Here is a 56,006-nt window from a genome sequence, read left to right on the forward strand (position 1 = left end):
GCGCGCGGATCCGGGCGGCCCGGCCCAGCCGGGGCCGCCGCCTTGGCGCCGGCGCTGCGCGAGCCGCCGGGGCCTGCGGCAGCCGCGCGTGCCGGCTGCCGGCGAATTCGCCGGACGCCCGCAGGGTCGTCCAGCGCGACAAGCTGCTCCGCGAGCAGCTTAGGCGGGTCCTCGTCCTGAAGCTGCAGCTTCGCCCGGACGAGCACTAGCCGCCCTTTCTGCACGAGCGGAGCCGCTTGCTTCCAGGTCTCGGGGAACAAGACCACCTCGACCTTCTCAATCCGATCCTCCAGCTCCATGAACGCCATCGGCTGTCCCTTCTTCGTGACGATGGTCTTGTTCGAGAGGATCATCCCCGCTACGATCACTTCGCTATTGTCCGGCAGCTCCTGCAATTCGTGAAGCTTGTCGGCTTCCAGCTCGGCAAACAACTCGGCGTACGCATCAAGCGGATGCCCCGAAATGTACATACCGAGCAGCTCTTTCTCGTACTCCAGCTGCTTGCTCTGCGGCATCGGCGGAATGTCCGGCACCTCGACTTCCCAGTTCGGCTCTTCTACGAAGCCGAACAGATGAAGCTGCAAGTCGTCCCGCTCCTTGCGCCACTTCGTCGCAGATGCGATCGTTTCATCGAGAATGGCCATCAACTGAGCCCGATGGCCGCCGAGCGTATCGAAAGCGCCGCCTTGGATCAGCGATTCGATGACCCGCTTGTTGCAGACGCGAAGATCGACCCGTCTGCAAAAATCCAGCAAGCTCTCAAATGGCCCCTGCTTGCGCTCACTAAGAATGGCATCGATCGCATGGGTACCCACATTTTTGATCGCTGCCAGGCCGAACCGGATCGCACCCTCGCGATCCGGCGTAAATACCGTTCCGCTGCCGTTCACGTCCGGCGGCAGCACGGCTAGTTTCATCCGGCGGCATTCGTCGACATACTCGGCTACCTTCCGGTGATTGCCCATCACGGCCGTTAACATCGATGCCATAAAATAGATAGGGTAGTGCGCTTTGAGATAGGCGGTTTGGAAGGCCAAAACCCCATACGCCGTGGCATGCGCACGCGGGAAGCCGTAATCGGCAAAGCGGACGATCATATCATAGACATGATTGGCCTCATCGGTGTTAAAACCTTGCTTCAAGCTGCCCGCAACGAAATGTGCGCGCTCTTCGTCGAGCACTTCCCGCTTTTTCTTGGAAACGGCTCTTCGGAGCAGATCCGCTTCGCCTAAGCTGAAACCGGCCATCGAGGAGGCGATTTGCATAATTTGCTCTTGATACACGATAATGCCGTACGTATCACGGAGAATCGGCTCGAGTGTAGGATGAGGATAAACAACCTCCATCTGGCCGTGCTTCCCCGCGATATACTTGGGAATAAATTCCATCGGACCCGGACGATACAGCGCCACGACCGAAATAATATCTTCAAAAACAGACGGCTTCAGGTCTTTTAACACTTTACGGACACCGTTGCCCTCCAATTGAAAGACGCCTGTCGCATCGCCTTTGCTGAGCATTTCATACGTAGTGAGATCCTGATCCATATTCAGCTTGTTAAAATCGATGCGTACGCCTTCCATTTGTTCAATCCAGTTCAGCGTCCGTTCAATAATAGAAAGCGTCCTCAGCCCGAGGAAATCCATTTTCAAAAGGCCGATGGCTTCCAAATGCTCCATCGTATATTGCGTAAGCGCCGTCTGTGCCGTACCTTCCTGAAGAGGTACATACTGAGTTAACGGTTCTCTTGAAATGACGACCCCCGCCGCATGCGTCGAAGCGTGCCTAGGCATACCTTCCACGCGCATGGCCATATTCAGCAATTCAGCCGTTTTCGGCTGCTTTTCGCTTAACGATTTCAACTCCGGACTTACCTTCAGCGCTTCCGAAAGCGTCATGCCGAGCTGATTCGGAATCGTTTTCGCCGCACGGTCCACCTCGCCATAAGGCAAATTCAAAACCCTGCCTACATCCCGTACCGCAGCTTTGGCGGCCATCGTACCGAAGGTTATGATTTGCGCCACGTGTTCCTGTCCGTATTTGGCCACCACGTAATCGATAACTTCATCACGCCGCTCGTCGCTAAAATCAATATCGATATCAGGCATCGTAATCCGTTCGGGATTCAGAAACCGCTCGAAAAGCAGTTTATACTGCAGTGGATCCACATTTGTAATGCGGAGCACATAGGCAACCAGGCTTCCGGCCGACGATCCCCGGCCAGGCCCCGTCATAATGCCTTTCTCATGGGCATAACGAATGAAATCCCAAACGATCAAGAAATAGTCGGAAAAGCCCATTTTCTCAATAACGCCAAGTTCGTAGGACAACCTTTCTTCCGCTTGCTTACGAAGCTGGGAATCCGGATCCTGCCAATCCGGCTTGATTCCATACCGTTGCTCCAGGCCCTGCAGGCATAGCTCTTTTAGATATGCTCCTGCTGTGAGATCCTCAGGAATCGGGCGGAATTTGGGCAAAATGGACTTGCCGAACTCCAATTCCAGATCGCATCGCGCAGCAACAACTGCGGTATTGGCCAGCGCCTCCGGGACATGAACGAATAACCGTCTCATCTCTTCTTCGCTTTTTAAATACATTTGGCTCGTTCCCATGCGAAGCCGGTCTTTATCTTCCACCGTTTTGCCGGTGCCAATGCAAATAAGAATGTCCTGAACGACATGGTCGGGCTCACGTACGTAGTGTACATCATTAGTTGCAATGAGTGGGATTCCCGTTTGTTCGCTCAGCTCGATCATCGCGATCATCACTTTTTTCTGTTCGACCATCCCGTGATCTTGAATTTCGAGGAAGAAATCGTCTCCGAAAATGTCGCGATAGCGTTCAGCCGCTTTCCGCGCTTCTTCTTTCCGGTCATGCAGCAAATGCTGGGAAATTTCGCTGCCTAAGCAAGAACTCAAGCAGATGAGCCCCTCGGCATGTTTCGCCAAATGCTCATAGTCAATGCGCGGTTTATAATGAAAACCTTGTAAATGCCCGATTGAGCAAAGCTTCATCAGATTTTGATACCCTTGAAGATTCTTGGCAAGAAGAATAAGGTGATAAATCGGTTGTTCCTGCCTGGTCCCCTTTTCCCGGATAGAACCTGCCGTATAATAAACCTCACAGCCGATAATCGGCTTGATGCCACGCTGTTTGCACGCCTTATAAAAGGCGATGGCTCCGTACATGACGCCATGATCCGTAAGAGCCAGAGAAGTCATGCCGAGAGCTGCCGCTTGCGAAACCAGTTCCTCCATACGCGCAGCACCGTCTAACAAGCTATATTCACTATGCACATGCAGATGGACAAACGAACTCATCGGCATTTCCTCCTGTCTCGCAATTTTTTAATATATTTTATCATAATGAAGGCGGCCAGTCCCATACATTGAAAGTAAAGAGTTTGTCCTTTGGACGATACTGAAGGGAAGCGATATGGGGATGTACACGTTTTGGGCCAATATCATTGTCTACTTTTGCATTGCATTCGGGGTCGTGTTTGGCGGCAGTATGCTTAGCGGCATTGCTGCCGTGCTTACCCTTCAGTCCCCGACAGAAAAGATGCTGACCATCGCGGAAAACATTAAAATTTGGGCCATGGTAGCCGCAGTTGGCGGGACCATCGATCCCATCCGATATATTGAGAGTCACGTAGCGGAAGGGCATTTGAATCCGGCCATTAAACAGATCGTGCTGATCGTCGTCGCCTTCATTGGCGCCCAGATGGGAACCTCGCTCATTCAAATGATTTGCAAGGGAGGCAATCAGCCTTGAGAGTCCCTCCCTTTGCCCGTTACCAGCGTCTGCTGGCGGGCTTCGGACTGCTGCTTTCCGGCGCCATCATCGGCAGTGCCGTATATATGAGCATCCACCAGCATACTTATAATCAGCTCTACGTGCAGATGCATAAATATTTGGAAGAAAACGACGACCTAAAGCGCGATATCGAATCATTGAATAAAACCCGCAACAAGCAGGCTTTAATTAATGTCGTTAATGTTTATTTACTTCCAAAAAATCAGGAAGATCTGATCAGCGAAGATATTCAAAAAGAGATCGAGGGCGATGTGAAAAGCGAACTAAAGCTTGTTATCGGTCAAAAAGCAGCCTATGTAAGGGATGCCAGACCTTTATATGAACGGCTCATTACCCAGAGGACTTATACCCTTCATGATAAAAAATATATCGTTGAAGTCCGGTCCATCGTGCTCATACAAACCGAGTTGACCATATGGATTACAGCCGAAGAAAAACGTACCTAAACCTTCTGGACCGCACGGCGGTCTTACGGAGGTTTTTGACTTTTATTCCGGGAGCGTGGTATTCCTTATGAAAATAACGCTTCGTCCTCACGCGTTGGCGCTTCGACTGATTTACTTTTTCTATTACTTTGCTTTTGGCAGTTTATTCCCTCTGCTCGCCTTGTATTTGAAAGATGTATTGGGTCTTGGCGGTGCGCAAATCGGCATGCTAATGTCGATAAACCCCATTGTGATGATTGCCGCCCAGCCATTATGGGGGCTGTTTTGCGACTATACGCAAGCGCCAAGAACGGTGCTTTGCATGACTGTTGTTTTGACCGCACTCATGTCCGTTGCTCTCGGAAGCGTCCATACTTATTGGCTATTATTCGTGCTTTTAGTCGCCCTTGCTTTTTTCCAAAGCGCGATTTCCCCCATCATGGACAGCATAACGATGAGTTACGCCACCAGGGAAGGGAAAGCGTACGGCAGTTTCGCGCTCTGGGGAGCTTTTGGCTTCGGTTCGGCCAGCTTGCTGGTGGGGAAGTTGGCCGAACATTGGGGTCTCCACATTATTTTTATGAGTTTCGCGATTGTGCTGCTGCTTTGTATGGCAGCTGCCTGGAAATCCCCGAAGGAAAAACCGGGAGTACGAAACAATTTGCGTCAAGGTATCGTGATCCTTATGCGGATTCCTGCATTCATCCTTTTTCTCGCCGCTGCCTTCCTGATCTTCGGACCTATCTTGGCGAACAACTTCTACTTTAGCTTTTATGTGAAGGAAGCCGGCGGCACGCTAACAGGAATCGGGATCTCTTTCTTGCTGGCTGTCGGAAGTGAAGTCCCTTTTATGAAAGCGTCAAGCAAACTCATTGAAAAATGGGGCATCGTTGCCGTTATTCTCACTGCTGCGCTGATTTCCGGCTCCAGATGGCTTCTTTATGGTTTCAGTATGCCGCTTTCTCTGATTTACGCCACTTCCGTGCTGCAAGGGATATCGGTCGGATTTTTCATTCCAGCTGCCATGCATTTAGTATACAAATTAGCGCCGGAAGAAGTAAAAGTTACCGCCATTTCCCTTTATTCCATGATGGGCAGCGGACTTGGCACATGTTTCTGCACGTTTGCAGGCGGCCTTTTGCTGGAACGTTATTCCATTCATACCGTTTATATCAGTTTTGGTTTGCTGACCTTCTTTGGCGTGATTTTCCTGCTTCTACTAGGCAGAGCCAGATTGCAAAATGGGAATAAAATCGCTAAAGTAAAAAATAAACCTTCATGACATATCCCCCGTTTTATGCACAGAAATGTGCTTCGCTAATTTTCTACACTATAAAAAAAGGACGGTTCCCATCATGATTTGGATTCAAATTGTATTATTCTCGCTTATTTGCATTACGCTGGCATTCTCCGTGTATTTCAGCATCCGTTCCCGCCGGGAAAAAGAAACGACTAAACGCGGGTTATACGCGGCTCGCATGAATATTTGCATGGGGCTTATGCTGGTTCTTATTGCGGTGACCCAGCTATTCTTCTTTAGCGAATCCAGCTTCCGCCGCATCTTCGGTACAGTCTGTGTACTGCTCGGCTTATTCAATTTGTTTGCCGGTATTCGGAACCATGGTCATTTCGACCGTATGCTGCACTAGATGACTTGCGCGGTCAGCATCGCTTTGGAAACTAACGCGCCCGCATGATAAATCTCTACATCGATTTTGCCAAATTTACGGCTCACCTCAATGATGGTGGGTCGTATTTCTATTTTGGCATCAATTTGCAGCGGCTTAACAAAATAAGTCGACATGTTGTCCATGACGAGATCGCCCTTCTTGTGTTCCTGCACGATACGGTAAGCGGCCTGGGTCATCAGCGTAGTGAGAACGCCTTCCGAGACCGTCCCCAAATGATTCGTCATCTGCGGGGTAATCACGCCATGGAACAGGAGAGATCCCTGCTCGTCCCTCACCTCTTCGAGTCCGGACCATATCAAATCCTCGAACGTCTCGCCGTTCTGCGGCTGCTTCTGAATGTACTGCATCGCTTTCAGTACGTCGGTGCGGTTGAGCACGCCTAATAGTTTCCGGTTCGTATCGACGACAGGGAGCAGTTCAATGCCTTCCCACACCATCGTATGGGCCGCCGAGGCGACTGATGTTTGAGGCGTAACCGTAAGCGGGCTGCGCGTCATCAGCTTGTCAACGGTTTGCATGGAATGGGCGCCGACCATATCCTTGGAGGTCACAACGCCGATAATGCGGTTCCACTCGTCTACGACGGGAAATCTGCTGTGACCGGTTTCTTCAGATAATCGCTGCCAATCTTTAAGCGTACTGTTCGCTTTGAGCGCGAATAGCGAAGCCCCTGATGCCAGGATGTCTTCGACGAGCATGATTTTCTTCTTAATTAAGCGGTCGTAAATGGCTCTGTTGATCATGGAAGCCACGGTAAACGTATCGTAACTGCTCGAAATAATCGGCAGCTCCAGTTGGTCCGCAAGAAGCTTAACCTCCGGGCTCGTATCAAAGCCCCCGGTAATCAGAACTCCCGCTCCCTGCTCCAGGGCGCATATATGGGCGCCGTTACGATTCCCGACAATGAGCAGGCTGCCTGCTTCGATGTAGCGCATCATCGCATCCTGTTCCATCGCGCCGATCACGAATTTATGGAGCGTCTTATGGAGTCCTCTGGAGCCTCCAAGCACTTGTCCATCCACCATATTTACAACTTCGGCGAATGTCAGCTTATCAATGTTCTGACGCAGTTTCTTTTCGACACGCACCGTGCCGATCCGTTCCTTGGTGCTGACCAACCCTTGGTTCTCCGCCTCTTTAATTGCACGGTAAGCCGTTCCTTCGCTGACTTCCATGTTTTTGGCAATTTTACGCACCGAAATGCGGCTGCCCAGCTTCAAACCCTCAATATGCCGTAATATTTGTTCATGTTTCGTTAACGCATCCGTGGCTTGTGTGTCCAACTGTTACACCCCATTCAGTTCATCCTGTACTAATCTGTACTATAAGTATAATCGTTCCAGGGGATAAGAACAATGAGGGTTCAGCTAACGAAAAAATCCAACCCTAACGGATCGGATTCATGCAAACATTTGTTCCTTTTCAAATTATAGCACACATACGTTCGGAAATAAAGTGAAAAACGCTCCCTAGCTCCTGCCGGGAACGCTTTGCGTCTATATACGCTTATTTACGAAATTGCAGCATTTTCCGGCTGCCCTGAAGCGCTTGCTCCAATTGCCACTTTTTCATCCGGTTGATTCGCTTCAGCTCTCTTCGTTTTTCCTCGTCAACACCAAGAATATGGTGAAGATGCGCGGCAACGACCAGAAGAGCCATTACGATCCAAACTACACTGAAAATCATGGGCAGCGTCAAGCCTTCTCTGAATTCTAATTGAGGTACCGAGTAGAATAGCATACCAAGCGCCAAGCTCATGAAAACGACATTTTTGAAGCCTTTCAAAATAGCTGCACTCCTTTCGCTCTAACAAGTTCGTCATTCTGCCTCTTGCATACTCCATTGTATGAGACAAGTTCTCGTTTTATGAGCCGAAGCGCGGCAGATCTTATCGACGCTCGCAAAACCAGACGGTCCAACGATCCTTTTCGATAATTGGCGCATGGTCCCGCACCCGGCTAAGAATGTAATCGACTAAGTCCTGAAGCTCGCTGTCCTGAAGTTGATGGAGGATGGAACGTCCCGTACGCGCCATCAGATCTTGAGAAAGCGACTCGAGATCGCTGTACACTTGTCTGGTTTCCCACAATTTCACTTCGTGAGCGACCTGGAACCCGCTTGATTCAAGAGCGGATTTTACTTTCTTCTCATCATGTCTGCGCGCTGTTTCCGAATCCTTCAACGCAGGGAATTTTTCAAAAAAGTATCCGCGAATATGTGACGCATCTCCAGGCAGTAAACAATCCTCAGGCGTCCGGTCTTGAACGATATACATCCCTTCCGGTTTCAAAATGCGGCTTGCTTCTTGAAAGCAGCTCTCCAAATCATCCAAATGATGAATAAGCGCCCGCTCCAAAACCACATCAAGCTGCCCTGTCGGAAGGCCGGTTCCATAGGCATTGCCTTGAACAAAGCTGACGTTATTCACATCACTGCAGTTCTGAGAAGCTCCTTTCAGCATCTCCGCCGAGAAATCGACGCCTGTCACATGAGAAGCTCCTGCCTGCCGCAGCGCTTTGCTATAGATCCCTCCGCCGCAGCCGATGTCGGCAACCTTCTTGCCGGTAACATCCACAAATTGCTGTAGGCAAGCCAGCCAAGATGCATCAGCCTCTCTGGTCGTATATGTCATTCGATTGTTAGCATCGTGAAAATCAATTGTCATAAGACACCTCCATGATCACAAAAATATTTCATCTAATGAAACTAAGTTTCATTTTTGTATTCATATTACCACTGTCACCTAAAAATATCCATCCCTAAAAGCAAAAAAAGAGCGCATAAACTGCTGCCAGTTTGCACTCTTTTTTAATTTAAACAGATAAAAGTTTTCTTCCTTTGCGATATAGAAGTGTAAGTATCCAAGGAATAGCAATGATGAGTACCAACACGATCAGGTTGTACAAGTTGAAAAGCAGAATGGCCCCCGGCATGTGCACCTTGTACTTCCACAGGGACAATAGAGCCGGATGCATTAAGTAAACGCCAAAGGACACGGCACCGAGCGAAGTCAGAAACTTGGCCAAGCCAGATACGTTTTTCTGAAGCCATTGCGCGAGCCAAATGAAACTTACACCGATTCCGATGCTATAAAGCAGCCACAATAATTCAAACCATGTATTTTCAATTTTGCACCCTTTTTGTGCACCTATAAAGAGCAGCGCATATGCAATTCCGCACACAATGGAAGCTGGAACCACCCAGACCTTATTCCGGTCCAGCCAAGCCCGAAAAGCGGGATAATGAATCCCGATGGAACCCCCCACCAGAAAGTATCCAAAATAGGTGATGCATAGCTCCGGCTTATGGTTGATGACGCCAAACCAGTGACTATAAACATAAACGCCGGCTTGTATCAGCAATCCCCATAGCGCCATGGATTGCCTAAACCATAGCATCTTTCGAGCGGCCCAGACTAACAGCGGAAAGATGAGATAGAACTGCACGATAATGATCATAAAATAGAGATGGTAGCCTGAGTCCGCCCATTTGAGTTGTTCCAAAAAAACGGACAGCTCAATCTTGACCGGATGCCCCGGCGTCCACAACCAAGGATTATATAAATAATAGAAAAACGACCAAACGATGTAGGGAACCAGCACCTGGCGCACTCGTTTCCAATAGAAGATTCCCGCTTGTTTAGCACTCCACTTATCCATATAAATGTAGAACAACACAATACCGCTAATAAAAATAAATACGGGTACGGCAAAATAGCTGATCTTGTTCAAAAATAGACTGAATAGCTGAGTGCTGCTGCCAAGCAGAGCCGGGTCCACAGTACTGTCCGAAGTTACATGGATCAGAACGACGGCGATAATTGCTAGTGCCCGAACGATATCAAGCTCTGTAATTTTTGCTTTAGCCATGTAGAATGATGTCCTCTTTTCCTTATCGTCGATACCATCTTACTATAGACAGTTTCGACAGGAAGCGCAACACTAGTAGGGCGTTACATCTCTTACCTGAATTTGGCGTTTACGAGGCCGAACGACTGCACGAGCTAAAGTCAGAACGACCAGCACCGCGGCCGTAACGATATACATCAATTTGAACAGCGGATTTGCGCTGTCCGTCCCCAAAAATAGCCCATGGACTAACGCCAATACAAATATCGGATACGATAATAAATGCAAAGCAAACCAAATCTTTCTTTTCAGTTTATGGCGAATATCCGTAGTGAACACCAGCAGCAGCAGACCGTACATCGCTAGCGTTCCTATCGCATTCAGTCCTGTCGATTGCTTAGCGGTAAAGGGAATGAGCAGTTCATGCCAATCAAAAGGCATAAACGTGTCAATAACGAGTAAAAGCGTATGAAGCAAGGCTAAACAGGTGCCCAAATGATTGGCAAACGTATGAGAGCGCATGAGCTGCGCTTTCGTTTGACCCTTCCATTGCGGAAAACTGTATAGAATTCCGAGCGCCATCCCAATAAACAAACTCAGATAAGACAAAATGCCGAATATTCGAATCAGCGACCAAGCCGGCAAACTAACCAGAAAATGAACCATTGTCCTTCCCTTCCTCTCTCTTAAAGCTGATATGTGAAGTCAGCGTGAAGACCGATCCACTGTCCCTTCGTCAAGTTTATAGACGGCTTTGCGTGATGTACGGCACCGTCTGAAGTATAAAAAAGGGCCTCAATCCCTTCCGTTCGCTCCCGTAACAATGCGATTCCATCCTCCACACCTAAAATGCACATCGCTTTCGCCCAGATCTCGCTTGCGATCAAGTCTTTTCCAATGACCGTACATTGAATGACGGAGCTCTGACTTGGCTTCATCGTTCGCGGGTCAATCAAATGATGCATGCGGCCCTCATTCGTCTTCCAGCTTCTTCGCAGTGTACTGGAAGTCGCCACAGCACCTGTCATCAACTGCAGACAGCTTTCATCGGCTGAATTCTTCTTGTGCGGATTCGCAATGGCAATCACCCAAGGTTCTCCTTCAGCTGAGCCTCCCCAGACTTCGATGTCGCCACCGGCGTTAATGAGTCCTCTCGACAGCATCCATTCGCCGCGAAGATATCTAGACAACTGCTGAACCGTCCAACTTTTCACAATGCCGCCAAGATCCATAGCCTGTGGGAAGACCACGGACCGCATAGCCGGGCTAATGTCTATGTGTATTCCTTCGCTTTTCGCGCGCTTATAAGGCTTGAGCACCTGTTTTTGCTCACGAATATGTTCAAATGAATCGCCATAGCCCGCATTTTGCAAGGCATGATGAACGAAGATGCTGAAAGCGCCGGTTGTTTGCTCCATGTAGTACCGCGATTGTTCCAGAACTTGCAGCATATCTTCAGAGATGAGGCAGCGCTCTCCGGCGAATTGATTTAATTGCGATAGCTCGCTGTCGTTTCGAAACCGGCTGAATCTTTGCTCAGTTTGGCTGAACCAGATCTTGATCCGGTCCTCGAGTTCAGGGACATAATCGGAAGATTCAATTAGCGTTTGAATCTGTGTATTCATAGAACGAAATGCAAGTTCTTGCAGCATCTCTCATCACCTCCTGACTCTTCTGCTAGGAGCCCTGCGATCTCGCATGCGGCTGTACTTGCGGTGAGGACTGGCTACTGCTGTTGCCGCTGCGATCCGCGGTGCCACCTTGAGAAACGCCCCCATTTCCTTGCCTCAACCCGTGACGACGGCTTGTCTGGTTACCCCCATTGCTGCGACTGAATGTATCGCCCTGAATCGTTGTTTGGGGATTTTGCTGGGCAGAAGCGACAGCGCTTTGCTTGGAAGAGGCCGCTTTGACAGCGGCTAGAAATTCCGGACTTGTTTTTACTTCTTGAAACAAATAAAACATAATTGCAAGAATAACGGCACCTACTTGCCATTTCAACCATTTTGAAGTTTTCCGCATCGCTTACCCTCCCTATCTGCACTAGCCAATATTGAATTTCTGCCCTTATTATACAAGGCTTCATGCCCTTGAACCTGAGCTACTCCTTAACCTTGGCTGAAAATCAACTGAATGTTAAAGGCCGCCCCAACCGTAGAAGTTTCTACGACCGGGACGGCCTCTTCATTTATTTCATCAAGCTCTCAAGCGGTTCCGCAATAATGCGCTGCACATCTTCCAGCATTACTGACAAGCGGCGCTCCACATCGAACAAACGGCCGATGCTCGGATTCAGCGCTAGCACTTCGTACAGCTTCTGCATGTTCTCCATTTCCTCTTGCGGCGGCATTTCGCCGGCCATCATCTTTTGTTGAAGTTCCGCTTGTCGTTTGCGGAAATCTTCCAGCATGTTTTTGGCGGAAGCATCTGCATCCACCTTGGTACGAACGTCTTTCATTTCCTTGTATTCGCTGCTCTCTTTAATCGCTCTAGCCAGGTCGTAAGCTTTATCATGTACGATCATCTTGTCATACCTCCTAATATGTCTTCCCTTACATTCTTTACTCGGTTGGGCTCTTCCAACAGTACTTTACGCCAGTTTCTTAAGCACCACAAGATATATGTCCTCATATGATGGAGTAGTTTACTTTGCTTAAGAGGACGTTTAAACAGTAATGCCATTTTTGATGCTGGAAGGAGTGTTCGCTATTGACCAGGACGAAAATTGGGATATCCATTCAAGGCACCAGCATCTATTTGGATGATCGGACCGTAGTTCTAAGTGAAGCCATTGCAAAAAAGTGGAAAATTCCAACCAATCAAATCTTAACTTTGCGATTCGGCTCAGCCAGACAGGAAGCCAAAGTCGTCTCCGCCTCCATTTCAAACACCTTACGCGTTAACCCTGCTCTCGCTTCCAAACTCGGTCTTCATCAGGGGGCGAAGCTTTGTCTCCATTATAGGCAAAGCAGCAGTACTTTGTCGATCGGGCCTTTGATTGGCGTTATGGTCAGTCGCGTTTACGAAGGCAATAAAGAACGGCCATTTGGCGCTATTACAGCCTTCTGCAAAGAAATGACAGATGCGTGTGAAAAGTTTGGCGCACTCGTTTGTTTTTTCCCCCCTGATGCAATGCGCGGGTCCGCCAATTCTGTTTCCGCGTATTCCTACGCCAATGGCTCCTGGAACAAAAAAACGTTTCCGATTCCAAATGTGATTTATAATCGACTCACTTCGCGTAAATATGAGAACCTGAAGCATGTTCAACTGTTCATGAATGAAGTGAAGTCTAAATATGGCACGGAAATTTTTAACGAAAAATATTTAGACAAAACAGAAGTATTCGAGGCCCTGCGCAAAGACAACAGCCTTCATGGGTATTTGCCGGAATCGTATCTGTTTAAAAACTACCAAATGCTCAAGTCCATGTCGAGCCGCTATCCCGTACTTTTCCTAAAACCGATTACGGGAAGTCTCGGCAAGGGCATTATTCGGATTCGCCGTGAAGCCGGAGACGCATACACGTGCCATTTTACTAATCTAGGCGGCGTTCGCAAACAATCTTTCCCATCGCTTACCAGCGCCTTTCAGGCGTTATCCGGCAAACTAAAGACCCAGCGGTATCAGCTCCAACAAGGTCTCGACCTTATTTCATCGGATGGCAGACCGGTTGACTTCCGTGCTCTTGTACAGAAAGGGCCGCTCGGTCAATGGGCCATCACTTCGATTGTCGGCCGAATCGCGGGAACGCAGCATTTCGTCTCGAATCTGGCAAGAGGCGGAACGTTGAGTACAGTCAAGGAGGCACTTACCAAATCGTCACTTGGGGCGACGTCCCATACAGTGGCTTCAGCACGTTTGCGCAAAGCGGCTCTGGATATCGCCAAAGGCATAGAAACACAAATTCCGAACCATTTTGGCGAGCTTGGCATCGACCTTGCTCTCGACAGTCAAGGGAAAGTATGGCTGATCGAGGTGAATTCCAAACCATCCAAGGACGACAATACACCGCTCACCACGGAAATCAAAATCCGTCCTTCCGTGAAACAACTCGTGCAATATGCTCGCTATTTAGCCAAATTTTGAGGTGAAGTTATGCAGGTAAGCCGGGTACTCGGGATTATGGTAACGGAGTTGAATCGCAAGCTGCCGTTTGCTAATTCAACTTTCTATGAGCATCTTACACGCGTGGGCGCAAAGGAAGGCTTGGATGTGTTCGTCTTCTCGCCAAATCGGATCGACTGGGTAGAGCATACAGTGACCGGGTATACGTATGTCCAACAGAACAATGAATGGATCACATCTCGCTTTCCTCTGCCAGCACTCATTTATGACCGATGTTTTTTTAACAACAAGGCGAGCTACCTGCAGTACCGTTACCATGTGAGCAAACTGCATGACGAGCCTGGCATACGTTTCCTGGGATATGGCTTGAGGGGCAAATGGGAAGTTCAGCGAATCTTGCAAAAAGACGATGTTCTCCGGCCCTATTTACCGGAAACACGCGTACTTGGGAGCGGGCCCGAATTACACAAGTGGTTGAATGAGAATTCGGATGTGTTTCTCAAACCCCAAGGCGGCAGCCAAGGGAAAGGCGCGCTACACATTCAGAAAGTCGTATCCCCAACTGAGGGGCGGCTCTTTGTTGTGAAAGGGCGCAACGCTCATAACATGCCCATTCACCGGCAATTTAGGCGATTCGAAATATGCTGGCATTGGCTGCGCAGCTTCATTGGGAATCGTCCTTATTTAATGCAACAATACCTCGCACTTCGTTCAATGGAGGGTATGGCTTATGATGTTCGTTCCCTCGTACAAAAAAATGGCCGGGGCTTGTGGGAGAACACCGGCATGGCGGTTCGTATCGGCGAACCCGGAAGTATCACCTCGAACCTGCATGGCGGAGGCTCTGCAGAACAAGTATCCACATTCCTGCGGCAACAGTTCGGGGAGATCAAGGCGGAGTCGCTCATGGCTACCATCGCCACGCTCTCCCGTCTCATTCCAACTGTTCTGGAAACTTATCACGGAAGACTGGCGGAGCTGGGAATCGATGTTGGCATCGACACATCGGGACATATTTGGATCCTTGAAGTGAATTCCAAGCCGGGACGAACGATATTTGTTCACACGCGCGACGAAGAAGCCCGCTACAAATCCATGGCAAACCCGATCCGCTATGCCGGATTTTTACTACACAAGAAAATGGGCTTAAAGGCAACAAGTTTAGGAGGGTAACCTACATGAGTTTGACAACGTGCATGCTCCACGCCGTACAACGAATAGATCGATCAGTCTACTTAACAAGTGAACTCGTCAAAGCTTTGCGGTTAACCGGCGCCAAATCCATTACCGTAAAGGTCGGAGGCAAATCGGCAACCCTTCCGGTTCGCCTGATTAAAAAGGCTGGCCAGCATCTGTATATCCCGCTTTCTCTCATGAGCATCTTGCGCATTCCAAGAGTAGGCAATGTACTCGCTGCAAGCAATAACAACAAAGAACTTCGTCTTGGTCCTATGATAGGCATTTTAACGAATTTAACGAGCAGCTCCACAGCTCCCTTCGGTACTAAAACCGGATTTCTCCGGCAAATGATGAATATAGATTCATCCAAATCTTTTCAGTTTGCTTTTAGTCCAAAAGATGTAGACTGGACACAAGAAACGGTTACCGGCATTGTCCCAAAAAGCGGCGGTGGCTGGATCCGTAGAACGTTCCCCTTACCGGATGTCGTCTATAACCGGCTATCCAGCCGAAAAGCAGAAAAGTCAGCAGGTATTGCAGGCTTTAAAGAACGTTTTGTACGTAGAGGCATTCCCCTCTTTAACTGGAGCTTCTTTGATAAATGGGACGTCTATAAAATGTTGGATGGCGACGATGCCTTCAAATACGTTCCCGAATCCCGCATCAATCCGTCCTCGGAACAGATCAAAGAAATGCTCGATAAGCATAAGTTCATTTACTTAAAGCCCACAGCAGGAAGCCTGGGCATCGGTATTTATCGTGTGACGTATAACCCCCAAAAAGGTTATTTCGTTCGTTACCGCAAAAACGGTAATAATGTACTCATTCGCTATGCTAAATTCGATGGGCTTATGAAGATGCTCGGCACAGGGCGCGGCCGATTGACGAATTATGTCGCGCAGCAAGGGATCCGGTTGATTGAAATTGACAGCTGCCCGATTGATTTCCGCTTCCATATGACGAAGAACGGCAACAATAACTGGGTTGTAGCCGCCATCGGCGCCAAAAAAGCGGGGAAGGGCAGCGTGACTACACATATTCGCAGCGGCGGCCAATTGATGACACCGGAGCAAGTGCTGCGGCAAATCTATGGTAGCCGTGCCGAGCAAGTGCTTACGAATGCAAAAGAAACGGCTGTTAAGCTCGCGGAAGGGATCGAAAACAACTACGATCATTTGCTCGGCGAGCTTGGATTCGATATCGGCATCGATCAGAACGAGAAAATCTGGATGTTCGAGGCAAATGCCAAGCCTGGCAGATCAATCTTCAAGCATCCTTCATTGAAAGATGGAGACGTTGCTTCGCTTACGAATATTTATGAGCATTGCCTATTCTTGAGTCGCTTCCGCTCCAGGAGGGATAACTGATGAGTTTCTCTCTTCACGAGTTCGGGCGGAAGCCTACTCTTGCCATTTTGACGGTGAAAGACAATAAACGCGTATTCCGCGGCAATCTGGACAATTTTCTGGACTTGATTCGTACAGGGGATCGGCTAGGTGTTGACGTCTACGTAGTGACGACCTCTGACTTCAGCTTATCAACCCCTCAGATAAAAGGCTATCGCTACGATTTTATACAAAAAAAATGGAGGCGGGAACCTGTTCCCTCTCCTGAGGTCATTTATAACCGGATCCCGTACCGCAAAATGGAGATGAGGCCGGAAGTCCAGCAGACGATCCAGGCCTGTAATCGCAGTGGCACGGTTCATCTCTTTAACCCTTCCTTTTTCAATAAATGGACGCTTTTCGAATGGTTGAATAACGCCAGAGTGAGTAAGCCTTATATTCCCGATACCAAACAATTGACATCCGCGAACGATTTGAAGCAACTGCTCCGTAAGCACCCCGTGCTATATTTAAAGCCGGTTAGGGGGAAAGCGGGAAAAGGGATCATGCGCATTGATCGCACCACAGAAAAGAACAAATCTCATGAATATCGTTTGAGCCGCCAGCAGGATAAACAGATGATCTATACCGTGCACCGCTCGATCGAAGATCTCTGGAAAGAATGGGATAAATATCGCGGTTCGCATGAATATATCGCGCAGCAAGGCATTGCATTGACCCGCTTCAACCAAAGAGTCTTTGATTTGCGCGCGCTTATCCAAAAGACATCCAAGGGGCTGTGGAGTGTGTCCGGCATCGGAGCCCGAGTCGCCGGTAAGTCAAGTATTACAACGCATGTGCCGCGCGGCGGCTCGATTGACGATCCAAGCAAACTGCTCACGCATACTTTTGGCGCCAAGGAAGCGAAGAGCATTCTAACTCGGGCAAGGAAAGCTGCTGTGACACTTGCCAAACAAATTGAACATGCATCCGGATATCTGCTTGGGGAAATGTCCATGGACCTGGGCGTCGATACAGACGGACACGTCTGGTTCTTCGAAGCGAATTCCAAACCGATGAAATTCGACGAACCGCAAATTCGCAAGAAATCGCTTGAGCGAATTATCGGATACAGCCAATATTTAATTAAACAAGGAAGAAGAAGGTGATTATGCTTGGCTTCGCATAGACTGGGCGTACTCGCTATTTATTTAAGCAATACTCGGCTCGAGGAGCTCTCCTATTTCAAAAAGCTGAGCCAGGAAGGGAAAAAGTTGGGGGTTCAAGTCGAAGTATTCACACCTGAGGATGTAGAAAGCACTTCGACAGTACGTACTTTAAGTTACGATACTCAAACAGGGAAATGGATTCGTAGACGCACCACCTTGCCACCGGTCATCTACGATCGCTGCCGTTATAAGGCTGCTGAGAATTATCACAAGCTGCAGGCGTTTCGCAAAAAACACGCAAAGCTGATTTTCATGAGCAGACCGCTGGCCAACAAGTGGAACATGCACCAAGTGCTCACCGAGAACGAAGAGATCAACAAATATATCCCGGCTACGGTTCGTTATAGCACGACCCAAGAATTAATGCGCGCACTCAAGAAGTATAAGCTGATTTATGTCAAACCGAAGAATGGAACCGGGGGCCGAGGCATTCTGCGGATTGAACAAATCGGCAATGACCTGTTTTTGATGCAAGGACGCAATCATAATCGTGCCATTCTATCGCCTTTTCGCGCTTCGGAGAAGCAGCTCATGATCAAACTCAATACCATGAAGCTTAGCCCGGACTATGTCGTGCAGCAAGGCATACCTCTTACATTAAAGGATGGGCGGGTGCATGATTATCGATTACTCATCCAGAAAAATGGCCGCGGCCGTTGGGAGGTAACCGGCTGCGCCGGTCGCATCGGTCCTCACCGCAGCATTACGTCAAATCTGCATGGCGGAGGCAGCGCTGTTACAATAAATCAGTTGTTATCGTATCGCTTCTCCTCTCAAGATCAAATCGAAGAGATTAAAAAAGAAATGAACAGATTTGCCTATAAGCTCGCCGCTTACTTGGAAACGAAATTCGGCAAGCTATGCGAACTTGGCATGGACATTGCCGTTGATCCGAAAGGTCAGATCTGGCTGCTGGAAGTTAACCCTAAACCTTCACGTGAAGTTTTCCGGCGAATCGGGCAAAAGGCGACCTATCAGAAGGCGGTTACACGCCCGCTGGAATATGCGCTTTGGATGATGGAGGAAGCGAAAAAACAGAAAGCAAACACCGCTGCCGAGCCGGATCCAGAAGAAACCGATTCATAATACTTGCATAAGAACGGAACCATGCTGTTATGCTCCACATCGGTTCCGTGTTACATATGTTGTAGATGCTGCAGCGTCTGTACGAAAATTTGTTCGATGTGACCATCGTCCAGCGCATAATAAACGGTTTTCCCAGCTTTGCGTCTTTTCACGATATGCAAATTGCGCAGGTAGCGCAATTGATGTGAAATTGCAGACTGGCCCATATCAAGGACCGCCGACAAGTCATGAACGCACAGCTCTTTTTGCAGCAAAGCATAAATAATTTTTACCCGAGTCGGGTCCCCCAACGCTTTAAAAACCTCTGCAATTCTGGCAGCTTTGTCATCATTAATGAGCTGTTCCTGCAGCTGCTCCGTCAGCGCTGTTCCTGTACAAGACTCCTCGCAAGTATCCTGCATCATGGCCTTCTCCATTTGTTACTCTCCTTTCATAATCGGGTTAAACCACTAAACCCTCATTGCCGGATGTTGGATAGTTGAATTTTCGATTTGTATCGTTACATGAACAATTTGATAACGTTCCTCTATCCGCCCAATGGCTTGCTGTAAAATATGTTGACCGTCGCTTCCGTCATCGATGAGGATATGGCAGCTCAATGAATTCAAGCCGGACGTAATCGTCCAGATATGCAAATCGTGTACATTGATAACCCCGTCAATACTCTCCAAAGTTTGCCTAACATCGCCTAAGCGGACGGAAGAAGGCGTACCCTCCATGAGAATATGGATCGTTTGCCTCAGAACACTCCAAGCCCCTTTCAAAATGAGCAGCGCTACGATCACACTAATGATAGGATCTGCCGCGTACCAGCCGAACAGCAGCATGATACCTCCCGCCACGATCGCTCCCACGGATCCTAAAGCGTCTCCCAGGATATGCAGATAAGCGCTGCGCATATTCAGATTCCCATGCACATCCCCTTTTCGCATCAATGACCATGCGCTCAGCAGATTCGCAATCAAGCCTACACAGGCAATCAGCATCATGGAGCCGCTGGCAACCGGCTGCGGATGTTGAAATCGGCCGATCGCTTCCCAAATAATGAGTCCCGCAACAACAAAAAGAGTTATGGCATTAAATAATGCCGCCAATATTTCAAATCGGTGATAGCCATAAGACTTATTCGCTGAAGTTGGTTTGGCCGCAAACCACATGGCCATTAAACTTAATGTAAGCGAACCTGCATCGCTTAGCATATGGCCCGAGTCGGATAATAAAGCCAGACTATTTGTAAATAATCCTCCGGCGAACTCCAAAATCAAAATTGCGGATGTAATCAGGAGTGCAATTATAAGTCCTTTTTTATTGCCCTCATGCGCATGCCCGTGACCGTGGTGATGATGTCCATGGTGATGACCGTGTTCATGCCCATGATTATGATCATGCGAATGATCGTGCGAATGGTGATGGTGCATCCATTTCCCTCCCTGTTTGAATCTTAGCATGGAATATTGATCTAAGGTTTATACTTTCAAACAAACATATGAACATGTGCTCATATATGAATAATACCTGTTTGAAGCGTTTAAAGTCAATGGTCAAGTCCCTATGAAAAAAGAAAAAGACCGACACATAGCTCGCTATCAAGCTTGAATCGATCCAAATTCAAAATAATGATCTTACATCCTTTATGTCCCTGTAGCCACCTTGTTTGCTCCAGCATCGACGACGTCAGGATCAAAGGTGATCGTGGCGCTAACCACTGTCGTGGATATCGTGAAATCCCCGGTGATACCTCCGCCTCCGCCGGCATACGACTTAGTGGCGCTGGTTGGAGCTACTACCAAAGTATCCCCGGTGATCAGGTTTCCTTCGTTTCTGTTCATGTTCAACACACCTACAAAAGAAGGCATAATATCAGCACCTTTATAATCAATGTGCTACAGTGTATGCCCATCGGGAAGTCCTTGCGACTACCAGTCAAAATTATAAGTGCGACAGCAGCTCATCAAAGCTTTTCATCCGGATATGAGCACCTTCAAGCTCGCCTGGCTCACGGAAACCGGCATAATCGCAGGCAGCTACAATCAGGCTGTTCCGGAGCCCCGCTTCCACATCGGAGGAACGGTCTCCAACCATCCAGGCCGACTGTATGTTGTGTGTCTCCAATAACAGTTTCACCAGATCCACTTTCGATCTCGTTTGATACTCGCCTGCGCTATACAAGCCTTCGAACAACTCTCCAATCCCTTTGGCTTGTACTACTTTCTTGACGTAATCCTCGAGCCCGTTGCTCGCTACAAACAAGCGAATTCCCTTGGCGCGCAGCGCTTTCAGCGTCTCCGCAACGCCTTCGTACAACTCGCCTTCGCCTCGCTTTAATCCTTCCATTTGATGATGAAGTAGCAGCTTATCCGCTTGCAGCCTTGCCTCTGCAGAAGCTTCCGGCATAACCCGCTGCCAAATGTGTTCGAGCAGCATGCCAAGCGCTCCTAGAATACGCTCTTCCGGCGGCGTTTCTCCTGTATATAACCCCTTTTCACGAAGCTCCTCGAATGTTGCATGGTAAGCCGGCAGCAGCAACGTTTCCGTCTTAAACAGCGTACCGTCCAAATCGAACAGCATAGCTTCCGGTTGTAGTCGTTTGGATTGCATAATCTGGCTTCCTCTCCTATCTTCCTTATCTGAACTGCAAAGTGTGTAATGATCTTAGTTTAGAATGGCAAACATATCCATGCAAGTCAATGTCCATATTTGGTAAAAAGCCTGTTGCTGTAGAGAAATAATTCAGTTATGATTGAAATGAGAATAATTTTATTGAAAAATGATATTTTTATGCAAAATGACTTCATAATCGAACAAAATGCATCATGAAAGTGAGGAGTACGTTTGTGAATATTCATATTTTCCAAAATCAGCAAGAACTTAATGAAGCTGGGGCCGGCATTATTACTTCCTTGGTTCAAATGCAACCGAAAGCCGTACTTGGACTAGCCACAGGCGGAACACCTGTCGGTATTTATGTAGAGCTTGTCAAAGCATATGAAAAAGGGCGCGTCAGCTTCAAATCCGTTACGACCTTTAACCTGGACGAATACGTCGGCTTGCCGGAAGATCATCCTGAGAGCTACCACGCCTATATGAAGCATCATTTATTTGCGCACATCGACTTGCCAAGAGAACAAGCCCATATTCCAAACGGGAATGCACCCGATTCGGAAGCCGAATGCGAGCGGTACAACCAAGAGTTAGAGAAAGCCAAGCAAATCGATCTGCAAATTCTCGGTCTGGGCCACAATGGACATATCGGCTTCAATGAACCCGATCATTCCCTGATTAGCGGCACCCACCTGGTGGAGCTGAAACCGGAAACGCGGGAAGCGAATGCCCGTTTCTTCTCGTCCATTGACGAGGTACCTACGCATGCGTTGACTATGGGAGTCGGTACGATTTTGAAAGCCAAAACGATTCTCCTCATCGTTCGCGGCGCCGACAAAGCCGAAATTGTGCATCGCGCGCTGACAGGACCGATTACAACTGAAATTCCTGCGACACTTTTGCAAACTCACCCGCATCTGGTGGTCCTTCTCGACGCGGAGGCAGGGAGGTTATTCGAATGAGCAACCTGGTTATTTCGAACGCTAAGATCGTTACGGAACATGGCATTATCGAAAATGGCATCATCCTTGTTACGGATGGCATGATTGCTCATGTAGGGGATGCTTCCTCTGCGATAACCGGAGCGGGGCATTCCGATGCGGTGCAGATCGATGCGGAAGGCAAATGGCTGCTGCCAGGCTTCATTGATGTGCACGTGCATGGCGGATACGGCGCTGATTTCATGGAATCGAACCCAGAGATACTGAACACGATAACCCGCTTTCATGCACAGAACGGGACTACAGCCATGCTCGCCACCACGATGACGGCTGCGCGGGAAGACATTGACCGCGTACTTGGTGAGGTTCACCGCTATATGAGCGAACCGATGCCGTATGCCCAATTGCTTGGCGTCCATTTGGAAGGTCCTTTCATCTCGCCCAAGTGGGCGGGCGCGCAGGATCCTCGCCTCATGCTGCCGCCGCAGCTCGAGTGGCTGCAAGATTGGCACGAGCGCTATCCGCAGCTCGTGCGCCAGCTCACCCTCGCTCCCGAGCGCGAGGGCGGCCTTGCCATGATCGCATGGCTGCGCGATCATGGCATCGTTGCCGCATGCGGCCACACCGACGCGACCTACGCCGACATCCAGTCGGCTGTTCGCGAAGGGCTCTCGCATGCGGTGCACACCTTTAACGCGATGAAGGGGCTCCATCATCGCGAACCGGGCACCGTCGGTGCGGTGCTCACCGACGCGCGCGTCAGCGGCGAAGTGATCGCCGACGGGCACCATGTGCACCCGGCGGCGATCCGCCTGCTGACGATGGTCAAGCAGCCGCACGGCCTGCTGCTGATCACGGACTCGATGTCCGCCGCGGGGCTTGGCGACGGACAGTACGAGCTCGGCGGGCAAGCCGTGACCGTTCAGTCGGGCGTGGCCCGGCTGACGGACGGCGGCGCGCTCGCCGGCAGTACGCTGACAATGATCGAGGCGCTCCGTTACATGGTGCGCGAGGTTGGAGTCAGCGTAGAGGAAGCGAGCCGCTACGCGAGCGGCAATCCGGCGCGGCTGCTGCGCCTGGACGCGTCGCATGGCTCGATTGCGCAGGGCAAGCGGGCCGACCTGCTGCTGATCAGCTCCGGGTTGGAGCTGGAGCGTGTGTGGGTGCAGGGTCGGGAGATTACGGCCTGAGCTTCGGAAGTGGTAACAACCTGTATTTCTTGCATGAAAATTTGGCAAAGTGGCTGATTTCTTGATCCACCTGCATGTAGGATTTGTATTTCGTTTTGTTATGGCTGTCCCTAAGGTCAGAATAGACTTAGGGATAGCCATTTTTTTAGGGATTATTCGGGGACTCCCGTACAACTCATCGAAAAGGCTCGTATTAACCAGCAGGACATAGACGAACATTTGTCGAAGACTGGTAAAAACTGTTTGTCATTGTAGAAAGGGCTTGTCTCATTTATGATGTATGCGATAAAAATTGTTTACACCTTATTATTCCCGCCGGGTATCATCATTCTTCTCCTGTTTAGCATTGCTTTATGGCTGCAACAACGGCGGGAATTTCTAGGCTCCCTTCTCGTAGGGCTTGCCGCTCTGCTTCTATGCGTAGGCTCCATGCCTTATATCGCCAATGCTTTTCTTCAGTCTATTGAGCAAAGATATACGCCTCCTGAGCAGGTCAACGGCGACGTACTCGTGATGCTGACCGGCGGAGCGATTGCGGATAATCCCGATCCCCTCACACACGGAGAAGGCTACCTTAACCCAGGCACGGCTGCCCGCGTTCTAACGGTAGCAGAACTTTACCGCCAAACCAAGCTGCCTATCGTCTTGTCAGGCGGCCAAGTCTATAGCGATACGGGCAATGAATCTCAGATTGCCAGACGGCACTTGCTCGCCCTTGGCGTCCCGGAATCGGCCATTCTCATGGACGATACAAGCCGGAATACCGAAGAAAATGCCGTGCATACGCAGTCCATTCTGAAACAGCAGGGGTGGAAACGCCCCGTTCTGATCACCTCGGCCTATCATATGGCCCGGGCGGTCAAACATTTTCAAAAACTCAAGGTGGACGTGCTGCCTTACCCAACCGACTATCAAACTTCAATCAAACAAGACCGCTATGTCAGCAAATTTATTCCTTCGGCTGCCGGGCTATCGGCAACGACGACGGCGTTAAAAGAATATTTGGGCATCTTCGGCATTCGTACTTCATAATTGACGCAAATAAGGAAGGCTGCTCGCGTTTATTGGCGAACAGCCTTTGATTATGGCACCAAATCTTGAGTTTTTTTGCCCCGCATTAGCCGAACAACGTTCCAAAATGACAATGATCAGAGAACAAAGTTCGATATTAGCGTACTGATTTGACGCTAAATGTTCGGAGGATGCCTAAAAATAGGGCAGGAAAGAACAAATGTCTGTAATTAAAGAACTTTTTTCGCTAATTATGGTAAATTGTTCTCTAACCTACCCATGGTAGGTAGCGTCCATTTTTTAGAGACTATAGAGTGCTTTATTTGCGAACAATGGGCCATAAGGAAAACGTCACTGGAGCTTGGAGCTTGCGTCGTAGATTCAAGGACGATCGATCGCTCTTCCACCCCACAAAGTGAAGTAAATCTCCGAGGCAAATTCCGTCCGCATCAAGCTTTAGCTCGATCGGCGTCTAAATTCACCGTTTAAAGCGGTCATACTTCCGGAATTGCTTCGATATGAATTTAGACAATACTTTGCAGGGAACCTGTCAATCACATGACAGCCTAAAAAAATTTTAACTTCCTTGCGGAATGAGATAAACCTCTATCGAGGTCTTTCGAAGATGAGCGACCGCTGAAAAAGGAGAGACTTTGAGCTGCACTCAAAGATCCCTATATTAGGTTTATTCGCCAAAAAGAATTTCGTTATCCGACTAAGTCGGAAACTTATAAATTCTTAAGTGGTCAAAAAACTTTCTTCGTCTCCCTATCCTCCTTCAGCATCTCCACCGCTTCTCTGAAGCGCATGGAGTGGACAATTTCCCTTTCACGCAAAAACTTCAAACCGTCCTGAAGATCGACATCATCGGTCATGTCAATCAACCATTGATACGTGGCCCTCGCTTTCTCCTCAGCGGCTATATCTTCATACAGGTCGGCAATTGGATCTCCTTTCGCTTGTATGTACGCAGCTGTCCAAGGGACGCCGGCCGCATTTTGATAAAAGACTGCTCTATCATGGCCGACATAATGATCACCCATTCCGGCGGCTTTGAGCTGGTCAACCGTGGCATCTTTAGTTAGCTTATAAACCATAGTAGCAATCATTTCCAAATGTGCGAATTCTTCGGTCCCAATGTCGGTCAATAGCCCAATCACCTTATCGGGTATTGAGTAGCGCTGATTTAAATAACGAAGCGCCGCAGCCAGTTCGCCGTCTGCCCCTCCGTACTGTTCCATAAGCAGTTTGGCCATTTGAGGATCGCATTTGCTGACGCGCACGGGATACTGCAGCTTTTTCTCGTATATCCACATTTGCTCTGCCTCCTCCTCTCACACTTGCCATGGCCAAGGGGGCTCGACCCACTGCCACGGTTGTTTGGTAAAACTGTGACCATTGGCCATCAGCGGGCCAAATTCCATTTCGAACTGATGGGCAAGATGCATTCGTTTATGAGCGAATTGATTATACTGCTGAATTGCGGCTAAATCATCCGGATGAGTGTCCAGGTATAAAGTCAATTCGATGAGGACGAAATCAACGGCTTGTAAATCGTAAAGCTGTGCGTAGTAGGAATCCGGCATGCCGGGATGACTCATATTCCACTCCCCCCTTCAACCGCTTTTGCCTCGTACGGTCCGAATAGAGCCGGCCAAAGAGTTCCAAACTTTAATGCTTCATAAGGGCTAAACTGCGGCAATCCTGGCGGCTGATAAACCATATATAAATGTGGCGGTGTATTATAAAATTTTTCACGAATCGGCGGACACGGATCAAACGGACTGATGTAAGGGTAATACACTTTGAACTGCGAATGATGCATACTGCTCCTCCTCTTCTTAAGTCTGATTGACTTCTGGCGCTACACAGAGGCCTATATGTTGGTTATATGCGTAACGACTTGACCAAAATCACTGTTTTCAAACATTTCCACATTGTAAGAAGGAGGGACAGGTGGCTACAATGAACTTAGCAGTAATGCGTTGGGTGTAGGCGTAGATGATCACTTTGGTAAGCATTTTAGGGTGATAGCTGTCACGTCCGCCTCCGGAGTAAGCAGAGTCAAAGATATCTTGCTGTTTACAAAAAATGAGAGGCTGTCCCAGTCTGATATTGACTTAAGGGGATAGCCTCTTTTGTTCTTCTTCAAGGATAACGGAGCGCAATGATAAACGATGCCAAAGCCCCAAGGGACGCGAGCGTCCGCACGTGGTTCCAAGCTGTCCAGCTGCCGAGGTAACGCGTCCATAAGTCGGCGCCTGCAGTGCTGCCGGGGTCAACCGCGGCCAGCGCGTCGTTCAGAGGCACGTTGAACGCAGCCGTCACCAGGAAACTGACGAGATAGAGCAAGCTGCCGACAAGCAAATACTTCGATTTGGCGTGGCTCCGTCTGGCGATGGAAATGATCGCCAGGACGATACTCGCCAGAGTCGTTCCGAAAAATACGGTGCCGAACCATACATTGAGCACGGCGACGTTGATGGACTGCATGGCGGCAATGCCTTGAGCCGCCGGAATGCGAGCGAGGGCGGTCATAACGAATGCCGAGAAGGCGAAGAACAATCCGGCAATCAGCCCGGAACCCAGTGCCGAGGCAAAGGTGAGCGTTGAGAGAAAGCGGCTCATGCTCTCGCACCTCCCCAGACACCGGTTGCGGCTGTGCGTTTCGCATAGTCGGCGAAATCTCGCGGCTCCCGGCCCAGAGCGCGCTGAACGCCATCCGTCAGATTGGCGTTACGGCCGTCCAGGACCTCGGTAAACAGGTAGGTCAACAGCGCCGTGACATCGGCCGGTACGCCTGCCTGCGCCAATCCGGACGTGAACTCTTCTACGGAGATCTGTACGTAGCGGACATCTTGACCGCTCGACTTGGCGATCTCAGCGATCGCTTCTGCGAACGTCAGCATGCGCGGGCCGGTCAGCTCGTAGAGCTGGCCGACATGGCCATCCTCGGTCAACGCCGCTACGGCGACATCCGCGATGTCATCGGCATCGATGAACGGCTCTCCCACATCCCCCACCGGGAGGGCGACCGTACCGCCGAGCACGGAATCGAGCAAAAAGTTTTCGCTGAAGTTTTGTGAAAACCAGCTCGCCCTCAGAATCGTCCAGTCAGCTCCCGATTCCCGCAGCGCCTGCTCGCTGCGCTGCGCCTCCTCTTCGCCCCGGCCGGATAGTAACACGAGCCGCTTAACCCCGTTTTTCACCGCCAGTCTGGCGAATGAACAGATCGCGTCGGCCGCCCCCGGCACTGCCAGATCCGGGTAATACGTGATGTATACCGCCTTCACATTTTGCAGTGCCGCTTCCCAGGTAGCCGGATTCTCCCAATCAAACGACAGGTCACCGGAACGGGAACCGATTCGAATCGGCAAGCCGCGCATCGTCATTCTTTCAGCCACACGGCGGCCGGTCTTGCCCGTACCGCCAAGAATCAAAAATTTTTCACCTGTATGGTTGTTCATATGAATCCTCCTCAAATTTTTTACTTTTTATTTGTTTGTGCATACAACTATTTGTTTTATGCTTTATTTTCTAATTGATCGCTTACTTTGTACAAATGCAAAGTTAACTCATCGCCTTCCTTCTCGCCCAATGTCGCGGAATATCGGCTGCGCAGGTTCATCCAACACTTGTTAATCGCTTCTTCCAACTCTTTGCCCTTATCCGTTGAGTAAATGAGTGACATCCGCCCCTCTACACGGTTATTAATCAGCCCTTTAACAACAAGCTTCTCAATGAGACGGGTAACTGTAGAAGGCTGGAGATGGAGAAGTTCGCCGATCTCTTTTTGCGAAATCCCTTCTTTTTCATACACAGTCATCAGCAAATAAGCATACGTTGGCGACAATCCGGTGATTGCGAACTCATCTTCGGCCATTTTGGTGATCACCCTGCTGAGCCGGTTTGCAGTGAAGTACAGGCACTCTTTTAAATAAAACTTAAGCACTTTTGCTGCATCCTTTCTGAAGAAAATTATTAATGTTGTTTGCACATACAACTGTATATAATTTCCAAGGCATTGTCAATACACAATTTCAGTATAGAGATGCCGGTATTGCGATTACCGCCCTCCCCCCTTCCAACGGCCATGCATTTGCATTTGTCGATTCCCCAAGCAGCAGCGCCGGGTCGAGGTAGTCGATCATCTGGTAAAGCTTGACCATAAGCGACATCGAGTTTTTGATAAAAATAAACACGTTATAATACGCAATTCCACCAACCGACCGCATAAAAAAGCGTGATCGCCGTAAGAACGGGCAGCGTAAGTACTTGTTCGAGATTATTATGCTGAATAGAGAAGCCTTTGTTGCTGTTTTGCCTCCAGCATGGATCCTGATCTGTCTGCATTCAGCATTCGGCTTTTGGACAATCACGAAAAAAGCACTTTACAAAATAAGGAAAAACAATTATATTTGTATGTGCAAACAACTTTTTGAATTATAATGGGAAATGGGGTGTTAACATTGCTGGATATCTATCTAAAAGAGTGTCTATACTTCACGGCAAATCGCCTTAGCAGGGTTATTACCAAGCTCGCGGAAGACGAATTTGCGGTAAGCGGAATGTCCCCAACCTTTGCTTTTTTATTGATGGCCGTGTACGAAAAAGAGGGGATTTCACAGAAAGAACTGGGTCGAATTCTTCATCTCCAACCCTCAACAGTGACAAGACTTATTGAAAAGCTAGTCGCCAAAAATTTACTGTATAACCGTGTGGAGGGCCGATTATCGCTTATATACGCAACGGATAGAGGCAAAGCAATGGAAGAAGTAATTAACGAGTGTTGGAATAATCTCAGACGACGTTACAATGCTATTTTGGGTGAAGAAAGTGACGACCTATCGCTTCAGTTATATGAGGTGAGCAACCAATTGGAAAAAATCGAATGATAATTCATTTAATGGGAGGTATAAATTCATGGGTAATGTGCTCTTTGGTTTGACGTTTGCTTCAGCGCTGGGCTCCGGTTTGGTCGCTGGATTGTTTTTTGCCTTTTCGAATTTCGTAATGCAAGCCCTCGCTCGCCTGCCGGTGGACCAAGGCATTGCTGCCATGCAGTCCATCAATATTACGGTGCTCAACCCTTTGTTTAGTTTGGTATTCATGGGAACAGCCTTGGCTTGCGTCATTCTGGGGATCGCCTCATTCTTTAAATTTGGCACCGTTAGCGCGATATATCTGCTTGCCGGCAGCTTACTCTATTTCGTCGGCTCTTTTCTCGTAACGATCATCTTTAATGTACCGCTCAATGACGCCTTAGCCGCTGTGTCCCCGGGCAGTTCCGAGGGAGCTAATCTGTGGACTCATTATCTTTCCAGTTGGGTAGCTTGGAATCATGTTCGGACTATTGCTTCTCTCGGGGCCTTGGCATCTTTTATCATCGCGCTTCGCCAATGGTGAAATTGATTGAATTTCATACAACAAACAAAGACCGCCAACTCCCTGAACGGATCTAGGGAGAGCGGTCTTTCCCAATCATTGTAGGATATCAATCAGTTCATGAAGCTTTGTAACGATAGCGAGCGGCTGGATATCAGCCTTTGGCGTTTTGCCGTATTTATTCAGCCATACTGCCTGCATACCGACTCGGATCGGCCCAGCGACATCCGCTTCCCAGGAATCCCCGACGAAAATGGTTTCTTCGGCCTTGACCTTGAAATGATCAAGCGCCAACTGATAAATGCGCGGATCGGGCTTTGCCATCCCCACCACATTTGAGATCCAAACTTGTTCGGATGGGAACAGCTCTTTTAGCCCAAGACGCTCTATTTTCCCGCCTTGCATATCGTGAGGACCATTCGTTATAATTCCGATCTGATATCGCCCCTTCAACCTATGCAATAACTCAATGACAGCGGGATCGGGTTGAAGGCTCTCAACGTATTGACGAACGAAATCCAGATTGAAAGCCTTGGCTTCCTCTTCCGTCATGATATGACGGTGATCGGCCAATGTCTCGATCAGCCTTCGATTGCGATAAGCTTCAACCGAGCAAATTCTTTGCTCATACAGGTAGTAAAGCTCATCGCTTTTCTTTTGGAAGGCCGTAAAGAAAGCTTCATTCTCATAACGTCCGGTCACCGGATGTTCGGCAAACATTCGTTTCAATACAACGTTCCAAGTGGTTGAGAAATCAAATAATGTATCGTCCAGATCAAATAAGATCAGCTTCGTCATTTACTTCCACACCCTAATCTCCGTACTTTCGGTCAATCCATCTTAATACTAAGCTTGAGCAAACCGGCTTTACGCATCGCTTGATAAATAATGACAACAAGTGGCCCTAAGAACAAGCCCATGAGCCCCATCAGTTCGAAGCCTACATATAAGCTGATTAAAGCCGCTAATGCATTGATCCCCACAGCGTCGCTGAGCACTTTAGGCTCAACGATACGCCGGAAAATCGTTAAAACGAGAAACAACACCAGCAAGCCGATCCCTAATGCCGTATGACCGACTAGCAGTTGATAGGTGAACCAGGGGATGAAGACGAGTCCGGTACCGACAATAGGCACAAACTCCATCACCATGACCAGCAATGAAATGGCAAGCGGGTACTCGGCCCGCAAAACCAATAAACCGATGAACGTAACCAAATAGGTCAAAACCGCCATGATAAGCTGCGCACGGATAAATCCGAAAATCGCTCCCCTCAGGTTCACAAGCACATTCTCCATCTTTCCTTTGGATTGCTCCTCGAACATTGAAAGGAATGCAACTTTCAGCTTCGGCAAGCTGAACATGAACAAATAAAGAGCGATAACGAAAACGATCAGCCAGATGAACATATTCGGAATTTTACCCGCTACATTAATGAAAAATCCGGAAATGCCGCTAAACACATCTGTCAGCGCTCCCGTTAAGGTAGCGGTACCGTGCTCCAGCCAGGTTTGAACCTGTGGCGCCATTTCCGGTGGCAAAGATTCATAAAATCCTTGCGTACGCGTCACGGCCTGATCGACATACTTATTCACTTCTTCCATGTAGTTCGGCGCTTTGCGTCCCAGATCAATCAATTCCGTGACGACGTTCAATCCGATAAAATAGAACAGTGTAAGGGTCAGCAGTGTAAAAAGGGTACTTACAACCGTAGCCGCGGTCATTCGATTTACTCTAATCCCTCGCATAAGGAGTACTGTAATCGGATCAAGGAATATAGCCATGACCAAGGCCAAAGAGAAGGGGAGCCCTACGGTAAACAGTTCATACAAAAGCAGCAGTCCAAAAACCATGATCACAACGGTCTTCAAAGACATGGATGGGAACTCCTTCGCTTATTCGTTTTCAGGCTTCACCGCGGTGTTTTTTGTAATATGTATGCGCAAAATACGCAGTCTATCCACTTCGGAAACTTCGAAAATATGGGAACCGAACTCTACCTTTTTCCCCTTTATCGGCGCACCTTCCAGCTTCTTAAACAACCAGCCGCCGATCGAATCCACATCATCGTCTTCAATGTCCAAATCCAGCAGATCGTTCAAATCTTCGATGAGTACACGCCCGTCAACGGATGTATATTTGTCCTTCACCTCAACGCCCGGTCGCTCATCGATATCAAATTCATCGTGCAGCTCCCCGACAATCTCCTCCAAAATATCCTCAAGCGTCAGAAGTCCCGCAGTTCCGCCATATTCGTCGATGACGATAGCCAGTTGAGAATGCTTTTTCTGCATAAGCTTCAGGACACGGCTGACTTCCATGGACTCGGGAACGTTCAGGATCGGGCGAATAAACGTCTGAAGATCCTGTTCTTCATCCGGATCCGCCGTCAGCAAATCGGCAATATGCACAAAGCCGACGATGTTATCCTTATCTTCCACGCCGACCGGGTAACGGGTATGTTTCGTTTCATGCACCATTCGCAAATTGTCAATAAAACTCAAGTCCAGAAACAAGCAATCCATATCGGTACGGGGCAGCATCACTTCGCGGGCAATCCGTTCTGAAAACTCGAAAATATTATCAAAAAGAACCATCTCATCCTGATCGATGTGACCGCTTTTCACGCTCTCGTCCATCAGAATGCGAATTTCTTCCTCCGTATGTGCAGCTTCATGCTCACTTGCCGGCTCAACGCCGATCCAGCGCAAGAATGTGTTAGCCGCACCGTTCAGCAGCCAGATGATCGGACGAAATATTTTATAGAAGAAAAGCAGAGGCGCCGAGAGCCATAGAGAGGTTAATTCGGCTTTTTGAATCGCGAATGACTTCGGTGCCAATTCTCCCAATACGATGTGCATGAAAGTAATAAAGCCGAACGATACGATAAAGGATAGCGTATCGGTAAATACGGAAGGCTCAATGTGCAGCGTATGCAGCAGCGGCTGGATGATCAGTTCTGAAACAGCCGGCTCTCCGACCCAACCTAGACCCAGAGAGGCAAGTGTAATGCCAAGCTGAGTAGAGGATAAATATGTATCCAATTGAGACGTAACGGTCATTGCGTATTTCGCTTTAACGCTGCCTTCGTTCAGAAGCTGTTGAATGCGGGATTGCCGCACTTTCACAAGCGCGAATTCGGCAGCGACGAAGAAACCGTTCAGCAGTACCAACACAATGACCAATATCAGGTTAAGCACGATGGAACCGAGATCAAATGTAGTATGCAATTGCGTAAGTCTCCTTCAATAATAAGGATTAAATGATAGCTTTACGGCTTTTGAAATCAACTGTTCTATAATACGAATCCGCTACAAGGAGGTTTGGTCCGCAGCATGCGGCTTCACTGCAGAAGCAATTTACGCGTAAGTTCAGCGGATTGTTTTCCCATCGGGCAAAAATCGTATCAAGATCATCCTGATGCACATTACCAAGAGGCGGTTCATTCGCAAAATCCGTCACATACACGTCTCCGGTGAACGAACTGATATTCAAGCGGTTTCGTCCATCCGGATCATTGCGAACCGTCACATTTGGTTCCATACGAAGCCTTCTAACAAGATCACGATCTTCTTGGTCCTCGTTGCAGGCGAAGAACGGAAGCGTACCGAACAGCATCCACATGTCCTTGTTCCGGCTATCCAGCAAACGGTGAATACTGTCCCGAAGCTGAGGGAGTGTAACCATCGGCAGATGTGAAGCGAACGAGCTGGCATACATCGGATGGACCTCATGACGCATACAGCCCATTTCTTGGATTAATTTATGTATGCCGGTTAATTTTTCATAGGTTCTCGTATTAATCATAGACTCCGCAGATATGTATAAGCCGCCTTTACTAAGGGCGATCGTATTCTCTATCATTCGCTCGTACATGCGGGCCGCGGTGTCGTAACTAACCGGATGATGGCTATTGACGAAACCGACTTGATGGAAATCGTCCGCATTTAAATAATTAAATGAGATATGCATGACGTCCAGGTAAGGAGCAAGCAGCTCGTATCTCGCCAAATCCAGCGTCAAATTAGAGTTGATCTGCGTTCGGACGCCGCGTTCCCGCGCATATTTTAGAATCGGCAGCATATAGTCTTGTACAGTCTTCAGATGATAAGACGGTTCGCCGCCGGTTAAACTGAGGGTCTCCAAATGTTCGACTTGATCAAGTTTGCGCAAAATCAGATCAAGCGGCAGTCTCGGCCCTTCCGTCATCGTTAAGGAGTCGCCCACCGCACAGTGTTCGCACCGCATATTGCAAAGATTCGTAATCGTAAGTTCTACGCTTGTTAATACATGTTTCCCGTACTTTCGATAGGACCTGATCGGATCCCAAGGATCATACTGGGGAGATAGCTCCGGCAAAACGGAGCGAGTTTCATTCATTTTCATGCTGTTCACACCTGACCTATCTTCTATTCATGCCTATACCTATGCCCTATATTGTAACTTATGATTAGTAAAAAAGGAAACCAGCCCCAAAGGTAGAATACAGTGTTTCCGGCATTCCACCCTCCGCTTCGACTTTCCTTAACGGGAATCGGGCCGCGTTTCAGGTCGCTGCCGCAGCCATCGCGGCGCCCACCAGTTGGCCTCTCCCAGCAGCTTCATCAGAGCCGGTACAAGCATAACGCGAATAACGGTCGCATCAATCAGAACAGCAAGTCCGAGTCCGAGACCAAGCGCCTTCATAATTTCAATATCCGTGAAAATGAAAGACCCGACGACCACAACCAAAATAAACGCCGCGCTCGTGATTAAGCTGCCTGTTTTCTTGAGTCCTTCCGCTGTGCTTCGATCGTTATCTCCGCTTGCTTCGTATTCTTCCATGATCCGGGAGATCAGAAATACTTCATAATCCATTGAAATTCCGAACACTACGCAAAAAATAATGACAGGCAGCGTAGCGCTCACATAACCAATAGAAGTAATGTGCAAGGTATCGGCCAAATGACCGTACTGGAAGACCAGAACAACAAGCCCCAGACTTGCTCCCAAACTGAGCATATTCATGAGCACAGCCTTGAGCGGAAGCAAGATGGATCGAAAGGCAATAAGCAACACGATATACGTAATGCCCAGAACAAATGTCAGCACTTGCGGGATTTGATTCTGAATGCGATCGATGATGTCGAGTCGATACGCCGGGCCTCCAGTGACAGAGATGTCCAAGCCTTCACGATCCAAGCTGCGAAGTGTCCGGACCAATTCATCCGTAACCGGATCATCCGGATCTTTCTCCGGTATGACGACCATAAGCGCCGTATGATCTTTGGCCAACTTGCCGGCTTCGATTGGAGCTCGTCCTTGAGGATTCTTCAGTATCGCAGCAAGCTCAGCATCGGAATGACCGCCTAACGAACGAACATAGCTCTGCACCTCTTTAACGCCTGCCACGCCGGCAACCCGTTCACCGTAAGCACGTACCTGACGGATGGCTTGCTCCTCCCAAACCTCTGAATTCGTATGGATAACGATTTGAATCGGCCCTGACATTCTTGCATCGTAGGCCTGTTTCATTAGATCCGAACCGTATCTGGATTCGTAGGCCGGAGGCAGAACTTCTGCATTTGGCACACTTAGTTTCATATGGCGAACGGGCATCATGACCAGCAATAGCACTCCGCCTACGACAATAACCAGAACAAGCGGGCGTTTCATTACGCCGTAAGCCATTCGTTCCCAGAAGCGAGAGCCTTCCTTATTACGGAAACGCCGGGGAACAACTTGCAAAGAATTGATACGGGTTCCCAATATTCCCAAGAGTGAGAGCAGCATTGTATTCGCAACGATAACTGAAATCGTTACCACGATGACCCCGCCCAAACAAAGCGATCGGAAAAAGGTTAAATTCACAAACATCATGCCTAGTAAACCGATTAAAACCGCAATCCCGGAGAAAAATATCGACTTGCCCGCAGTCTGACACGTCATCGCTACCGCTTCAGCCACATTCGGCTGGCGCTTAAGCTCCTCACGAAAACGGCTGACGAGAAATAACGCATAATCGATGCCCACAGCTAATCCCAACATCGTAACCATGTTGGGGAGAAAATTGGACAACGACTGGTGCTGCGCAATAAAATAGGTGATTCCCAGCGTAAGTGTAACACTCATCAGTCCGACGATCATCGGCAATAACGCCGCAACTAAAGTACCGAACACAATCAAAAGCACGACAAGCGCAATCGGCAGCCCGATCGCTTCGGATTTGGCGATATCCCGCTTGCTTGCCACTTGCATATCATACAAAATGGCCGGTCCGCCGCTGACATACACCTTCATCCCCTCCGGCGGATGTACGCGTTCCTTGATTTCCGGGTATTTTGTAAGTGCCGGGTCTGTATCTAAGTTTAAAGCCACAACAACGGCCTGGACGTCCTGATGCCCCTGGTTGCGCGTAGTTGCAACGAATCTGACACTATCTACATAGGGCAATTTCTTCAATTCAGCCAGTGAATTCATGATGGCTTCTTGTTGTTTCACTGTTGTCAAATCGAGGTCTTGGCTTTTGTAAACCAGATCGAGCAGGGTTGAAGGCATGCCCAATTCATCGCGCAGCTGCAGTAAACCCCGGTCGGATTCGCTGCCTTTCGGCGTAAATCCGTTATCTTTTAACATCTCGGGCGTTTTCTGAGCGAATAGCGCAAAGCTGAGGAGTAAGATGACGCCGATAGCAAGCACAAGCCACCGGAATCGATGCATGGCATATCCCCAACGCCAGAAGCCCCCTTTGACCGCAGTTTCTCTCACATGAATCCCCCTTTTTTCAGCCACGCCTAAAGTTTGCATCTACAAAAAGAACCTGGTTTCCCAGGTTCTTACGTTTTTGCTACCATTATTTTGTCTCAAAACAACATCGGTATGCTTAAATCCGGTAAAACGTCGCCCACTTTGATTTCTCCTACCTCGGAAATGAGCACAGAGAGCTTCGTTGACAGATCAATTTCATAAGGTTCTTTTAGTTCTTCCCCTGCTTCATTTTGCAGAATACGCACTACGGGCCGCTGTGGGATAGCCATGTTTAATTGGGATACGATTCCTGACTCTCCTGTATTCAACGTAACGGTAATACCAAGCGGATAGATGGCAATTTTATCCCGAAACAAAGCGATCTGACTTTGATCATACATGGTACCTGAACCCGTAAATAATTGCTCCATCGCTTCATGAGGCAATAATGGTCTCCGGTATACTCGAGTTGTTGTCATAGCGTCATAAGAGTCTACAAGCCCAATCCAACGGGCGAATTCGTTAATCTCCGAACCGGGGATGCCGCGAGGATACCCGCTTCCATTCATTCTTTCATGATGCTGAAGCGCACAGTGCGCCGACAATAGCGGAATATTCGGTTCATCCTTGAGAATTTGAAAACCATAAGTCGTATGTAGTTTCATCTCTTGGAATTCTTCTTCCGTCAGTTGGGATGGTTTCCGTAAAATACCTAGTGGAACCTTCGTTTTCCCGATGTCATGAAGAAGCGCTCCGAGACCGAGCGTTTCCAGATTTTCACGGCTATACCCGAAACTTATTCCAAGCATTGTCGCATATATACTGACATTGACCGAATGCTGGAACAAGTAGTTGTCCTTGCTATTCATGTTATTGAGCATCACCATGGCCCCTTGATGGGCACTAAGATCGTCAATGATCATCTTCATGACATCGCGGAAATTCCGTCCGATATCGTAATAACCGACGGCACCGCGTTTATTCGAATCCTCCATCACTTTGCGAAACGTGTTACGGATTTCAATTACTGCCCTGTTACGCGTTTCGTCCTGAATCGGATCCTCCTGAATAATATCGTCCGTTCTTGAATCTGCGATATATATGTAATCAACGCCATAACTAAAAAGCCGATCGATCAGCCTTTGGGAGAGTTCTACGTCAACGGCGAGCAGTACCATACCATCATCGTTGTATATATTTTTGGCCAGCCGCATTCCAGGTTGACACATGTTGATCGGCATCAAACGCATTTGGTGTATCCCCCGTTTAGGTGAGGTATTTTCTTTATAAATGTAATAGATTTCACAAAAAAGTTCAACACAAAAAACCGCATCTTTCGACGCGGTTCGAGGTTTTTCATAGCTAGCTTAACAGCATATATAAGGCAAAGACGATAGCTACTGCGAATCGGTAGTAGGCAAAATAGGTTAGCTTCAATCGTTGTACCAGTTTAATGAAAGTTACTACTGCAAGGAGCGCCACGATAAAGGCTACAATGAAGCCTACTGCAAAAAAAGGAAAATCGTGGGAGGATAGCGCATGGTAGTTTTTCAAGAAATAAATCCCGGAAGCGCCGAACATAATCGGAATCGCCATGATAAAGGTAAAATCCGCAGAAGCTGCGCGGCTTACGCCTGAGAGCATACCGCCGGCAATCGTCGATCCCGAACGGGAAAATCCCGGCCAGATGGATACCAGCTGCCATAATCCGATATAGAATGCTTGTCGATAGGTCAAATCGTCCATGACCGTAACGCTCGGTTGCTCTTTTTTCTTCTCCGCAATAATCATCAAGATCCCGCCGAGTACCAACCCGGCTATTACCGTAACGGAGTTAAATAAATATTCGTCCACGTACTTATTAAAAGCCACACCAATGACGCCTGCTGGAATAATACCGATAAGAATATGCAGGAGGTTGAGTTTCTTGCCGGATCTGCTTTCGCTTTTCCGTTTCACGAGGCCAAACAACGATAAGATGCGTTTCCAGTAGATGACGACAACCGCCATAATGGCACCCAACTGAATGACAAAATCAAAAGTTTTCATGACTTCGTCATTTTGTGTATTCAGCAAACTTTGCGCCAAAATCATATGCCCTGTCGAGGATACCGGTAAAAACTCGGTCAGCCCCTCCACAATGCCGATAATGACCGCTTCAAAAATAGTATGCATGTTCTCCCCCTATAAATAGAGTTATTTGGTTGACTCCTGTCCAATTATTTATTCTACATGTATCTCTGTATATCTGACAATACCTTCGACAAAGGTCGTCATTCAGGTTCGCTTTTCATCATTATTTTCAAGATTTACATCGATATAACGTAATTCGCTTGCGTTTTGAATGGCTCCCTCATCCTGCAGCTGTACCGCCAGTACGTCTCGAATAAATTCAGGCAGCATGTATTCCACGTTCGTTCCTTGCCCCAGGGACATGTAGCCGGATCCAAAGGTAAACATATCGATCGTACCGACCACATACTCCCGGTCGGGGAGCAAAGGCTCATCGCCTACGGTGACGGCGACGATGCGTTCGTAAGGCGGGCGGGAGCTGTCCACCTCGACGCGGATGCCGTCGACGTTCAGTACGCCCAGCACCTCGCCCCGGAAGCCGAACCCGCGGATCGGCTTCTCCATAAATTCGCCGAGCTGCGACTCTTCGAGCGCTCTCCGCAGATGAGCCCCGCTAAGCCGCAGGCGGCAGGGGTTGATCGGTCCCGGGCAGATTTCGAGTAATCTGCCCCGTGTCAGGCGGCCCTCCTTCAGTCCCTGAAGGAGCTGGCCGCTGTTGACCAGCCCGATCTCGGCGCTGGTCCAGCGGCGAATCCCTGCGGCAAGCAAGTTGCCGAGCGGGGATTCGCCATACCAATCGAGGCGCAGCGGCTGCCGCAGCCTCGCCACCTCTGTGTCCAGCGCCGCCGCGCTGGACTGGCGGTAGTGCTCCAGCAGCCGGGCGACGCTGCTGTCTTCAGGCGCGCCGGCCATCGGGACGACGCGGCCGGTGACCGCTGCGACCCGGCGCTGCGCCGGGTCGTACGCGAGCTCGACGCGGCCGACGTATTGTCCGAACTTGCCGGCCGCGCAAATATAGGTGCCGTTGAGCAGGAGCGGCTCCTCCAGTATATGATGCGTATGTCCGCCCAGAATGAGGTCGATGCCGTCCACCTCCTCCGCCATACGCTGGTCCATGCGTAAGCCAAGGTGTGACATCACGATGATCACATCGACATCAGGACGAAGCTTCTGCGCATATTGGTTAACGGCTTCCAGCGGATCCGTGACATGCCAGCCCAGCAATTCATAGTAATCGGGATAAGAAGCCGTTACACCGATCAGACCGATCTTCAGCCCTGCCTTTTCAACGATCAGCCAGGGGTGCATCCAGTCCGGCGTTTGCCCCGAGGACATTTCATAAATATTACTTCCAATAATAGGGAATTTCGCATGTTCATGAAAAACCGAACGAAGCATTTCAGGAGTAAAGGTTAACCCTTCATTATTGCCCACGACCATCGCTTCATAGCCGGTTGCGTTCATAATGCTCAAGTTAGCAATCGCGCGCGTGCCTTCCGTTTCCGGACGCATCCGATCCATATGATCGCCAATATCCAGCGTCAGAACCTGATCGTCTGGCAGCGAAGCGCGAACGCTATGGATATAGCCGCTGATTTTGGGCATTTGTTCAAAATGACTATGGATGTCATTCGTATGCAGAATGACGACGCGCTGCAGATCATCGGACATCCCCTTCACCTCCTAAGCGGTTTCCGTAAGGATAGCTTGCATCGTAAGCATATCTATGCATGTCTATTTTTATGCAGCAAAGGTCTCGCTCATTTCTTGAATTTCATCTCATCCAGCGATACTTTGTTTTTGAACCCGTAAGTAGCTTCGTTTCCAAGTTTGTTGTCATGAAGGAACCACATTTTTACGACGCTTTTAACATTCAGACATTCGCTGCTGCCGTCCGGCACATAGAGCCGAATCGGATAGCCTTTCTTTAATTCCTTCCCCTCTTGGGCATAAAGAAATAAGGCTTGATCGACCTGAGACCAAGGCAGTGTTGCTTGAAACTCGTCAATAGCCTCTACTCTGACGTGCGTCGGTTCGGGTGCATCCTCGGCGTTATGCTGCTGCTTCCAGCTTGAATACCAATTCTTCAAATCAAAGGCTTTGCCTTGTACGTCCGGCACACGTTCTTCTAACGGTAACAGTTGTTTGGCAACTGCAACCATACTGGTTACGGTAAATGCCTCGTTCGTTATATGCGGGTCTGACACTTGAATGTGGATGCCAGTATTCATGCCCCTCGAATCCCCTTTCTTCTCTTCAAAAACGCTTCCCCCATTATACCATCTTCCTGCCGAAATATGATATGCTGAAGGGGATTCCAACTTACAAACAGACAGGGGCTTAGCCATGAGATTACATATCCAATTATTTGCAGGACTCGTGGACCTGCTCGAGACTTCAGTCCTCTCTTTTAACATAGAGCAAGATTCTATTACTGTTGAACAACTGAAACTGTTAATAAGTGAACGGTATCCCCACGTTTCAGCTCAGCTTCAGCCTTGTTTTGTCGCTAAAAACCAAGCTTACGCGCACGATGAAGAAGTCGTCACGGAAAATGACGAACTTGCGCTTATTCCTCCTGTATCGGGCGGACAGCCATCCAATTATGAGATCACATACGACAAGATCGATGTTACCGTGGTTACATCCAAAGTCAACCATCCCAATCACGGCGCTTCACTTGCTTTCATTGGAACAACGAGAGAAATGACGTTTGGACAACGCACCGTCCTGCTTGAATACGAAGCTTACGTGCCCATGGCGCTAAAAACAATGGCAGCCATCGGCGAAGAAATCGATCAGAGATGGCCTGGTACGCTTTGTGCCATTACCCATCGATTAGGTCCTGTCGCGATAGCGGAAGCGAGCGTCGTTATTGCCGTATCCTCACCTCACCGTGCCGACTGCTACGAAGCCAGCCGCTATGCGATCGAACGATTAAAACAGACAGTTCCCATTTGGAAAAAAGAAATATGGGAGGACGGCTCGGAGTGGAAAGGCAGCCAAACAGGGCCCTGGAATCCCCTTCAAGCACCTGAGACGAAGTAACATCGGATGGAGATGAGAGAGAGAATGGAACTACATGTTGATCAAGAACTGCATGGGGATGTCGATCCTCGATATTCCAGGCAAACCCTTTTTTCACCCATCGGCGTGGAAGGACAGCGCAAGCTGAATGCGAGCAAAGTTGCCATTGTCGGTATGGGAGCCCTAGGCACCGTATTGGCGAACCACATGGTTCGCGCCGGCGTCGGCTATGTCCGTTTGATTGATCGCGACTTCGTCGAAGCCAGCAATCTACAACGGCAAATGCTCTACGATGAAGACGACGCCACAAACTCAACACCCAAAGCCGTCGCTGCAGCCAACCGTCTTCGCCTTGTTAATTCACTCGTGACTATTGATTCGCACGTTACCGATCTGAATCCGACGAACGCGGAGCAATTGCTTGGCGGAGTAGATCTAATACTTGATGGGACCGATAATTTTTCTGTCCGTTTTCTGATTAATGATGTCAGCAATAAACTTGGCATACCATGGATTTATGGCGGTGCGGTCGCTTCCAGAGGCGTTTCATTAACGATTATTCCCGGGCAAACGCCGTGTCTGCGTTGTTTATTTACGCAAGCGCCAGCAGCCGGTACGACGGAAACCTGCGATACGGCTGGAGTGATTGGCGGAATTATTCACGTTGTGGCTTCATTTCAAGCGACCGAAGCTCTTAAAATCCTCGTCGGCGAGGAAAAAAATCTCAATCTCAAGATGCAGCAATGGGATTTATGGTTTAATCAAAACTCGGCGATCAGCGTTGCGGGTGCACGGAAAGCAGATTGTCCGGCTTGCGGATTGCAGCATTACGAGTACTTGGATACCTTATTGGACAACGATACCATTCAGACACTGTGCGGGCGCAATTCCGTTCAAATTCATCCCGTCCATACCTCCGCATTGTCGCTCGATGATTGGGAAGAACGCTTGAAACCGCTGGGACCAACGGAGAAGAACCGCTTTCTTTTAAAATTTCAAGCAAGCTCTGAGCTTCAACTCGTCATCTTTCCGGACGGCCGCGTACTCGTTCAAGGGACTGATGATTTAACGCAGGCCAAAAGCCTGTACAGCCGATATATCGGGATGTAACCTTCCAAAACTAGTTCTGAACGCTCATTGCCAATACCTGCCATCAGCTGATACTATAACTATGTACCTACTCCGATATATAGGACTTGGAAAGGATTCCATATGCTCATACATGTTCTTCAGCTAGCAGTCGGTGATAGACTTATTTCGGATACCTACAATTCTGTAGGACTTCATCTTTTATCATCCGGTACGGTAGTGGATGCCAACGATATTATTATGCTTAATCGTCATCAAATCGAATATGTGGATGTCATGCCTAGAGGAAATGAAGCTGCAGACACGGATGAGCCTGTTCGCGATCCTGTTAGCGCCGAACAAGCTCATTCTTTCCTTCTTGCCATTGACGGAATTAAACAATTATTTAAAGCTACGGCAGCAGGTGAAACCATTGCCGGTAACGATGTTGAATCCGCTTTCAATCCTTTGATTCAAAACTTTCAGGATGAAAAAGATGTTGTGTCCATGCTCCTTTCCTTGAACAGTCATGACGATTACACCTACCAACATAGCGTACAGGTGGGCATGCTTTCTTACTATATCGCCAAATGGATGGGCAAAAGCGAGAAGGAATCGCGTCTCATTGGACAAGCAGGATACTTGCACGATATCGGCAAAAGCAAAGTGGACCAGAGCATTCTGCAAAAACCGGGAAAGCTCACGAACGATGAGTTTAACGAGGTCAAGAAGCATACCATTTACGGTTATGAAATCATACGGGATTCTTTGCAGGACAACGCACTTGCTCTTGTCGCGCTTCAGCATCATGAGCGTTTGGATGGCAGCGGCTACCCTCTCCGGAGAACCAAAACCGAGATTCATTCCTATTCGACCATTGTTGCGGTAGCGGATGTATACAGCGCAATGATTTCCAACCGGGTTTACCAGCAAAAACGCGATCTGCTTTTCGTCCTTAAAGAGCTTCATCTTTTAAGCTTCGGTCAACTGGATCCAAAGATTACGCAAGTGTTCATCCGCAATATGATCCCGAACTTTATTGGCAAAAGAGTATCGCTGAGCGACGGAAGGACCGGTACGATTATCATGACCAATCCTTCTGACTTCTTCAAGCCTCTCATTAAAATTAAAAACGATTTCATAGACTTATCCCAGCTCAAAAATGTAGAGATTTCGGCCATTACGATGTAAGCTTAGACAATCAAACTGCCAATGGTTAAGGCCATTCCAATGTATACAGCGGCTAACAAAGTACCTACAGCAACATTACCTTGTTTTAATTGATCGGAGAGACGTACGCCTGGTGTCAACCAATCGAAAACCCAGTACACTGCGATTAAGCATACATAACCGACAGCGAACCACAGACTCATATGCCAAATGGAGGAATTCGTATACGCGGCAATGGCGAGCACGATTGCAGTAGCAACAAATTTGCCTCCCATGGTAATTCCGACTGCTACATTGCCGTTATTGATTTCCTCCATATCCCGGTAGGGCGTCATTAAGCTAAACACGTACATACCTGCGAATTGAAGCAATACAATAACTAACAAGCTGATTAATACATTCACGACAATCACTCTGCCCACCCCCGAAATTTCGCCATCGTTTGATCATAATTGCTATAATCATGAACTTCCTCGATGACAACCTGAACCTGCTTCTTATCTTTGAACTTCTCATACCGCTCTTCCGCTAACGGCTGTTTAATTTTTTGCCCTGTCGGCAAATCCGCTACGGCAAAATATCGGTATTTCCCATCCAACTCCGTTTTATAAACACCCACCAAATTCACTTCGGTTTTAATTTCCGTTTTCAACTCCGCTAAATCTTTGTCAGCGTCCTCTTTGTTTTTGAACGTTTTGATCGGTTTCCATTGCGAGAGGGTCACATCGTTCTTCCCTTGGCCGTCCGTTTTCATCGTGGCGTTCATATAGCTCAGGACCCAAACTTGGTCACCGGTAGCAAAATTTTGATCATTTGAAATTCGTTCGTTATTAGGCAGCAGGATCATATCGCCGTCCAGCAAATCACCCACTTTAGCTTCCTGTACCTGATAATCCCATGGAACATCGCTGCTGCTTAAATCAGAACTTATTGTCGTCAAATTGGTTCCATTGCCCGAATAACTACCCGTTCCGCCACTGCTGTTTACTGCCGAGTTCCCCGATATAACCGCCGGCTTCTTATCCGCTGCACTGCTAATGGCCCAAATGATACCGATCACGATGACAAAACCGGCTGCCATTAGCCAAAAACGTTCTTGTTTCAAGATGATTTCACTCCTATCGCCACAAAATGGCTAGAATTCCCTGTAATGATCCCGCCTGCTCGCCCTAATAAGCCGCATGGCTCCCCGTTCAAGACGAAAAGACCGGTTAAGAAATGCATCTCTCCATTCGCAAATTGAAGCTTAGGCAAATCGGCTCGTTGCTGAAAGATTCGATTGAAAAATACACTCGTATCAAAACCAGCCTCGTCCTTTACTTCAAGTTCACCCTTTTCGTTATAAAGCTCAACGGAGCCACCCTCTCTACCGAACATGGACTTAGAAACATAATCCCGTTCCAGGACAGGCGTATAGTAGGTAGGGAGCATGTAGCGCTCTATTGCATGATGCTCTTCAATTGTAAAAAAGCTACTAAATCTCTCATGTAAATTCCAAATGATTGCTTGCAGGCCCTTTGATTGCAAAATAACCGCATGGAGCGGATTAAATAACTCCACATAACCCTCTTCAATCGAATAGGCGAACGCTTCGCCTCCGTCATCGATTCCCATCCATTCTTTCGGATATAAGGCGAACATCCTTTTAATCGTTCTTTGCTCGCCGACCCGTACAACGCCTTCGTCTATCCATAAATCGAGGCAATCTATGCAGGTAATGTCTCTTTCGCTATGCGCAACCAATGCGTCTATGGTGCCCGTATCTTCGGCATGCCTGCCATATGCGGTGCATGCTGCATAATCCGGCGCTTCTACTTCCCATGCACGGCGTATCCTTTCCTTCATTGCACGGTTCGGAGATTCCACATCAAACTGTTCACAGAGCCATGGCGTCGCGATTGATGCCTCCACATAACCTGTCGGCGTATCTGCGTTCAGCTCCAGCATTTTGATACTACCTTCTTGATTCACGGCAAAATCAAACCGCGCATACCTGCTGATGAATCCGGGAGCATTCATCTCCAATCGATCGAGCCCATCCCAGAGCACTTCGGGAATCGATAACTGTGCATAGACATCTCTGCGTCCCTGCACGAAGCGCGCGGCTTTATCAAAAATCGTCCACAACATGGCCGCGGCAGCCTGCAATTCATCATAAGTCGCTTGTTCCATAACAACAAGCTGGTCAATCCAATAGGACTCATCGCCCAGATCCGCCCATGTGAATCCGAGCTCGGTTAATTGCCGAACACGTTCCTCTCGGTTCTTTGAAGGTATTCCAATGACCTCATACACCATGATTTAACCACCCGAACTGGAGCTGGAAGAGGAGCTGAATCCGCTCGACTTGCCGCCAATACTCCCGCTCGAAGTTGAAGTGGATTTTGAGCTGGAGCTGGAACCGGAGCTTATACTTGAACTGCTGCTTGAAGAACTTCTTGAAGTGCCTGTTGTTGTGCTCGCAGACGATTTGTTGGTAGTAAAGCTGCCCGTACCGCTTGATGTAGTCGGAGACTTTGTCACGGATCGATTGGAAAATGAAGTCCCTTGATACGTTTTGGTGACATAAGGTGTGTTGGATCGATATTGATAAGAGGGATGACTGCTCACCCAACTGCTCGAAGAATAAGGACTTCCTGAATTAAAAATTAGATGATATAAGAGCAAATCATCCCAGCCGAATCCACCGCCATATCCGTGATTTACGATTATGGGTGCAGTGCCCCCTCCGGTACTAACTGAGCTAGTTCCTGATGTCGGTGTCTGTGAAGGGGATGGCGATGCCATCCCTTCTTTTTCTGCAGCTTGAATCGGCAGGCTCCAATCAACTTCAGGATTGAAATATGTTTTCACCTCTTCTGATGACCATTCAACCAGCTTTGGAACACCTGCAGACGGCGAACTGCTCGGGCTCGTGTTCTCAGCAAAACCAAGAGGAATTAGTAAAAGTTGGCTTGCTATGATGATCCCGAGTGAAGCCGATAAGACTTTTAGCGGTCGTTTCAATGTCCGCTCCCTCCCCCGTGACCTCCGGCGGTAATGAGGAGCAATTCAAAAACGTTTTCGTCCAAATTCAGTCTTCCTTCGATCATTTCATATTCATTCCCGCCCACGAGTACATAGTTAGCTGCATCAAGTGCCATTATAAGCTTCTCATCCCACGGACGTTCACTAATTTTCCGCAATTGTCCGTCAGCCATCTTTTCCATTAAAACGATATTCATGGTCTTGCCTCCTTCATCATTCCAACTATACATATGTAAAACGCACCAGACGGTGTTTTGTTTCAAATTTAATAAAAAAAGCCTATCGCTTGGATAGACTTTCGCTTTGAAGCTATATGAAGTTAGGAGACAATCCTTCTGGCACTCAGAAAATTTCTTTTCCAATAGGGTTTATCAATGTTCGTAATTCGTACGACGGGAGGCAATGCATTCAGCATCTGCATGTTACCGATATATATGCCCACATGCCCAACGGTATTGTTGCTTTTAAATCTGCCTGGCACTCTAAAAAATAACAGATCCCCCTTACGCAAGTTATTACGACTTACGAGCGTACCCATCGATGCTTGCTGACGAGCAACCCTAGGAAGGCTGACTCCATATTTGCCGAAGAGATATTGAGTATAGGTAGAACAGTCGAATTTGCCTGTTTGGGGATAAGGGCCCGTGCCAAATACGTATGGAACGCCAAGGTATTGCTTCCCTTTGCTGATGAGCCCGTTCACATCAATGTTTTTCAATACAGGCATATCTTCTTCTCTTGCACTTGGCGACCAAACCTGCAAATCATCTGTGTTTGAGCTTCTACCCGAAACCGGGTTCACTGTTCCTTCCCCGCCTTTGAACGGATCGGTTGGATCGTTGCCGAAATTAAGCTCAGCCGTCATGCCGTTTGGGTCGGGATCATCCTCATTTTCAATCGTCATGATTGAAGACGGGTGAATGAGTAGCTGCCCATCCTTTAAGCTATACGCCATATCTTCCTGGAACAGATCGGCCAAAGCTGAAGTTGGAATATAAGCGGTATCCCCTTCTTTGACAAACGGCTGCTTGACCTGGATTTCATGGCCTTCCTTGCTAGCTTTGGTTGAGTTCATGATTAATTCATAGTTTGCATCGTTGTCTCCGATCTTTAACTTATCATTATCCCATCCGGATTGAAACTTTAGAATTCGAATGAGATCGTTAGCCGAGACATAATTGATGTTCCCTATCGCTTTTACAGGTAAAACTGCATTGTCTGTACTCAGCATGTTTATGCCTTGCCCATCATGAGCCATGCTATGTGTCAAATTGCTGCCGCTAATCCCTTGCTGCTGTACAGAAGGCGTTGCTGTTGGCGCCGAACTTTTGGGAATGGCTTGGTTGCTTCCACACCCTGCCGTTGTTGCCAGGATTACGACCATACTTCCCATTGCTGTAGCTTTTAACTTATTCCACATGGATTCTCTTCTCCTTTGAGGACGTGTTATTATCCTTCTTAGAGTGAGACAAGTATGTTACAAATATGCATTCCGATGTGGATATAATCTACTCATGGCTCCTTTAGTTCATTCGTCTTTTAGTAGCTCAATATGTTATGATTGCTTATAAAATATAACTCAAATAAGGGTGGTTGAACTCGTATGATTAACAATCTAAAGCCCTCAGTTTTACCGCTTTATGCCATCATTTTCGGGTTAGTCGCTGTGTTTCTAAATTTATTTTTAATCCCTATTCCTATTGGGTTTCTTTTTGGGGTTACAGCATTTATCTGCGGATTCATCAGCTATATTCGCTATGGAAAATGGTACGGATTTCTTTTGTCATTGATTTCATTTTTGCTGATCCTGCTCTGGATTTGCAGTATCGTAGTCCCGATTTGGGTAGACCCTACCTTACAAATTAAATGGAAATAATTAAGATTTAAATAAACCGATGACCCACTTCGCAAAGTCGAGCGTTATCGGGATCAAGCCAAATCCGTGATTCCCTATGGCTACAAGTCCATATACGGTTTCGCCAATACCAACGACACCTAATGCCGTTTTACCTATGGCAACCACCCCTAATACAAGCTGTCCAATCGCAACGGCTCCAGCCGAGAACCAGCTCGAAATCGCCACTGCTCCACCGGCTATATAAGTGGCCATGGCAACAGCCCCAAGTGAGAGCAACCAACTTATCGCTACAGCGCCAACAGAGAATATGCCGATACTCACTGCTCCGATTGAAACAATGCCGATGGCGATATCGCCGACAGCGATGAGTCCAACAGCTACTCGACTTGAACCCAATCTTTTGCCACCTCCGGTACGGATATTAATAATGGGCATCGAAGGAGATGGCCATTGGTAATCAATCTCCCGCATATTCCAGCCTCGACTCTCCCACATGCCATTGAACCATCTTTCGCTTCCCATTTCGTTCCCTCGCTTCTAAGCCATCTTATTTCCGGCGTTCTTTAGTTAAGCATAGCATGACTGCCAGGCTTGCAAAACAGTCTTAGGAAGGCTTGGAACTCGGTCTCAGGACGGATACAAAGTTATCCAGTGGTCCCCTCAGATAAACCTGTCCGATGGCCATGTCCTTATCTAAAGCCGTACGTTTAGGAACGAACTTGTCTTTTTTCAATCCGCCATCTTCTCGTCTGCAAAGATAAAAAATATCGTTAGAGCCACGATTGCAGTATCCCCACATGTCTGTTACGATGATAACCATCTTTTCAGCTTCGCTAAGCATACACAACTGCTTTTTTTCTCGTCTATAAGCATCAAAAACATCGTTAGAGACACGACTTCATTTCCCCCTCGCCACTGTAACGATGGAAAACATCTTTCCAGGTGTGCACTTGCTGTTTGTTGTTGTGCCCTTTGCAAAGTGAACCCATGATCCCTTGAATAAGCGTTTTAGTACGTTTGGCCCCTACACGAAAAAAACAAGACCCCTAGGAGGAGTCTTGTCGCTAACTTGCCTATTAACCGATGGAGCCTTCCATCTCGAACTTAATCAGACGGTTCATCTCAACGGCATATTCCATTGGAAGTTCTTTAGTAAATGGCTCGATAAAGCCCATAACGATCATTTGAGTCGCTTCAGCTTCAGTCAGACCACGGCTCATGAGGTAGAACAACTGATCCTCAGATACTTTGGATACTGTCGCTTCGTGTTCCAGCGTAATGTTATCGTTCATGATTTCGTTGTAAGGAATAGTATCGGAAGTTGACTCGTTATCCAAAATCAAAGTATCACATTTGATATTTGCTTTGGAACCTTGGGAGTTGCGTCCAAAGGAAGCCAAACCACGGTACGTTACTTTGCCGCCATGCTTCGAAATCGATTTGGATACGATTGTAGATGTCGTGTCCGGCGCCAGATGCGTCATCTTCGCACCTGCGTCTTGATGCTGTCCTTTACCCGCTACCGCGATGGAAAGAACCATACCTTTAGCGCCGCGGCCTTTGAGTACAACAGCCGGGTATTTCATCGTCAGCTTGGAACCGATGTTGCCATCGACCCATTCCATTGTTGCATTCTCTTCTGCAACCGCACGTTTGGTAACGAGGTTGTAGATGTTAGGCGCCCAGTTTTGGATCGTTGTATAACGGGCGCGGGAGTTTTTCTTACAAACGATCTCAACGACCGCACTGTGCAAGGAGTTCGTGCTGTAGATCGGAGCAGTACAGCCCTCTACGTAGTGCACGAAGCTGTCTTCGTCAGTGATAATAAGCGTACGCTCGAATTGACCCATGTTCTCGGAATTAATGCGGAAATACGCTTGCAGCGGAATTTCGCATTTTACGCCTTTTGGTACGTAGATAAAGGATCCGCCGGACCATACGGCACTGTTTAACGCAGCGAATTTGTTATCGCTTGGTGGAATAACTGTTCCGAAATATTCCTTGAACAGCTCAGGGTACTCGCGAAGCGCCGTGTCGGTATCCGTAAAGATAACGCCTTGGTCTTCGAGTTCCTTTTGCATGCTATGATAAACAACTTCGGACTCGTACTGCGCGGATACACCGGCGAGAAACTTTTGCTCCGCTTCCGGAATACCGAGCTTGTCGAATGTTTCTTTAATTTCCGTAGGAACTTCTTCCCATGTTTTACCTTGCTTCTCGGATGGTTTTACATAGTACTGGATATCGTTGAAATCCAGATCGTCCATGTTACCGCCCCAGCGCGGCATAGGCATTTTGAAAAACTGCTCCAGAGACTTCAGACGGAATTCAAGCATCCAATCCGGTTCGCCTTTCATTCTGGAAATTTCCTCTACGATCTCACGAGTCAAGCCTTTTCCGGACTGGAACACTGCTTTGTGTTCGTCCCTAAAGCCATATTTGTAATCCTCAAGATCGGGCATTTGTTTGGCCATGGTTGATTCCTCCTAAGAGTTTTGCTTGCAAAACTGTCTTCGTAAGCGTTACTCATTCGTGCTTTTGTGACTGCTCAATCCCTTTGCGCAGAGCGTTCCAGGCAAGGGTTGCGCATTTGATCCGTGCAGGGAATTTATTAACCCCGGATAATGCCTCTATATCTTCGTATTCAAATTCTACGTTTTCGCCTTTCATCAGACCGGAGAAGTTCTCGGCCATCTTCAACGCTTCGTCCAGCGTCTTGCCTTTTACGGCATCCGTCATCATGGAAGCGGAAGATAAGCTGATGGAACAGCCTTCACCAAGAAACTTGGCGTTCTTTACGATGCCATCCTCAACCTGCATTTGCAGCGAAATTTTATCGCCGCAGGTCGGATTGTTAAGGTCGATGGTCACCGCTTCGTCAGACTCGAATTTCCCGCGGTTGCGTGGATTTTTATAGTGATCCATAATCACTCTGCGGTATAAATCATCCAATTGCATGACCGAAGTACTCCTTTGTTTTTTGTAAGGCTGCTACAAGTCGGTCAACATCGGCTTCTGTATTATACAGATAAAAGCTGGCGCGTGCGGTAGCTGTCACTTGGAGCCATCTCATGAGAGGCTGACAGCAGTGATGCCCTGCCCGTACAGCGACACCTTCCGCATCCAGAACGGTCGCCACATCATGAGGATGCACATCCCCAAGATTGAACGTTACAAGTCCCGCACGATCTTTGGTTGGACCATAAACAGTCAGATCTTCAATCTGCGCCATGCGATCGAGAGCGTACTGAGTCAGCTGTATATCATGTTTATAAATGTTATCCATGCCGACTTCCTGCAGAAAATCGATCGCCGCGCCCAACCCGACAGCTCCGGCGATGATTGGCGTTCCGCCTTCGAATTTCCAAGGCAGCTCCTTCCATGTCGATTCGTACAAATCCACATGATCAATCATCTCGCCGCCAAACTCGACTGGCTCCATCGTTTCAAGCAGTGCCTTCTTCCCATACAATGCCCCGATTCCAGTAGGCCCACACATCTTATGTCCGGAAAGCCCGTAGAAATCGCAGTCCAAATCTTGCACATCCACTTTCATGTGCGGCGTGCTTTGTGCGCCGTCAACCATCATCTTGGCTCCATGCTTATGAGCAATTCGGGCAATTTCTTTGACCGGATTGATGACACCAAGTACGTTGGAAACATAAACGACCGAAACGATTTTCGTACGGTCTGTAATGACCTGTTCCACATCGGCCAGTGAAATCGTGCCATCCGGCTGTAACGGGATATATTTCAAAGTGGCGCCTGACGCCTTGGCGGCTTGCTGCCAAGGAATCAGGTTGGAGTGATGCTCCATCGGAGTAATGACGATCTCATCGCCTTCATTCAGCGTTTTCGCAAAACTGGTCGCCACAATATTGATAGCTGTCGTTGTGCCTCTAGTGAAAATGATCTCCTGCTCGCTGGATGCGTTAATGAATTTGGCCACTTTAGAGCGAGCCCCTTCATAAGCGTCAGTCGCACGAGAACCCAGTGTATGAACCCCACGGTGAACGTTAGAATTGTCCCACTCGTAATAATGCTTCAGTGCTTCAATCACCGTGATCGGCTTCTGGGAAGTCGCTGCGCTGTCCAGGTAAACCAGGGGATGACCGTTCACTTCTTGCTTGAGTATGGGAAAAAGTTCACGTATCTCCGAGGTTTTCATTGTCCCAGCTTCCTCTCCACTAAGCTTTGTAGTTGTTCCTCAACAATCTTGATCGGAATTTCTGAAACGACCGGCGCCAAGAATCCGTAAATGATCAAGCGCTGAGCCTCTTCCTTCGGAATTCCGCGAGACATCAAGTAATGAACCTGTTCGGCATTGACTTGGCCTACGCTCGCTGCGTGGCCTGCTTTAACATCATCTTCGTCGATCAAGAGGATCGGATTTGCGTCACCGCGTGCTTTCGGACTCAGCATCAGCACTTTCTCGGTTTGCTGGCCGTTACAGCCCGTAGCGCCTTTTTCGATCTTGGTGATACCGTTAATGATTGCCGTAGCGCCGTCTCTCATAACTGCACGAGTGATCATGTCGCTAGTCGAAGCTTTGCCCCAGTGAACAGCGCGTGTGGTCAGATTTAGCTTCTGCTCATCCGTCCCTACACAGATCACCTTTGCATCGGAATCGGAGCCATTGCCTTTAAGAACCGATGTCGTATCCGACATGGTATTACCGTAGTTCAGCTCGCCAACTACCCACTGAACGGCGCCGTCATTCTCAAGAATAGCGCGGCGGTATGTCAAATCCGTAACGGACTCGCCAAGGTTGTGTATGGATGCGTAATGAACTTTAGCGCCTGGTTTCACGAACACTTCGACGATTCCGTTTTGCACCAGTTCGCCACCTGTGTGAGCAGATACAAAATTATCGACATAAGTCACAGAGCTGAATTGCTCGGCAACGATCAGTACGTGAGGAGCAAAGGTAGCCTCTGCATTGTCCGTAACAAACAAAGCTTGTAGCGGAATATCAACACGAACGTCTTTAGGCACATAAAGGAATATGCCACCGTTCCATAGGGCTGCATGAAGTGCTGTCAATTGATTTTCGTTCGCTTCTACAGCTTTCATGAAGTAAGGCTTTACCAGATCGGCATGCTCTCTAAGAGCCGTTTCCAGATCTGTGAAAATGACGCCTTGCTGTTTCAATTGTTCGGAAACTTGCTTGTGCACGATACCGGAGTTTCTTTGTACGATCAGGTTATCCGGATTTGCTAAACCTCTTGCTGCTTCAGGTAATTCATCTAAGGATGCAAGAGGGGCTTGCGCTTTATAGGAACCATAGGAGGAAATGCTCCATCGGTCGATTCTTGTCTTTTCAAGCTTGGGTAATTCCAAAGATTCGGCAAGCTTCAACCCTTCTGTACGAAGGGAAGTCATCCATTCCGGCTCTTGCTTACTGCGGGAGAGCTCGATGACCGCATTCGAATCAATGGAAAGCGTTGTTTGAGTGCTCATGTTATCCTCCTGATTAGTACTTCGGCGCGGTTGTGTTCATTGGAATTTTGAATTCTTCCTCGTCTTGACCTACAGTTTCATCCACGATGCCGAGCTCTTCTTTGATCCAGTCGTAACCTTCCGCTTCCAGACGCTGAGCCAGCTCAGGACCGCCGGATTTTACGATGCGACCTTGCATCATAACATGTACAAAATCAGGATTAATGTAATTGAGCAAACGCTGATAGTGCGTGATGATCAGGAAACCGCGATCTTCGCTGCGCATAGCGTTAACGCCTTCAGCTACGATGCGAAGTGCGTCGATGTCGAGACCGGAGTCGATTTCGTCAAGAATGACGATTTTCGGCTCAAGTAGCAGCATTTGAAGAATTTCGTTACGTTTTTTCTCACCGCCGGAGAAGCCTTCGTTCAAGTAACGGTGCATGAACTCGGGATTCATTTCCAGTTGTTTCATCTTACCTTCCATTTGACGAATGAACTTGATCAGGGAGATCTCGTTGCCTTCTCCGCGGCGTGCGTTCATAGCACTGCGCAAAAAGTCAGCGTTTGTTACGCCCGTAATTTCGCTTGGATATTGCATAGCGAGGAAAAGGCCAGCGCGAGCTCTTTCATCAACAGCCATATCCAGCACGTCTTCGCTGTCCAGCGTTACGGAGCCTTCCGTTACTTCATATTTAGGGTGGCCCATCAAAGCGGATGCCAGCGTACTTTTACCAGTTCCGTTAGGTCCCATGATCGCATGAACTTCTCCACCTTTGATTTCAAGGCTAAGACCTTTCAAAATTTCCTTTCCTTCGACGTTCGCTTTCAGACCGTCTATTGTGAATGTTGGTGAATTTGCCATTTCTTATGCCTCCATAAAGTAAATGTACTTTTATATGAAAATCATTCTTAAATGATTCTCACTGATTCTCATTAGAATAATTCTATTATAACTTACCGATTGAAATCAAGAAAGGGCAATTCCACGAAAAAAGAGAGCATTTGTGAAAATGATGTCATCTAAAGAGCAAGATGTCGTTTGATCTCTTCAATTTGCGCATGAAATGCCTCATCTGCAAGAACTGGGGTCATAGATAGATCTTCAAGCTGTTCGCTTTGAATTTGAATCCACGACTTGCATCCCAAATAGGCTTGTTCGATCGGAACTTCTACCGGAGAATCCAGTTTATAAACCCGTAACAACATAATATGCAGTGGGTTTTTGCGTTTCCACTTCAGTCTTTCTTCCGTAAAATTCTCGGTCCAGATATGAAAGGGATACAGCTTATTAAGCTGATCTTGATCGCTAATCTCAATATCTTCAACCAATTCAGCGTAGGTACTGATCTTAACGTTCGAATCCTCGGGACTCCAATCTTCCAGTGTCTGATCAATCACGCTGCGGTACTGATCTTTCAATAATTCTCTGCGTTGGTGCTCATAGGTCGGATAGAGAAAAAAAGCATCGGACTCCACCTGGAAATCCCTTGTTTCTTCAACGATTCCTCCCTTGCGCATAATAAAGATTTGCTCCCCGCTTTCCAGAGCTCTAACAGCTGACGCCCATTCCTTGAGAGCGATTGGTTTCGTATCCAAATCTTGCACACCTCGTTCTCCACTGTGATGCTCTATATTATAAGAAATCTGACTGGGCAAAACAATGCGGGAAGTAAGCGATTAACTAAATGACAAAGGCGATCGGAGCATGAGCTGCCATCTTCGGTAAAATTCAAAGGGATGACTTTGTCAGCCATCCCTTTGCACTACTATTTAGAATTATCAGCGTAATAAGCGGGTTGAATACGGGCAAACTGTTCTTGATT

At 48.2% G+C, this 56,006-nt stretch carries 61 protein-coding genes and 1 pseudogene (1 of these 62 running past the window's edge); 18 read left to right on the forward strand and 44 right to left on the reverse strand.

What is annotated here, in order from left to right:
* Window positions 1-3,320 (reverse strand): DNA polymerase III subunit alpha (locus ACFQZT_RS00005; RefSeq protein WP_379295272.1); only part of this gene is annotated, 3,320 nt, incomplete at its 3' end.
* Window positions 3,321-3,441: 121 nt separating this feature from the next.
* On the opposite strand from ACFQZT_RS00005, the gene ACFQZT_RS00010 reads away from it, so the two are divergent.
* The 4 genes from ACFQZT_RS00010 to ACFQZT_RS00025 all read left to right on the forward strand — a co-directional run bounded on the left by ACFQZT_RS00010 (window position 3,442) and on the right by ACFQZT_RS00025 (window position 5,890).
* A complete protein-coding gene (locus ACFQZT_RS00010; RefSeq protein ID WP_379295274.1) occupies window positions 3,442-3,774 on the forward strand; it encodes a YtrH family sporulation protein in 333 nt (110 codons plus the stop codon).
* Window positions 3,771-4,262: a sporulation membrane protein YtrI gene (locus ACFQZT_RS00015; RefSeq protein ID WP_379295276.1), complete on the forward strand. Its 492-nt coding sequence runs from the start codon at window positions 3,771-3,773 to the stop codon at window positions 4,260-4,262. The genes ACFQZT_RS00010 and ACFQZT_RS00015 overlap by 4 nt, the downstream gene beginning before the upstream one ends.
* Before the next feature lie 67 nt (window positions 4,263-4,329).
* Window positions 4,330-5,523 carry an MFS transporter gene (locus tag ACFQZT_RS00020; RefSeq protein WP_379295278.1) on the forward strand — a complete coding sequence of 398 codons (1,194 nt, stop codon included), beginning with the start codon at window positions 4,330-4,332 and terminating at the stop codon, window positions 5,521-5,523.
* 73 nt (window positions 5,524-5,596) lie between these two features.
* Window positions 5,597-5,890 carry a YtpI family protein gene (locus tag ACFQZT_RS00025; RefSeq protein ID WP_379295280.1) on the forward strand — a complete coding sequence of 98 codons (294 nt, stop codon included), beginning with the start codon at window positions 5,597-5,599 and terminating at the stop codon, window positions 5,888-5,890.
* On the opposite strand, the gene ACFQZT_RS00030 is transcribed toward ACFQZT_RS00025, so the two are convergent.
* The 8 genes from ACFQZT_RS00030 to ACFQZT_RS00065 form a co-directional block, all read right to left on the reverse strand.
* Entirely contained in the window at window positions 5,887-7,215 is a 1,329-nt protein-coding gene (locus tag ACFQZT_RS00030) for a DRTGG domain-containing protein (protein ID WP_379295282.1), read from the reverse strand. The two genes, ACFQZT_RS00025 and ACFQZT_RS00030, sit on opposite strands and share 4 nt — an antisense overlap.
* A 223-nt stretch (window positions 7,216-7,438) precedes the next feature.
* Window positions 7,439-7,717, reverse strand: coding sequence for a hypothetical protein (locus ACFQZT_RS00035; protein WP_379295284.1), 279 nt, complete (start codon window positions 7,715-7,717; stop codon window positions 7,439-7,441).
* A 103-nt stretch (window positions 7,718-7,820) separates the two neighbouring features.
* Window positions 7,821-8,597 carry a class I SAM-dependent methyltransferase gene (locus ACFQZT_RS00040; protein ID WP_379295286.1) on the reverse strand — a complete coding sequence of 259 codons (777 nt, stop codon included), beginning with the start codon at window positions 8,595-8,597 and terminating at the stop codon, window positions 7,821-7,823.
* Window positions 8,598-8,745: 148 nt separating this feature from the next.
* A complete protein-coding gene (locus ACFQZT_RS00045; protein ID WP_379295288.1) occupies window positions 8,746-9,801 on the reverse strand; it encodes an acyltransferase in 1,056 nt (351 codons plus the stop codon).
* 72 nt (window positions 9,802-9,873) lie between these two features.
* Window positions 9,874-10,446 carry a ferric reductase gene (locus tag ACFQZT_RS00050; RefSeq protein ID WP_379295290.1) on the reverse strand — a complete coding sequence of 191 codons (573 nt, stop codon included), beginning with the start codon at window positions 10,444-10,446 and terminating at the stop codon, window positions 9,874-9,876.
* Window positions 10,447-10,466: 20 nt separating this feature from the next.
* Complete coding sequence (locus ACFQZT_RS00055; protein ID WP_379295292.1) at window positions 10,467-11,432, reverse strand: FAD:protein FMN transferase; 966 nt, start codon at window positions 11,430-11,432, stop codon at window positions 10,467-10,469.
* 25 nt (window positions 11,433-11,457) lie between these two features.
* Complete coding sequence (locus ACFQZT_RS00060; RefSeq protein WP_379295294.1) at window positions 11,458-11,802, reverse strand: hypothetical protein; 345 nt, start codon at window positions 11,800-11,802, stop codon at window positions 11,458-11,460.
* 166 nt (window positions 11,803-11,968) lie between these two features.
* Window positions 11,969-12,304, reverse strand: a complete 336-nt coding sequence (locus tag ACFQZT_RS00065; protein WP_379295296.1) for a YlbF/YmcA family competence regulator — start codon at window positions 12,302-12,304, stop codon at window positions 11,969-11,971.
* 185 nt (window positions 12,305-12,489) lie between these two features.
* Between ACFQZT_RS00065 and ACFQZT_RS00070 the strand changes: the two genes are divergently transcribed.
* Genes ACFQZT_RS00070 through ACFQZT_RS00090 form a run of 5 tightly spaced genes read left to right on the forward strand, consistent with a single transcriptional unit; the run spans window position 12,490 to window position 18,664 of the window.
* Window positions 12,490-13,866 (forward strand): YheC/YheD family endospore coat-associated protein, encoded by a 1,377-nt coding sequence (locus tag ACFQZT_RS00070; protein WP_379295298.1) that lies wholly within the window; start codon window positions 12,490-12,492, stop codon window positions 13,864-13,866.
* Between the two features lie 9 nt (window positions 13,867-13,875).
* Entirely contained in the window at window positions 13,876-15,018 is a 1,143-nt protein-coding gene (locus tag ACFQZT_RS00075) for a YheC/YheD family endospore coat-associated protein (protein ID WP_379295300.1), read from the forward strand.
* A gap of 5 nt (window positions 15,019-15,023) precedes the next feature.
* Entirely contained in the window at window positions 15,024-16,391 is a 1,368-nt protein-coding gene (locus ACFQZT_RS00080) for a YheC/YheD family endospore coat-associated protein (protein WP_379295302.1), read from the forward strand.
* Entirely contained in the window at window positions 16,391-17,518 is a 1,128-nt protein-coding gene (locus ACFQZT_RS00085; protein WP_379295304.1) for a YheC/YheD family endospore coat-associated protein, read from the forward strand. Before ACFQZT_RS00080 ends, ACFQZT_RS00085 begins: the two co-directional genes overlap by 1 nt.
* 6 nt (window positions 17,519-17,524) lie before the next feature.
* The gene (locus tag ACFQZT_RS00090; protein ID WP_379295306.1) at window positions 17,525-18,664 is read left to right on the forward strand and encodes a YheC/YheD family endospore coat-associated protein; all 1,140 of its coding nucleotides are present in this window, start codon (window positions 17,525-17,527) and stop codon (window positions 18,662-18,664) included.
* A 50-nt stretch (window positions 18,665-18,714) separates the two neighbouring features.
* On the opposite strand, the gene ACFQZT_RS00095 is transcribed toward ACFQZT_RS00090, so the two are convergent.
* The 4 genes from ACFQZT_RS00095 to ACFQZT_RS00110 form a co-directional block, all read right to left on the reverse strand.
* Complete coding sequence (locus ACFQZT_RS00095) at window positions 18,715-19,080, reverse strand: ArsR/SmtB family transcription factor (protein WP_379295308.1); 366 nt, start codon at window positions 19,078-19,080, stop codon at window positions 18,715-18,717.
* 33 nt (window positions 19,081-19,113) lie between these two features.
* Window positions 19,114-20,082 carry a cation diffusion facilitator family transporter gene (locus ACFQZT_RS00100; protein WP_379295310.1) on the reverse strand — a complete coding sequence of 323 codons (969 nt, stop codon included), beginning with the start codon at window positions 20,080-20,082 and terminating at the stop codon, window positions 19,114-19,116.
* Between the two features lie 213 nt (window positions 20,083-20,295).
* On the reverse strand, window positions 20,296-20,520 hold the full coding sequence (locus tag ACFQZT_RS00105) for a spore germination protein (RefSeq protein WP_379295312.1): 225 nt from the start codon (window positions 20,518-20,520) through the stop codon (window positions 20,296-20,298).
* Window positions 20,521-20,593: 73 nt separating this feature from the next.
* Window positions 20,594-21,262, reverse strand: a complete 669-nt coding sequence (locus ACFQZT_RS00110; RefSeq protein ID WP_379295314.1) for an HAD family hydrolase — start codon at window positions 21,260-21,262, stop codon at window positions 20,594-20,596.
* 236 nt (window positions 21,263-21,498) lie between these two features.
* Here ACFQZT_RS00110 and nagB point away from each other — a divergent pair, with 236 nt between their 5' ends.
* The 3 genes from nagB to ACFQZT_RS00125 all read left to right on the forward strand — a co-directional run bounded on the left by nagB (window position 21,499) and on the right by ACFQZT_RS00125 (window position 24,428).
* Window positions 21,499-22,227 carry a glucosamine-6-phosphate deaminase gene (gene nagB / locus ACFQZT_RS00115; protein WP_379295316.1) on the forward strand — a complete coding sequence of 243 codons (729 nt, stop codon included), beginning with the start codon at window positions 21,499-21,501 and terminating at the stop codon, window positions 22,225-22,227.
* Window positions 22,224-23,396, forward strand: a complete 1,173-nt coding sequence (gene nagA, locus ACFQZT_RS00120) for an N-acetylglucosamine-6-phosphate deacetylase (RefSeq protein WP_379295318.1) — start codon at window positions 22,224-22,226, stop codon at window positions 23,394-23,396. Before nagB ends, nagA begins: the two co-directional genes overlap by 4 nt.
* Before the next feature lie 273 nt (window positions 23,397-23,669).
* Window positions 23,670-24,428, forward strand: a complete 759-nt coding sequence (locus ACFQZT_RS00125; RefSeq protein WP_379295320.1) for a YdcF family protein — start codon at window positions 23,670-23,672, stop codon at window positions 24,426-24,428.
* Window positions 24,429-25,153: 725 nt separating this feature from the next.
* On the opposite strand, the gene ACFQZT_RS00130 is transcribed toward ACFQZT_RS00125, so the two are convergent.
* From ACFQZT_RS00130 to ACFQZT_RS00160, 8 genes and pseudogenes are all read right to left on the reverse strand, one after another.
* A complete protein-coding gene (locus ACFQZT_RS00130; protein ID WP_379295322.1) occupies window positions 25,154-25,723 on the reverse strand; it encodes a manganese catalase family protein in 570 nt (189 codons plus the stop codon).
* Window positions 25,724-25,741: 18 nt separating this feature from the next.
* Complete coding sequence (locus ACFQZT_RS00135; protein WP_379295324.1) at window positions 25,742-26,008, reverse strand: spore coat protein CotJB; 267 nt, start codon at window positions 26,006-26,008, stop codon at window positions 25,742-25,744.
* The gene (locus ACFQZT_RS00140; RefSeq protein ID WP_379295326.1) at window positions 26,005-26,232 is read right to left on the reverse strand and encodes a spore coat associated protein CotJA; all 228 of its coding nucleotides are present in this window, start codon (window positions 26,230-26,232) and stop codon (window positions 26,005-26,007) included. The genes ACFQZT_RS00135 and ACFQZT_RS00140 overlap by 4 nt, the downstream gene beginning before the upstream one ends.
* 97 nt (window positions 26,233-26,329) lie before the next feature.
* A pseudogene (locus ACFQZT_RS33985) lies at window positions 26,330-26,479 on the reverse strand (transposase); the annotation flags it as partial.
* 76 nt (window positions 26,480-26,555) lie between these two features.
* Window positions 26,556-26,945, reverse strand: a complete 390-nt coding sequence (locus tag ACFQZT_RS00145) for an anthrone oxygenase family protein (RefSeq protein WP_379295328.1) — start codon at window positions 26,943-26,945, stop codon at window positions 26,556-26,558.
* An 86-nt stretch (window positions 26,946-27,031) separates the two neighbouring features.
* Complete coding sequence (locus tag ACFQZT_RS00150) at window positions 27,032-27,874, reverse strand: NAD(P)H-binding protein (RefSeq protein ID WP_379295330.1); 843 nt, start codon at window positions 27,872-27,874, stop codon at window positions 27,032-27,034.
* A gap of 56 nt (window positions 27,875-27,930) precedes the next feature.
* Window positions 27,931-28,359: a MarR family winged helix-turn-helix transcriptional regulator gene (locus ACFQZT_RS00155; RefSeq protein WP_379295332.1), complete on the reverse strand. Its 429-nt coding sequence runs from the start codon at window positions 28,357-28,359 to the stop codon at window positions 27,931-27,933.
* An 88-nt stretch (window positions 28,360-28,447) separates the two neighbouring features.
* Entirely contained in the window at window positions 28,448-28,642 is a 195-nt protein-coding gene (locus ACFQZT_RS00160; RefSeq protein WP_379295334.1) for a hypothetical protein, read from the reverse strand.
* A 225-nt stretch (window positions 28,643-28,867) separates the two neighbouring features.
* On the opposite strand from ACFQZT_RS00160, the gene ACFQZT_RS00165 reads away from it, so the two are divergent.
* Together ACFQZT_RS00165 and ACFQZT_RS00170 are read left to right on the forward strand one after the other, a co-directional pair.
* Window positions 28,868-29,302: a MarR family winged helix-turn-helix transcriptional regulator gene (locus ACFQZT_RS00165; protein WP_379295336.1), complete on the forward strand. Its 435-nt coding sequence runs from the start codon at window positions 28,868-28,870 to the stop codon at window positions 29,300-29,302.
* A gap of 28 nt (window positions 29,303-29,330) precedes the next feature.
* A complete protein-coding gene (locus tag ACFQZT_RS00170) occupies window positions 29,331-29,813 on the forward strand; it encodes an anthrone oxygenase family protein (RefSeq protein WP_379295338.1) in 483 nt (160 codons plus the stop codon).
* A 75-nt stretch (window positions 29,814-29,888) separates the two neighbouring features.
* Here the strand turns inward: ACFQZT_RS00170 and ACFQZT_RS00175 are convergent, their stop codons facing one another.
* From ACFQZT_RS00175 to ACFQZT_RS00215, 9 genes are all read right to left on the reverse strand, one after another.
* A complete protein-coding gene (locus ACFQZT_RS00175) occupies window positions 29,889-30,590 on the reverse strand; it encodes an HAD family hydrolase (protein ID WP_379295340.1) in 702 nt (233 codons plus the stop codon).
* A gap of 32 nt (window positions 30,591-30,622) precedes the next feature.
* Entirely contained in the window at window positions 30,623-31,669 is a 1,047-nt protein-coding gene (ytvI, locus tag ACFQZT_RS00180; protein ID WP_379295342.1) for a sporulation integral membrane protein YtvI, read from the reverse strand.
* A gap of 18 nt (window positions 31,670-31,687) precedes the next feature.
* Entirely contained in the window at window positions 31,688-33,022 is a 1,335-nt protein-coding gene (locus ACFQZT_RS00185; RefSeq protein WP_379295344.1) for a hemolysin family protein, read from the reverse strand.
* A gap of 28 nt (window positions 33,023-33,050) precedes the next feature.
* Window positions 33,051-34,178, reverse strand: a complete 1,128-nt coding sequence (gene yfkAB, locus ACFQZT_RS00190; protein WP_379295346.1) for a radical SAM/CxCxxxxC motif protein YfkAB — start codon at window positions 34,176-34,178, stop codon at window positions 33,051-33,053.
* 138 nt (window positions 34,179-34,316) lie between these two features.
* The gene (locus ACFQZT_RS00195; RefSeq protein WP_379295348.1) at window positions 34,317-36,539 is read right to left on the reverse strand and encodes an MMPL family transporter; all 2,223 of its coding nucleotides are present in this window, start codon (window positions 36,537-36,539) and stop codon (window positions 34,317-34,319) included.
* A 95-nt stretch (window positions 36,540-36,634) separates the two neighbouring features.
* A complete protein-coding gene (locus ACFQZT_RS00200; RefSeq protein ID WP_379295350.1) occupies window positions 36,635-37,768 on the reverse strand; it encodes an HD-GYP domain-containing protein in 1,134 nt (377 codons plus the stop codon).
* Window positions 37,769-37,880: 112 nt separating this feature from the next.
* Entirely contained in the window at window positions 37,881-38,693 is an 813-nt protein-coding gene (locus tag ACFQZT_RS00205) for an undecaprenyl-diphosphate phosphatase (protein WP_379295352.1), read from the reverse strand.
* A gap of 102 nt (window positions 38,694-38,795) precedes the next feature.
* On the reverse strand, window positions 38,796-40,262 hold the full coding sequence (locus ACFQZT_RS00210) for a bifunctional metallophosphatase/5'-nucleotidase (protein ID WP_379295354.1): 1,467 nt from the start codon (window positions 40,260-40,262) through the stop codon (window positions 38,796-38,798).
* A gap of 89 nt (window positions 40,263-40,351) precedes the next feature.
* Window positions 40,352-40,822 (reverse strand): molybdopterin-dependent oxidoreductase, encoded by a 471-nt coding sequence (locus ACFQZT_RS00215; RefSeq protein WP_379295356.1) that lies wholly within the window; start codon window positions 40,820-40,822, stop codon window positions 40,352-40,354.
* A gap of 115 nt (window positions 40,823-40,937) precedes the next feature.
* Between ACFQZT_RS00215 and ACFQZT_RS00220 the strand changes: the two genes are divergently transcribed.
* The 3 genes from ACFQZT_RS00220 to ACFQZT_RS00230 all read left to right on the forward strand — a co-directional run bounded on the left by ACFQZT_RS00220 (window position 40,938) and on the right by ACFQZT_RS00230 (window position 43,877).
* Window positions 40,938-41,639: a molybdenum cofactor biosynthesis protein gene (locus ACFQZT_RS00220; RefSeq protein ID WP_379295358.1), complete on the forward strand. Its 702-nt coding sequence runs from the start codon at window positions 40,938-40,940 to the stop codon at window positions 41,637-41,639.
* A gap of 24 nt (window positions 41,640-41,663) precedes the next feature.
* Window positions 41,664-42,728: a ThiF family adenylyltransferase gene (locus ACFQZT_RS00225; protein WP_379295360.1), complete on the forward strand. Its 1,065-nt coding sequence runs from the start codon at window positions 41,664-41,666 to the stop codon at window positions 42,726-42,728.
* Window positions 42,729-42,830: 102 nt separating this feature from the next.
* Complete coding sequence (locus ACFQZT_RS00230; RefSeq protein ID WP_379295362.1) at window positions 42,831-43,877, forward strand: HD-GYP domain-containing protein; 1,047 nt, start codon at window positions 42,831-42,833, stop codon at window positions 43,875-43,877.
* Window positions 43,878-43,879: 2 nt separating this feature from the next.
* On the opposite strand, the gene ACFQZT_RS00235 is transcribed toward ACFQZT_RS00230, so the two are convergent.
* The 6 genes from ACFQZT_RS00235 to ACFQZT_RS00260 form a co-directional block, all read right to left on the reverse strand.
* Complete coding sequence (locus ACFQZT_RS00235; RefSeq protein ID WP_379295364.1) at window positions 43,880-44,269, reverse strand: DUF350 domain-containing protein; 390 nt, start codon at window positions 44,267-44,269, stop codon at window positions 43,880-43,882.
* On the reverse strand, window positions 44,266-44,961 hold the full coding sequence (locus ACFQZT_RS00240) for a signal peptide protein (protein WP_379295366.1): 696 nt from the start codon (window positions 44,959-44,961) through the stop codon (window positions 44,266-44,268). The genes ACFQZT_RS00235 and ACFQZT_RS00240 overlap by 4 nt, the downstream gene beginning before the upstream one ends.
* Window positions 44,958-46,154, reverse strand: coding sequence for a glutathionylspermidine synthase family protein (locus ACFQZT_RS00245; protein WP_379295368.1), 1,197 nt, complete (start codon window positions 46,152-46,154; stop codon window positions 44,958-44,960). The genes ACFQZT_RS00240 and ACFQZT_RS00245 overlap by 4 nt, the downstream gene beginning before the upstream one ends.
* A gap of 3 nt (window positions 46,155-46,157) precedes the next feature.
* Complete coding sequence (locus ACFQZT_RS00250) at window positions 46,158-46,862, reverse strand: hypothetical protein (RefSeq protein ID WP_379295370.1); 705 nt, start codon at window positions 46,860-46,862, stop codon at window positions 46,158-46,160.
* On the reverse strand, window positions 46,859-47,080 hold the full coding sequence (locus ACFQZT_RS00255; RefSeq protein WP_379295372.1) for a hypothetical protein: 222 nt from the start codon (window positions 47,078-47,080) through the stop codon (window positions 46,859-46,861). Before ACFQZT_RS00255 ends, ACFQZT_RS00250 begins: the two co-directional genes overlap by 4 nt.
* Before the next feature lie 122 nt (window positions 47,081-47,202).
* Window positions 47,203-48,303, reverse strand: a complete 1,101-nt coding sequence (locus ACFQZT_RS00260; protein ID WP_379295374.1) for a C40 family peptidase — start codon at window positions 48,301-48,303, stop codon at window positions 47,203-47,205.
* A 183-nt stretch (window positions 48,304-48,486) separates the two neighbouring features.
* Between ACFQZT_RS00260 and ACFQZT_RS00265 the strand changes: the two genes are divergently transcribed.
* Window positions 48,487-48,759: a hypothetical protein gene (locus ACFQZT_RS00265; RefSeq protein WP_379295376.1), complete on the forward strand. Its 273-nt coding sequence runs from the start codon at window positions 48,487-48,489 to the stop codon at window positions 48,757-48,759.
* On the opposite strand, the gene ACFQZT_RS00270 is transcribed toward ACFQZT_RS00265, so the two are convergent.
* The 8 genes from ACFQZT_RS00270 to ACFQZT_RS00305 all read right to left on the reverse strand — a co-directional run.
* Window positions 48,760-49,263, reverse strand: a complete 504-nt coding sequence (locus ACFQZT_RS00270) for a hypothetical protein (protein ID WP_379295378.1) — start codon at window positions 49,261-49,263, stop codon at window positions 48,760-48,762.
* A 554-nt stretch (window positions 49,264-49,817) separates the two neighbouring features.
* The gene (gene sufB / locus ACFQZT_RS00275) at window positions 49,818-51,215 is read right to left on the reverse strand and encodes a Fe-S cluster assembly protein SufB (RefSeq protein ID WP_379295380.1); all 1,398 of its coding nucleotides are present in this window, start codon (window positions 51,213-51,215) and stop codon (window positions 49,818-49,820) included.
* A gap of 52 nt (window positions 51,216-51,267) precedes the next feature.
* Window positions 51,268-51,699 (reverse strand): Fe-S cluster assembly sulfur transfer protein SufU, encoded by a 432-nt coding sequence (gene sufU, locus ACFQZT_RS00280; protein ID WP_379295382.1) that lies wholly within the window; start codon window positions 51,697-51,699, stop codon window positions 51,268-51,270.
* The gene (locus ACFQZT_RS00285; protein ID WP_379295384.1) at window positions 51,686-52,909 is read right to left on the reverse strand and encodes a cysteine desulfurase; all 1,224 of its coding nucleotides are present in this window, start codon (window positions 52,907-52,909) and stop codon (window positions 51,686-51,688) included. The genes sufU and ACFQZT_RS00285 overlap by 14 nt, the downstream gene beginning before the upstream one ends.
* Window positions 52,906-54,201 carry a Fe-S cluster assembly protein SufD gene (gene sufD / locus ACFQZT_RS00290; protein ID WP_379295386.1) on the reverse strand — a complete coding sequence of 432 codons (1,296 nt, stop codon included), beginning with the start codon at window positions 54,199-54,201 and terminating at the stop codon, window positions 52,906-52,908. The genes ACFQZT_RS00285 and sufD overlap by 4 nt, the downstream gene beginning before the upstream one ends.
* A gap of 13 nt (window positions 54,202-54,214) precedes the next feature.
* A complete protein-coding gene (gene sufC / locus ACFQZT_RS00295) occupies window positions 54,215-55,045 on the reverse strand; it encodes a Fe-S cluster assembly ATPase SufC (protein ID WP_379295388.1) in 831 nt (276 codons plus the stop codon).
* A gap of 158 nt (window positions 55,046-55,203) precedes the next feature.
* On the reverse strand, window positions 55,204-55,788 hold the full coding sequence (locus tag ACFQZT_RS00300) for a DUF1802 family protein (RefSeq protein WP_379295390.1): 585 nt from the start codon (window positions 55,786-55,788) through the stop codon (window positions 55,204-55,206).
* Window positions 55,789-55,949: 161 nt separating this feature from the next.
* Window positions 55,950-56,006 carry the 3' end of a hypothetical protein gene (locus ACFQZT_RS00305; protein ID WP_379295392.1) on the reverse strand. It continues 111 nt past the right edge of the window, so 57 of the gene's 168 nt are visible here — the last part of the coding sequence; its start codon lies off the right edge, out of view; it ends in the stop codon at window positions 55,950-55,952.

Origin of the sequence: Paenibacillus sp. GCM10027628, from assembly GCF_042676385.1 — a bacterium.
GTDB lineage: Bacteria > Bacillota > Bacilli > Paenibacillales > NBRC-103111 > Paenibacillus_E.

Excerpts from the sequence above, each read along its gene's own strand:
- ACFQZT_RS00065 (WP_379295296.1), bottom strand. The coding sequence starts at position 12,304 with ATGATCGTACATGATAAAGCTTACGACCTGGCTAGAGCGATTAAAGAG.
- sufB (WP_379295380.1), bottom strand. The coding sequence starts at position 51,215 with ATGGCCAAACAAATGCCCGATCTTGAGGATTACAAATATGGCTTTAGG.
- ACFQZT_RS00105 (WP_379295312.1), bottom strand. The coding sequence starts at position 20,520 with ATGCCTTCTTTTGTAGGTGTGTTGAACATGAACAGAAACGAAGGAAAC.
- sufU (WP_379295382.1), bottom strand. The coding sequence starts at position 51,699 with ATGCAATTGGATGATTTATACCGCAGAGTGATTATGGATCACTATAAA.
- ACFQZT_RS00025 (WP_379295280.1), top strand. The coding sequence starts at position 5,597 with ATGATTTGGATTCAAATTGTATTATTCTCGCTTATTTGCATTACGCTG.
- ACFQZT_RS00150 (WP_379295330.1), bottom strand. The coding sequence starts at position 27,874 with ATGAACAACCATACAGGTGAAAAATTTTTGATTCTTGGCGGTACGGGC.
- ACFQZT_RS00040 (WP_379295286.1), bottom strand. The coding sequence starts at position 8,597 with ATGACAATTGATTTTCACGATGCTAACAATCGAATGACATATACGACC.
- ACFQZT_RS00160 (WP_379295334.1), bottom strand. The coding sequence starts at position 28,642 with ATGCGGTCGGTTGGTGGAATTGCGTATTATAACGTGTTTATTTTTATC.
- ACFQZT_RS00145 (WP_379295328.1), bottom strand. The coding sequence starts at position 26,945 with ATGACCGCCCTCGCTCGCATTCCGGCGGCTCAAGGCATTGCCGCCATG.
- yfkAB (WP_379295346.1), bottom strand. The coding sequence starts at position 34,178 with ATGAAAATGAATGAAACTCGCTCCGTTTTGCCGGAGCTATCTCCCCAG.
- ACFQZT_RS00220 (WP_379295358.1), top strand. The coding sequence starts at position 40,938 with ATGAGATTACATATCCAATTATTTGCAGGACTCGTGGACCTGCTCGAG.
- ACFQZT_RS00175 (WP_379295340.1), bottom strand. The coding sequence starts at position 30,590 with ATGACGAAGCTGATCTTATTTGATCTGGACGATACATTATTTGATTTC.
- ACFQZT_RS00055 (WP_379295292.1), bottom strand. The coding sequence starts at position 11,432 with ATGCTGCAAGAACTTGCATTTCGTTCTATGAATACACAGATTCAAACG.
- ACFQZT_RS00125 (WP_379295320.1), top strand. The coding sequence starts at position 23,670 with ATGATGTATGCGATAAAAATTGTTTACACCTTATTATTCCCGCCGGGT.
- ACFQZT_RS00260 (WP_379295374.1), bottom strand. The coding sequence starts at position 48,303 with ATGTGGAATAAGTTAAAAGCTACAGCAATGGGAAGTATGGTCGTAATC.
- ACFQZT_RS00170 (WP_379295338.1), top strand. The coding sequence starts at position 29,331 with ATGGGTAATGTGCTCTTTGGTTTGACGTTTGCTTCAGCGCTGGGCTCC.
- ACFQZT_RS00210 (WP_379295354.1), bottom strand. The coding sequence starts at position 40,262 with ATGTCCGATGATCTGCAGCGCGTCGTCATTCTGCATACGAATGACATC.
- ACFQZT_RS00215 (WP_379295356.1), bottom strand. The coding sequence starts at position 40,822 with ATGAATACTGGCATCCACATTCAAGTGTCAGACCCGCATATAACGAAC.
- nagA (WP_379295318.1), top strand. The coding sequence starts at position 22,224 with ATGAGCAACCTGGTTATTTCGAACGCTAAGATCGTTACGGAACATGGC.
- ACFQZT_RS00010 (WP_379295274.1), top strand. The coding sequence starts at position 3,442 with ATGTACACGTTTTGGGCCAATATCATTGTCTACTTTTGCATTGCATTC.
- ACFQZT_RS00255 (WP_379295372.1), bottom strand. The coding sequence starts at position 47,080 with ATGAATATCGTTTTAATGGAAAAGATGGCTGACGGACAATTGCGGAAA.
- ACFQZT_RS00225 (WP_379295360.1), top strand. The coding sequence starts at position 41,664 with ATGGAACTACATGTTGATCAAGAACTGCATGGGGATGTCGATCCTCGA.
- ACFQZT_RS00095 (WP_379295308.1), bottom strand. The coding sequence starts at position 19,080 with ATGGAGAAGGCCATGATGCAGGATACTTGCGAGGAGTCTTGTACAGGA.
- sufC (WP_379295388.1), bottom strand. The coding sequence starts at position 55,045 with ATGGCAAATTCACCAACATTCACAATAGACGGTCTGAAAGCGAACGTC.
- ACFQZT_RS00140 (WP_379295326.1), bottom strand. The coding sequence starts at position 26,232 with ATGCATCATTCGCAGTTCAAAGTGTATTACCCTTACATCAGTCCGTTT.
- ACFQZT_RS00265 (WP_379295376.1), top strand. The coding sequence starts at position 48,487 with ATGATTAACAATCTAAAGCCCTCAGTTTTACCGCTTTATGCCATCATT.
- ACFQZT_RS00130 (WP_379295322.1), bottom strand. The coding sequence starts at position 25,723 with ATGTGGATATACGAGAAAAAGCTGCAGTATCCCGTGCGCGTCAGCAAA.
- ytvI (WP_379295342.1), bottom strand. The coding sequence starts at position 31,669 with ATGTCTTTGAAGACCGTTGTGATCATGGTTTTTGGACTGCTGCTTTTG.
- ACFQZT_RS00135 (WP_379295324.1), bottom strand. The coding sequence starts at position 26,008 with ATGAGTCATCCCGGCATGCCGGATTCCTACTACGCACAGCTTTACGAT.
- ACFQZT_RS00245 (WP_379295368.1), bottom strand. The coding sequence starts at position 46,154 with ATGGTGTATGAGGTCATTGGAATACCTTCAAAGAACCGAGAGGAACGT.
- ACFQZT_RS00270 (WP_379295378.1), bottom strand. The coding sequence starts at position 49,263 with ATGGGAAGCGAAAGATGGTTCAATGGCATGTGGGAGAGTCGAGGCTGG.
- ACFQZT_RS00085 (WP_379295304.1), top strand. The coding sequence starts at position 16,391 with ATGAGTTTCTCTCTTCACGAGTTCGGGCGGAAGCCTACTCTTGCCATT.
- ACFQZT_RS00110 (WP_379295314.1), bottom strand. The coding sequence starts at position 21,262 with ATGCAATCCAAACGACTACAACCGGAAGCTATGCTGTTCGATTTGGAC.
- ACFQZT_RS00230 (WP_379295362.1), top strand. The coding sequence starts at position 42,831 with ATGCTCATACATGTTCTTCAGCTAGCAGTCGGTGATAGACTTATTTCG.
- ACFQZT_RS00045 (WP_379295288.1), bottom strand. The coding sequence starts at position 9,801 with ATGGCTAAAGCAAAAATTACAGAGCTTGATATCGTTCGGGCACTAGCA.
- ACFQZT_RS00050 (WP_379295290.1), bottom strand. The coding sequence starts at position 10,446 with ATGGTTCATTTTCTGGTTAGTTTGCCGGCTTGGTCGCTGATTCGAATA.
- ACFQZT_RS00100 (WP_379295310.1), bottom strand. The coding sequence starts at position 20,082 with ATGCACCATCACCATTCGCACGATCATTCGCATGATCATAATCATGGG.
- ACFQZT_RS00020 (WP_379295278.1), top strand. The coding sequence starts at position 4,330 with ATGAAAATAACGCTTCGTCCTCACGCGTTGGCGCTTCGACTGATTTAC.
- ACFQZT_RS00080 (WP_379295302.1), top strand. The coding sequence starts at position 15,024 with ATGAGTTTGACAACGTGCATGCTCCACGCCGTACAACGAATAGATCGA.
- ACFQZT_RS00200 (WP_379295350.1), bottom strand. The coding sequence starts at position 37,768 with ATGCGTTTGATGCCGATCAACATGTGTCAACCTGGAATGCGGCTGGCC.
- sufD (WP_379295386.1), bottom strand. The coding sequence starts at position 54,201 with ATGAGCACTCAAACAACGCTTTCCATTGATTCGAATGCGGTCATCGAG.
- ACFQZT_RS00060 (WP_379295294.1), bottom strand. The coding sequence starts at position 11,802 with ATGCGGAAAACTTCAAAATGGTTGAAATGGCAAGTAGGTGCCGTTATT.
- ACFQZT_RS00075 (WP_379295300.1), top strand. The coding sequence starts at position 13,876 with ATGCAGGTAAGCCGGGTACTCGGGATTATGGTAACGGAGTTGAATCGC.
- ACFQZT_RS00205 (WP_379295352.1), bottom strand. The coding sequence starts at position 38,693 with ATGCATACTATTTTTGAAGCGGTCATTATCGGCATTGTGGAGGGGCTG.
- ACFQZT_RS00285 (WP_379295384.1), bottom strand. The coding sequence starts at position 52,909 with ATGAAAACCTCGGAGATACGTGAACTTTTTCCCATACTCAAGCAAGAA.